This window comes from Streptomyces sp. NPDC046203 (assembly GCF_040646255.1).
Taxonomy (GTDB): domain Bacteria; phylum Actinomycetota; class Actinomycetes; order Streptomycetales; family Streptomycetaceae; genus Streptomyces.
In genome coordinates this window covers 1-45,752 of the sequence record NZ_JBEYZX010000050.1, presented here as the reverse complement: position 1 = coordinate 45,752, position 45,752 = coordinate 1, and the positions used below count along the sequence as shown (strand labels likewise).

Annotated in this window: 30 protein-coding genes, 7 tRNA genes and 1 riboswitch; of the genes, 21 read left to right on the top strand and 16 right to left on the bottom strand. The window is 73.3% G+C overall.

The genetic code is table 11. The features are described 5' to 3' along the window. Window positions 1–62 precede the first annotated feature (62 nt). Together ABZ990_RS26600 and hrpA are read right to left on the bottom strand one after the other, a co-directional pair. Window positions 63–136: transfer RNA gene (locus ABZ990_RS26600), tRNA-Asp, on the bottom strand. A gap of 109 nt (window positions 137–245) precedes the next feature. Beyond that, window positions 246–4,241, bottom strand: a complete 3,996-nt coding sequence (hrpA, locus tag ABZ990_RS26595) for an ATP-dependent RNA helicase HrpA (RefSeq protein WP_361236549.1) — start codon at window positions 4,239–4,241, stop codon at window positions 246–248. A gap of 107 nt (window positions 4,242–4,348) precedes the next feature. On the opposite strand from hrpA, the gene ABZ990_RS26590 reads away from it, so the two are divergent. After that, window positions 4,349–4,831, top strand: coding sequence for a hypothetical protein (locus ABZ990_RS26590; protein WP_361236546.1), 483 nt, complete (start codon window positions 4,349–4,351; stop codon window positions 4,829–4,831). Window positions 4,832–4,877: 46 nt separating this feature from the next. Here the strand turns inward: ABZ990_RS26590 and ABZ990_RS26585 are convergent, their stop codons facing one another. Next, window positions 4,878–5,000 (bottom strand): hypothetical protein, encoded by a 123-nt coding sequence (locus ABZ990_RS26585; RefSeq protein WP_361236543.1) that lies wholly within the window; start codon window positions 4,998–5,000, stop codon window positions 4,878–4,880. Here ABZ990_RS26585 and ABZ990_RS26580 point away from each other — a divergent pair. Together ABZ990_RS26580 and ABZ990_RS26575 are read left to right on the top strand one after the other, a co-directional pair. Next, window positions 4,993–5,796 carry a thioredoxin domain-containing protein gene (locus ABZ990_RS26580; RefSeq protein WP_361236540.1) on the top strand — a complete coding sequence of 268 codons (804 nt, stop codon included), beginning with the start codon at window positions 4,993–4,995 and terminating at the stop codon, window positions 5,794–5,796. The genes ABZ990_RS26585 and ABZ990_RS26580 overlap by 8 nt on opposite strands. Further along, window positions 5,793–6,656, top strand: a complete 864-nt coding sequence (locus tag ABZ990_RS26575; protein WP_361236537.1) for a cytochrome c biogenesis CcdA family protein — start codon at window positions 5,793–5,795, stop codon at window positions 6,654–6,656. Before ABZ990_RS26580 ends, ABZ990_RS26575 begins: the two co-directional genes overlap by 4 nt. A 139-nt stretch (window positions 6,657–6,795) precedes the next feature. Here the strand turns inward: ABZ990_RS26575 and ABZ990_RS26570 are convergent. The 4 genes from ABZ990_RS26570 to ABZ990_RS26555 all read right to left on the bottom strand — a co-directional run bounded on the left by ABZ990_RS26570 (window position 6,796) and on the right by ABZ990_RS26555 (window position 7,780). Then, window positions 6,796–6,869 (bottom strand) — tRNA-Phe (locus ABZ990_RS26570). A gap of 22 nt (window positions 6,870–6,891) precedes the next feature. Continuing rightward, a tRNA-Asp gene (locus ABZ990_RS26565) sits at window positions 6,892–6,965 on the bottom strand. 37 nt (window positions 6,966–7,002) lie between these two features. Next, window positions 7,003–7,075, bottom strand: a tRNA-Glu gene (locus tag ABZ990_RS26560). Between the two features lie 354 nt (window positions 7,076–7,429). Further along, on the bottom strand, window positions 7,430–7,780 hold the full coding sequence (locus ABZ990_RS26555; RefSeq protein WP_361236534.1) for a metallopeptidase family protein: 351 nt from the start codon (window positions 7,778–7,780) through the stop codon (window positions 7,430–7,432). 355 nt (window positions 7,781–8,135) lie between these two features. Here ABZ990_RS26555 and ABZ990_RS26550 point away from each other — a divergent pair, with 355 nt between their 5' ends. The 4 genes from ABZ990_RS26550 to ABZ990_RS26535 all read left to right on the top strand — a co-directional run bounded on the left by ABZ990_RS26550 (window position 8,136) and on the right by ABZ990_RS26535 (window position 14,302). After that, window positions 8,136–8,786, top strand: a complete 651-nt coding sequence (locus ABZ990_RS26550) for a hypothetical protein (RefSeq protein WP_361236531.1) — start codon at window positions 8,136–8,138, stop codon at window positions 8,784–8,786. A gap of 200 nt (window positions 8,787–8,986) precedes the next feature. Next, window positions 8,987–11,299: a DEAD/DEAH box helicase gene (locus tag ABZ990_RS26545; RefSeq protein WP_361236528.1), complete on the top strand. Its 2,313-nt coding sequence runs from the start codon at window positions 8,987–8,989 to the stop codon at window positions 11,297–11,299. Window positions 11,300–11,595: 296 nt separating this feature from the next. Continuing rightward, window positions 11,596–13,920, top strand: a complete 2,325-nt coding sequence (locus tag ABZ990_RS26540) for a FlgD immunoglobulin-like domain containing protein (RefSeq protein ID WP_361236525.1) — start codon at window positions 11,596–11,598, stop codon at window positions 13,918–13,920. 306 nt (window positions 13,921–14,226) lie between these two features. Next, window positions 14,227–14,302 (top strand) — tRNA-Lys (locus ABZ990_RS26535). 304 nt (window positions 14,303–14,606) lie between these two features. Here ABZ990_RS26535 and ABZ990_RS26530 read toward each other — a convergent pair. Further along, window positions 14,607–14,780: a hypothetical protein gene (locus ABZ990_RS26530; protein WP_361236522.1), complete on the bottom strand. Its 174-nt coding sequence runs from the start codon at window positions 14,778–14,780 to the stop codon at window positions 14,607–14,609. A gap of 64 nt (window positions 14,781–14,844) precedes the next feature. Between ABZ990_RS26530 and ABZ990_RS26525 the strand changes: the two genes are divergently transcribed. The 8 genes from ABZ990_RS26525 to ABZ990_RS26490 all read left to right on the top strand — a co-directional run bounded on the left by ABZ990_RS26525 (window position 14,845) and on the right by ABZ990_RS26490 (window position 22,707). Next, window positions 14,845–14,918 (top strand) — tRNA-Met (locus ABZ990_RS26525). Between the two features lie 113 nt (window positions 14,919–15,031). Continuing rightward, a tRNA-Met gene (locus ABZ990_RS26520) sits at window positions 15,032–15,105 on the top strand. A 240-nt stretch (window positions 15,106–15,345) separates the two neighbouring features. Next, window positions 15,346–15,762, top strand: a complete 417-nt coding sequence (locus ABZ990_RS26515) for a hypothetical protein (RefSeq protein WP_361236519.1) — start codon at window positions 15,346–15,348, stop codon at window positions 15,760–15,762. Between the two features lie 215 nt (window positions 15,763–15,977). Next, the gene (locus ABZ990_RS26510; RefSeq protein ID WP_361236516.1) at window positions 15,978–17,111 is read left to right on the top strand and encodes a PLP-dependent cysteine synthase family protein; all 1,134 of its coding nucleotides are present in this window, start codon (window positions 15,978–15,980) and stop codon (window positions 17,109–17,111) included. Continuing rightward, window positions 17,108–18,493 (top strand): MFS transporter, encoded by a 1,386-nt coding sequence (locus ABZ990_RS26505; protein ID WP_361236513.1) that lies wholly within the window; start codon window positions 17,108–17,110, stop codon window positions 18,491–18,493. Before ABZ990_RS26510 ends, ABZ990_RS26505 begins: the two co-directional genes overlap by 4 nt. Window positions 18,494–18,720: 227 nt before the next feature. Beyond that, on the top strand, window positions 18,721–19,947 hold the full coding sequence (locus tag ABZ990_RS26500) for a PP2C family protein-serine/threonine phosphatase (RefSeq protein WP_361236561.1): 1,227 nt from the start codon (window positions 18,721–18,723) through the stop codon (window positions 19,945–19,947). A 201-nt stretch (window positions 19,948–20,148) separates the two neighbouring features. Continuing rightward, a riboswitch (cyclic di-AMP (ydaO/yuaA leader) is annotated at window positions 20,149–20,295 on the top strand. 215 nt (window positions 20,296–20,510) lie between these two features. Continuing rightward, window positions 20,511–21,581 (top strand): M23 family metallopeptidase, encoded by a 1,071-nt coding sequence (locus ABZ990_RS26495; RefSeq protein WP_361236558.1) that lies wholly within the window; start codon window positions 20,511–20,513, stop codon window positions 21,579–21,581. Window positions 21,582–21,762: 181 nt separating this feature from the next. Then, the gene (locus tag ABZ990_RS26490) at window positions 21,763–22,707 is read left to right on the top strand and encodes an aldo/keto reductase (protein WP_361236510.1); all 945 of its coding nucleotides are present in this window, start codon (window positions 21,763–21,765) and stop codon (window positions 22,705–22,707) included. A 133-nt stretch (window positions 22,708–22,840) separates the two neighbouring features. Here the strand turns inward: ABZ990_RS26490 and ABZ990_RS26485 are convergent, their stop codons facing one another. The 5 genes from ABZ990_RS26485 to ABZ990_RS26465 all read right to left on the bottom strand — a co-directional run bounded on the left by ABZ990_RS26485 (window position 22,841) and on the right by ABZ990_RS26465 (window position 29,314). After that, window positions 22,841–23,740, bottom strand: coding sequence for a hypothetical protein (locus tag ABZ990_RS26485; protein WP_361236507.1), 900 nt, complete (start codon window positions 23,738–23,740; stop codon window positions 22,841–22,843). Window positions 23,741–23,888: 148 nt separating this feature from the next. Then, on the bottom strand, window positions 23,889–25,202 hold the full coding sequence (locus ABZ990_RS26480; RefSeq protein WP_361236555.1) for a PrsW family intramembrane metalloprotease: 1,314 nt from the start codon (window positions 25,200–25,202) through the stop codon (window positions 23,889–23,891). A gap of 183 nt (window positions 25,203–25,385) precedes the next feature. Beyond that, window positions 25,386–26,183 (bottom strand): tRNA (guanosine(46)-N7)-methyltransferase TrmB, encoded by a 798-nt coding sequence (gene trmB, locus ABZ990_RS26475; protein ID WP_361236504.1) that lies wholly within the window; start codon window positions 26,181–26,183, stop codon window positions 25,386–25,388. A 194-nt stretch (window positions 26,184–26,377) separates the two neighbouring features. Beyond that, the gene (lhgO, locus tag ABZ990_RS26470) at window positions 26,378–27,601 is read right to left on the bottom strand and encodes an L-2-hydroxyglutarate oxidase (protein ID WP_361236501.1); all 1,224 of its coding nucleotides are present in this window, start codon (window positions 27,599–27,601) and stop codon (window positions 26,378–26,380) included. A gap of 207 nt (window positions 27,602–27,808) precedes the next feature. Next, a complete protein-coding gene (locus ABZ990_RS26465; protein ID WP_361236498.1) occupies window positions 27,809–29,314 on the bottom strand; it encodes an MFS transporter in 1,506 nt (501 codons plus the stop codon). Window positions 29,315–29,864: 550 nt separating this feature from the next. Here ABZ990_RS26465 and ABZ990_RS26460 point away from each other — a divergent pair. The 3 genes from ABZ990_RS26460 (at window position 29,865) to ABZ990_RS26450 (ending at window position 36,322) form a co-directional block, all read left to right on the top strand. Next, window positions 29,865–31,991 carry an asparagine synthase-related protein gene (locus ABZ990_RS26460; RefSeq protein ID WP_361236495.1) on the top strand — a complete coding sequence of 709 codons (2,127 nt, stop codon included), beginning with the start codon at window positions 29,865–29,867 and terminating at the stop codon, window positions 31,989–31,991. Between the two features lie 114 nt (window positions 31,992–32,105). Continuing rightward, a complete protein-coding gene (locus ABZ990_RS26455; RefSeq protein WP_361236493.1) occupies window positions 32,106–32,756 on the top strand; it encodes a Uma2 family endonuclease in 651 nt (216 codons plus the stop codon). Window positions 32,757–32,923: 167 nt separating this feature from the next. Then, complete coding sequence (locus ABZ990_RS26450; protein ID WP_361236490.1) at window positions 32,924–36,322, top strand: BTAD domain-containing putative transcriptional regulator; 3,399 nt, start codon at window positions 32,924–32,926, stop codon at window positions 36,320–36,322. Here the strand turns inward: ABZ990_RS26450 and ABZ990_RS26445 are convergent. Further along, on the bottom strand, window positions 36,317–38,410 hold the full coding sequence (locus ABZ990_RS26445) for a sigma-70 family RNA polymerase sigma factor (protein WP_361236487.1): 2,094 nt from the start codon (window positions 38,408–38,410) through the stop codon (window positions 36,317–36,319). The genes ABZ990_RS26450 and ABZ990_RS26445 overlap by 6 nt on opposite strands. 240 nt (window positions 38,411–38,650) lie before the next feature. Further along, window positions 38,651–39,418, bottom strand: coding sequence for a helix-turn-helix domain-containing protein (locus tag ABZ990_RS26440; protein WP_361236485.1), 768 nt, complete (start codon window positions 39,416–39,418; stop codon window positions 38,651–38,653). 366 nt (window positions 39,419–39,784) lie between these two features. Between ABZ990_RS26440 and ABZ990_RS26435 the strand changes: the two genes are divergently transcribed. Together ABZ990_RS26435 and ABZ990_RS26430 are read left to right on the top strand one after the other, a co-directional pair. Beyond that, window positions 39,785–41,371 carry an FAD-dependent oxidoreductase gene (locus ABZ990_RS26435; protein ID WP_361236482.1) on the top strand — a complete coding sequence of 529 codons (1,587 nt, stop codon included), beginning with the start codon at window positions 39,785–39,787 and terminating at the stop codon, window positions 41,369–41,371. 106 nt (window positions 41,372–41,477) lie between these two features. After that, window positions 41,478–43,223, top strand: coding sequence for a SpoIIE family protein phosphatase (locus ABZ990_RS26430; protein ID WP_361236479.1), 1,746 nt, complete (start codon window positions 41,478–41,480; stop codon window positions 43,221–43,223). Window positions 43,224–43,325: 102 nt separating this feature from the next. On the opposite strand, the gene ABZ990_RS26425 is transcribed toward ABZ990_RS26430, so the two are convergent. After that, a complete protein-coding gene (locus tag ABZ990_RS26425; protein ID WP_361236552.1) occupies window positions 43,326–44,609 on the bottom strand; it encodes an MFS transporter in 1,284 nt (427 codons plus the stop codon). A gap of 143 nt (window positions 44,610–44,752) precedes the next feature. On the opposite strand from ABZ990_RS26425, the gene ABZ990_RS26420 reads away from it, so the two are divergent. Then, the gene (locus tag ABZ990_RS26420; protein WP_361236476.1) at window positions 44,753–45,319 is read left to right on the top strand and encodes a MarR family transcriptional regulator; all 567 of its coding nucleotides are present in this window, start codon (window positions 44,753–44,755) and stop codon (window positions 45,317–45,319) included. Window positions 45,320–45,752 lie beyond the last annotated feature (433 nt).

Here is a 45,752-nt window from a genome sequence, read left to right as displayed (position 1 = left end):
TTAAGATTTTTTAAAAACGCTTGAGAGCGACGCCGTGTCACGGGGCCCCCCTTCTCTGTCGGCGATCCTGACGGGACTTGAACCCGCGACCTCCACCTTGACAGGGTGGCGAGCTAACCAACTGCTCCACAGGACCCTCGCAGACTCTTGCGAGTGGCTGCGAAGAAAACTGTACAGCAGGTCAGTGGGTGCGGTCGAACCGGCCCCCGGGACCGGAGCCGGTCCACGGGCCGGCGGCAGTGGATCTACGGGACGGCCGCGTCGATCGCCTTCACGATCCGCTTGTCCGACACCGGGTACGCGGTGCCCAGCGCGTGGGCGAAGTAGCTGACCCGCAGCTCCTCGATCATCCAGCGGATGTCCGTCACCGAGGACGGCACCGGCCGCCCCTTCGGGAGCTGTTCGAGCAGCCACGCGTACTCGTCCAGCATCTCGTGCACCTTCTCCATCCGGGTGGTGTCCCGCTGGACGCCCGTCGGCATCTGTTGGAGCCGCCGGTCCGCCGCCACCAGATAGCGCATGAGGTCCGGCAGCCGCTTCAGGCCCGTCCGGGTGACGAAGCCGGCGGGCATCAGCCACGACAGCTGCTCGCGCACGTCCTTGAGGTTCGCGAGCAGCGCCGGGCTGCCGGCGGACTTCAGCCGCCGCTCACAGGCCTGCCAGGCCGCCAGGACCTGCTGGACCTGGCCGACCGTACGCACCGTCAGCTCGACGAGATCGGCGCGGACCTTGTCGTACAGCTTCCGGAAGGACTCCTCGTCCCAGGCCGGTCCGCCGTGGTCCGCGATCAGCTTGTCGGCGGCGGCGGTCGCGCAGTCGTCGAACAGCGCCTGGACGGAGCCGTGCGGATTCGCGGACAGGGCGAGCTTCTGCTGGTTGGACAGCCGGTCGGAGGCGAACTTCGCCGGGTTCACCGGGATGTTCAGCATGATCAGCTTCCGGGTGCCCCGCCACATCGCGAGCGCCTGCTCCTCCTCGCTGTCGAAGAGCCGTACGGCCACGCTCGCGCCCTCGTCGACCAGCGCCGGGTACGCCTTGACCGGCTGGCCGGCCCGCTTGGTCTCGAAGACCTTCGTCAGGGTGCCGATCGTCCAGTCCGTGAGCCCGGTGCGCTCCAGGGACGGCCCGGAGCCGTCGGGGCCCGCCGTCGCCGCCTTGGCGGCCTGGGAGAGCGCCTGACGGGCCTTGGGGCGCAGCCGCAGCCGCAGCGTCTCCAGGTCCTTGTCCTCGGCGAGCTTGCGGCGGCGCTCGTCGGTGATCCGGAAGGTCACCTTGAGGTGCTCGGGGACCTTCGCCCAGTCGAAGTCGTCGGCGGTCACGGGGACGCCGACCATCCGCTGGAGCTCGCGCGCCAGCGCCGTCGTCAGCGGCTCCTGCACCGGCACCACCGCGTCGAGGAAGCGGGCGGCGAAGTTCGGCGCCGGGACGTAGTTGCGGCGGATCGGCTTGGGGAGGGAGCGGATCAGCTCCGTCACGACCTCCTCGCGCAGACCAGGGATCTGCCACTCGAAGCCCTCGTCCGTCACCTGGTTGAGCACCTGGAGCGGGATGTGCACGGTCACGCCGTCGGCGTCCGCGCCCGGCTCGAACTGGTACGTCACCCGGAACTTCAGCTGTCCCTGCCGCCACGAGTCCGGGTAGTCGTCCTTGGTGACGGCCCCCGCCTTCTCGTTGATCAGCATCTCGCGCTCGAAGTCGAGGAACTCCGGCGCCTCGTGGCGCTTGTGCTTCCACCACGAGTCGAAGTGCGCGCCCGACACGACGTGTTCGGGCACCCGCTTGTCGTAGAAGTCGAACAGCGTCTCGTCGTCGACCAGGATGTCCCGGCGCCGGGCCCGGTGCTCCAGCTCCTCGACCTCGGTGAGCAGCTTGCGGTTGTCGGCGAAGAACTTGTGGTGGGTGCGCCAGTCGCCCTCGACGAGCGCGTTGCGGATGAACAGCTCGCGCGAGGCCTCCGGGTCGACCCGCCCGTAGTTCACCTTGCGGTCGGCGACGATCGGCACGCCGTAGAGCGTGACCTTCTCGTACGCCATGACCGCCGCCTGGTCCTTCTCCCAGTGCGGCTCGCTGTACGTCTTCTTCACCAGGTGCTGCGCCAGCGGCTCGACCCACTCGGGCTCGATCCGGGCGTTGACCCGCGCCCACAGCCGCGAGGTCTCCACCAGCTCGGCGGACATCAGCATGCGCGGGGGCTTACGGAAGAGCGCGGAGCCCGGGAAGATCGCGAACTTGGCGTTGCGGGCACCCACGTACTCGTTGCGGCTGTTCTCCCGCCGCGAGCCGGCACCGTCCTTCGCCGCGGCCGCCGCGTCCTTCTTGGCGCCTTCCTTGACGTCCTTGAGACCGATGTGGCTGAGGAGACCGGAGAGCAGCGAGATGTGGACGGACTGCTCCGGGGCGTCCTCCTCGTTGAGGTGGATGCCCATCTGCTTCGCGACCGTGCGCAGCTGCGAGTAGATGTCCTGCCATTCGCGGATCCGCAGGAAGTTCAGGTACTCCTGCTTGCACATCCGGCGGAAGGAGCTGGAACCGCGCTCCTTCTGCTGCTCGCGGACATAGCGCCAGAGGTTGAGGAAGGCGAGGAAGTCGCTGGTCTCGTCCTTGAACCGGGCGTGCTGCTGGTCGGCCTGCGCCTGCTTCTCGGACGGGCGCTCGCGCGGGTCCTGGATGGACAGGGCCGCCGCGATCACCATGACCTCGCGGACACAGCCGTTCTTGTCGGCCTCCAGCACCATCCGGGCGAGCCGGGGGTCGACCGGGAGCTGCGACAGCTTGCGGCCCTGCTCGGTGAGCCGCTTCTTCGGATCCTTCTGCGTGGGGTCCAGCGCCCCCAGCTCCTGGAGGAGCTGCACACCGTCGCGGATGTTGCGGTGGTCCGGCGGGTCGATGAACGGGAACTTCTCGATCTCGCCGAGCCCGGCCGCGGTCATCTGGAGGATGACGGACGCCAGGTTCGTCCGGAGGATCTCCGCGTCCGTGAACTCGGGACGGGTGAGGAAGTCGTCCTCCGAGTACAGCCGGACGCAGATGCCGTCCGAGGTACGGCCGCAGCGGCCCTTGCGCTGGTTGGCGCTGGCCTGGCTGACCGGCTCGATCGGCAGCCGCTGCACCTTGGTGCGGTGCGAGTAGCGCGAGATACGGGCGGTGCCCGGGTCGATCACGTACTTGATGCCGGGAACGGTCAGGGAGGTCTCGGCCACGTTGGTGGCGAGGACGATCCGCCGGCCGGAGTGCGCCTGGAAGACCCGGTGCTGCTCGGCATGAGACAGCCGCGCGTACAACGGCAGGATCTCGGTATTGAAGAGTTTCTTCTTCGTCAGCGCGTCCGCCGTGTCACGGATCTCGCGCTCGCCGGAGAGGAAGACCAGGATGTCGCCCGGCCCCTCCTTCTGGAGCTCGTCGACCGCGTCGCAGATCGCCGTGATCTGGTCCCGGTCCGCCTCGTCGCTGTCCTCCTCCAGGAGGGGGCGGTAGCGGACCTCGACCGGGTACGTACGGCCGGAGACCTCGACGATCGGCGCGTCGCCGAAGTGCCGGGAGAACCGTTCCGGGTCGATGGTCGCGGAGGTGATCACGACCTTGAGGTCGGGCCGGCGCGGCAGCAGCTGGGCCAGATAGCCCAGCAGGAAGTCGATGTTGAGGGACCGTTCGTGGGCCTCGTCGATGATGATCGTGTCGTACGCGCGCAGCTCGCGGTCCGTCTGGATCTCGGCGAGAAGGATGCCGTCCGTCATCAACTTGATGAAGGTCGCGTCCGGGTCCACCTGGTCGGTGAACCGCACCTTCCAGCCGACCGCCTCGCCGAGCGGCGTCCGCAGCTCCTCCGCCACCCGCTCCGCGACCGTACGGGCCGCGATCCGGCGGGGCTGGGTGTGCCCGATCATGCCGCGTACGCCGCGGCCCAGCTCGACGCAGATCTTCGGGATCTGCGTGGTCTTACCGGAACCGGTCTCACCGGCGACGATGACGACCTGGTGGTCGCGTATCGCCTCCAGGATCTCGTCCTTCTTCTGGGAGACCGGGAGCTGCTGCGGGTAGGAGACGGCGGGCACGCGTGCGGCCCGCGCGGCGACGCGGTCCCTGGCCTTGCCGGCCTCGACGGCGATCTCGTCCAGGACGGCCGCGCGGGCCTCGGGCTTGCGGATGCGGCGGGCGCCTTCGAGACGGCGGCCGAGCCGGTGGGAGTCCCGCAGCGAGACCTCGGCCAGGACGGACTGGAGGGCGGCGAAGGAAGTAGACATACGGACCCCAGGATCGCACCTGCCGCGAAGAAGCGGCGAACCGATTTACGGGGGCGGCGCGCGTGCGCTGCGTAATATTTCGGGCACGCCGTTCGAAAGGAATCCGTATGTCCCGCACCCTCCGCGCGCCGGCGGTGTTCGCCGCGCTGGCGGGACTGGTGCTGGGGCTGCTGCTGTGCGGGGCCGCGAGAGGCTCCGGGAGCGTCGGGGGAGCCGGGGGCGTCGGGGGTGCCGGGTCGGCGCACCACCGGCAGACGGCGGCCGTCGCGATGGCGGCCGGGACCGGGGTTGCGACGGGGACCGGGTCCGGGGCCGTGGCTCCGGAGGCCGCGGTCTTCGACGTACCGGACGCGGAGGACCGTGTGCCGGGCTGCGGCCGGGGACACGGCGCGGGCAAGGGAGCGGTCACCCCCGGCGTGCCGCCGCGTACCCCCGGATCCGGCGGGCTGCCGTCCGCGTCGTCGGCGGCGGAACGGACGGTGTACGGGTCATGGGCCGCGGGAGCGGACGGACCGGCCCCGGCGCCGGGACCGGACCCACCGGAGCGCGCCGCGCCGTCGCCACTGGAGCTGTCGATCCTGAGGGTCTAGAGGACCGGGAACACCCCCGCCGTTCCTTTCTCTCCTTCCTCTCTCCTCAGGAGTGCTTCCGCATGTCCTCGTCCACGCCCACTCCCACGCCCCCGTCCACGCCTTCGTCCAAGCCGGCGTCGAAGACCTCGTCGAAGTCCTCGTCCCGGTCGAAGCCGGTCGTGATCATCAGTGGGGTCACGCTCGCCGCGGTCCTGCTCGGCCTCGCCTCGTACGCCGGCACCAAGCCCGCTTCCCCCGGCGCGGACACGTCCGGTCACACGTCCTCCGCGCCCGCCGAGGTGTCCGCCGATCCGGCCGACGGTGTCTACCCCGAGCTTGAGGCATATGCCCGCCGGGACAAGGCCGACAAGCTCGCCCTCGGCCGGGCCGACGCGCCCGTCGTTCTCATCGAGTACGCCGACTTCAAGTGCGGCTTCTGCGGCAAGTTCGCCCGGGACACCGAGCCCGCGCTGGTGAAGAAGTACGTCGACGCGGGCACCCTGCGCATCGAGTGGCGCAATTTCCCGATCTTCGGCGAGGAGTCGGAGGCGGCGGCCCGTGCCTCCTGGGCGGCCGGGCAGCAGGGCCGGTTCTGGGAGTTCCACAAGGCGGCATATGCCGACGGGGCCAAGGAGAAGGGCTTCGGCAAGACGCGGCTGACCGCCCTCGCGAAGGAGGCGGGCGTGCCGGACCTGGACCGCTTCGCGCGGGACACGGACGGCGAGGAGGCCCGGAACGCGGTGAGCAAGGACCAGGAACAGGGCTACTCCCTCGGCGCCACCTCCACCCCGTCCTTCCTCGTCAACGGCCGGCCGATCGCGGGCGCGCAGCCGATGGAGGCCTTCACCCAGGCGATCGACGCGGCGGCGGAGGCCGCGAAGACGCGGCCGAGGCCGAAGACGAAGACGAAGCCGGCGGACGAGCAGGACGCGAAGCAGGACGACCGGAGCGAGAAGGACGGCGCCGCGAAGGACGCGCGGTGACCTCCGGCATCGGCTACTTCGCCGCCTTCCTGGGCGGACTGCTCGCCCTGCTCAGCCCGTGCAGCGCCCTGCTGCTGCCGGCGTTCTTCGCGTACTCGATCGACTCGCGCGCGAAGCTGGTGGCCCGGACCGGTGTCTTCTACGTTGGTCTGGCCACGACCCTCGTCCCGCTCGGCGCCGCCGGCTCCTTCGCCGGGCGGCTCTTCTACAGTCACCGGGATCTGCTGGTGGCCGTCGGCGGCTGGCTCATCGTGGGCCTCGGGGTGCTCCAGATCCTCGGCCTGGGCTTCGCCTCGCGCCGTCTCGCGGAGGCGAGCGGCCGGATCCGGCCGACCACGGTCTTCTCCGTCTACGCCCTCGGCCTGGTCTACGGCCTCGCCGGGTTCTGCGCGGGCCCCATCCTCGGCAGCGTCCTGACGGTGGCGGCGGTCGGCGGCAATCCGGTCTACGGCGGGCTGCTGCTCGCGGTGTACGCGCTCGGCATGGCCGTCCCGATGTTCCTGCTCGCGCTGCTCTGGGAGCGCTACGACCTGGGGCGGCGGCGCTGGCTGCGGGGCCGCGCGTTCCGGCTGGGCCGTATCGAGCTGCACACGACCTCGCTGCTCTCGGGGCTGTTCTTCATCGCCCTCGGCACGCTGTTCCTGGTCTTCGACGGGGCGACCGCCCTGCCGGGGCTGCTGTCGGTCGACGATTCCTTCGCCGTGGAGCAGCGGGTCGGCGCGTGGGGCCGTTCGGTTCCGGACTGGGCTCTGCTCGTCTTTGTCGTCGCGGTGGTGGCGGGCACGTTCGCGTGGCGCGGCCGCCGTTCGCGGCGCGGGGGCTCCGAGGTCCGGGAAGGGGCCGAAGCGGAGAAGGGGTGAGCCGAACGCTCCAGGGCCTGTCCCCGGATCTACGGATCTGCGGACCAGGCCCTGGGTCCGGCTCCCGAGCCAGGGGCCAGGGGCCCGGGGCAGCCGAACACGACGAAGGCCCCGTCCTTGCGGACGGGGCCTTCTCTTGTGGCTGGGGCCGGGGTCGAACCGGCGACCTATCGCTTTTCAGGCGATCGCTCGTACCAACTGAGCTACCCAGCCACGAGATCGTTTCCGATCTCAGCGATCCTGACGGGACTTGAACCCGCGACCTCCACCTTGACAGGGTGGCGAGCTAACCAACTGCTCCACAGGACCATATGGTGTGCGAGACAAGTCTCGCACATGTTGTGCGTGCCCCCAACGGGATTCGAACCCGTGCTACCGCCTTGAAAGGGCGGCGTCCTGGGCCACTAGACGATGAGGGCTAAGGCCCGCCTGGGCGCTTTCCAGCGCCTCGGGGACGTGAGAAGCATATGGGATGGCAGGCGGTATCGCCAAAACGGTTTCCCGGGAGGGGGAGGGGAGCCGGGGGCGGGGTGTGCGCCGGACCCGTTCCGCCCTTGTCCCGTCAGGGTTTCCGGCTCCGGCGCTGGTCAGCCCCCGGGGTGGCATATGCCCACCCGGGACGCCCCCACGGTGGCTCCACGGCGGCTCCACGACGCCGCCCGGACGGCCCACGGACGGTCATATGCCGGACGGAAGCCGGGCGTCGGCCGTCCGGAAGCCGGGGGAAAGCCGACGGGAAGCCGGGGGAAAGCCGGGTGTGGGCCGTCCGGGTGTCAGCCCCAGCCCAGCGCGTGGAGGCGTTCGTCGTCGATGCCGAAGTGGTGGGCGACCTCGTGGACGACGGTCACGGCGACCTCGTGGACCACCTCCGCCGGGGACGCGCAGTACCGCAGGGTCGGCCCCATGTAGACCGTGATCCGGTCCGGCAGCACCCCGGCGTACCACTCGCCCCGCTCGGTGAGCGGCGTTCCCTCGTACAGGCCCAGGAGATCGGGATCGTCGGCGGGCGGTTCGTCCTCGACGAAGACGGCCACGTTGTCCATGACCCGGGTCAGCTCCGGCGGGATCGTGTCCAGGGCGTCGGACACCAGCTCTTCGAAGGTCTCGCGTGTCATCTCCAGCACACGGCCATTGTCCGGGACGGGCCGGCGGAAGGGGAGCGGGCGCGGTTCCGGCCGCCGGGCGGCGCGGGGCGGCGCGGGCGGACGGCGCCGGGCGGCGCGGGAGCGGAGTCCGCCCGCGTGTACGGGGGGTGGCGGCCGTTCCGTGTGCGGCGCGCCGGGCGGTACGCCGTACGGGGGACCGTCCGGCGTCCCCCGTCGCCCCTCCGTCCGTGTCCTCGGAGCGCCAGGGGAGTTGGGCAGGGCGACGCGCCAGAGCCGCGTCCCCTTCGCGCCCGACGTGTCGCATGCCGATCGCGTATGCCGCGCGCCGCGGGGAGCGAGTGTTCGTGTGTCCGAGTGACCTGGAGGTGCCGTCGTGCGCCAATTGCCCACCCCTGTGCGATGGGCCGCCGCCGCGCTGGCGGTCGCCGCCTGCGCGGGTCTGAGCGGCTGTATGAGTGTCGGCGACGAGAGCACGGGCCCGGCGGCGTCCAGCCCGTCCGCCGGGAAGCCGGACGCGGGGGACGGGACGCGGGGCGGTGCCGGGCAGACCGGGGCCCACGGCGGGGGCGGGTACGACCGGGCCGGGCGCGGCGGGCCGGGACCGGACGGCGAGGGCCGGGACCAGCCCGTACCGAGCGGGTCGGCGACCCCGTCGGCCAAGCCGGGCGGCGGCGAGGGGCAGACCGTGCCGAGCGGGGTGCCCCGGCCGCAGCAGCCGCCGCCGGGCCCCGCCGGACCCGAGCCCGGCAGCGGCCCCGGGGTGCCCGGCGGCGGGGCGACCACCCCGCCCGCGCAGCCGCCGTCGCCACAGCCGACCGCCGCCCCGCAGACCCCCGCCCCCACGCAGGAGCCGACACCCGAGCCGACGGTGAGCGAATCGCCGGAGCCGGCCACCGGAACCGATACCCACATGGGGGCGATGAGGGTTGCCGACGGAGTCGCTGTCGCCGTGGAACCGGAGGAGTCTTCGCAGGTCGGATCCAGGTTCGGGGCGAGGCCGGGGGTGCGCGTCGGACCGGCGTGACGGACCTCGATTTGCCAGGGGTGGGGGAGAGTGCGTATGGTGGTAGATCGTTTGATCCCATTTGCCCGGCGCCACGACCGAAGAGCGCCGTGATCTGGCGCGTACTCTCCCTTGCCGTGGCTGACCGCATTGAGGCGGTCCTAGGCGAAACACGGAGTTGACGGGCGCGTGCCGAGACTCCGGAAGGTTTCGCATTTCGCATGTCCATTTTCAGTTCTGACCACGCCGTCCTGCCTGAGGGCGACGAGATCGTCGACACCGTCGAGGCCGTCGAGGCCATCGACGCCGCTGCCACCGAGGCAGCCGACACCACCACCGTCGTCGACGAGGCCGTCGAGATCCTCGACGCCGCCGACGCGGAGGCCGAGGCCCTGGAGGCCGACGCCGACGACGACACCGACGCCGACGAGGCCGAGGGCGACGACACCCCGCAGATCACCTTCGGTGACCTGGGTCTCCCCGAGGGCGTCGTGCGCAAGCTCGCCCAGAACGGTGTGACCACCCCCTTCCCGATCCAGGCCGCGACCATCCCGGACGCCCTGGCCGGCAAGGACATCCTGGGCCGTGGCCGTACCGGCTCCGGCAAGACCCTCTCCTTCGGTCTCCCGCTGCTCACCACCCTGGCCGGCGGCAGCACCGAGCGGAAGAAGCCCCGCGGCGTCATCCTGACCCCGACCCGTGAGCTCGCGATGCAGGTCGCGGACGCCCTCCAGCCGTACGGCGACGTGCTCGGCCTGCGCATGAAGGTCGTCTGCGGCGGTACGTCGATGGGCAACCAGATCTACGCCCTGGAGCGCGGCGTCGACATCCTCGTCGCCACCCCGGGCCGTCTGCGCGACATCATCAACCGCGGCGCCTGCTCCCTGGAGCAGGTCCAGATCGCCGTCCTCGACGAGGCCGACCAGATGGCCGACCTGGGCTTCCTGCCCGAGGTCACCGAGCTGCTCGACCAGGTCCCCGAGGGTGGTCAGCGTCTGCTCTTCTCCGCCACGCTGGAGAACGAGATCGACTCCCTCGTGAAGCGCTACCTGGTCGACCCGATCACCCACGAGGTCGACCCGTCCGCCGGCGCCGTCACGACGATGACCCACCACGTCCTCGTCGTGAAGCCGAAGGACAAGGCGCCGGTCACCGCCGCCATCGCCGCCCGCAAGGGCCGCACCATCATCTTCGTCCGCACCCAGCTGGGCGCCGACCGCGTCGCCGAGCAGCTGCGCGACTCCGGTGTGAAGGCCGACGCGCTGCACGGCGGCATGACCCAGGGCGCCCGTACCCGCACCCTGGCCGACTTCAAGGACGGTTACGTCAACGTCCTCGTCGCCACCGACGTCGCCGCGCGCGGTATCCACGTGGACGGCATCGACCTGGTCCTGAACGTGGACCCGGCCGGCGACCACAAGGACTACCTGCACCGCTCGGGCCGTACCGCCCGTGCCGGCCGCTCCGGCACCGTCGTCTCCCTGGCCCTGCCGCACCAGCGCCGCCAGATCTTCCGCCTCATGGAGGACGCGGGCGTCGACGCCTCGCGTCACATCGTCGGCGGTGCGGGCGCGTTCGACCCCGAGGTCGCCGAGATCACCGGCGCCCGGTCGCTGACCGAGGTCCAGGCCGACTCCGCGAACAACTCGGCCAAGCAGGCCGAGCGCGAGGTCGCCGACCTCACCAAGCAGCTGGAGCGGCTGCAGCGCCGTGCCGTCGAGCTGCGCGACGAGGCCGACCGTCTGGTCGCCCGCGCCGCCCGTGAGCGCGGTGAGGACCCGGAGGCCGCGGTCGCCGAGATGACCGAGGCCGCCGAGGCCGAGGTCGCCGCCGCGATCGCCGCGGCCGAGGTGCCGCAGCAGCGCGACCGCGAGGAGCGCCGCGACTTCGACCGTCGTGACGACCGCGGTGGCGACCGTGGCGGCTTCCGCCGGGACAACGACCGTGGTGGCGACCGCGGTGGTTTCCGTCGCGACAACGACCGTGGTGGCGACCGTGGCGGCTTCCGCCGCGACAACGACCGTCCGTCGTTCAACCGTGACCGCCGTGACGAGCGTCCGTCGTTCAACCGCGACCGTCGTGACGACCGTGGCGGCGAGCGCGGTGGCTTCGAGCGCCGTGACGACCGTGGTGGCGACCGTGGCGGCTTCCGTCGCGACAACGACCGCCCGGCCTTCAACCGCGACCGCCGCGACAACGACCGCCCGTCGTTCAACCGCGACCGTCGTGACGAGCGCCCGTCGTTCAACCGCGACCGTCGCGACGAGCGTCCGTCGTTCAACCGCGACCGTCGTGACGACCGTGGTGGCGAGCGTGGTGGCTTCGAGCGTCGTGACGACCGTGGTGGCGACCGTGGCGGCTTCCGTCGCGACAACGACCGCCCGGCCGGCGGCCACCGTGGCAGCGACCGTCCGTTCAACCGCGACCGCCGCGACGAGCGCCCGTCGTTCAACCGCGACCGTCGTGACGACCGTGGTGGCGACCGTGGCGGCTTCCGCCGCGACGACAAGCCGCGCTGGAAGCGCAACGGCTGACCTGACGTGAGGCCGTAAGGCCGCAACGCCTCAAGAGGGCCCTATCCGCACAGAAGTGCGCGGATAGGGCCCTCTTCGTGTCCGGTTCCCGCCCTTTGCCGACGAGGCCGAAAATCGCTGGGGAAGATCCGTGACCCACTGCTACGGTCCGGTTGCCGGGGGGCAGTGTGGCCAGGTCAGGCCGGGTCCGGGGTGTGGTGTGCGAGCCGCGCCCGTGCTCTCCGTATGCCCGTTGGCTTTCCAGGGGAGGGACCCGAGTGCCTCGCAACGCTGTTGTCCGTCATTCCATAGCGGCCGTGGCCGCGGCGACTCTGATCGCCGGTCTCGGCTCGTTCGCACCACTCGCGTCCGCCGCCGAGAACACCGATGTCGTGTTCCCGGCGGTCGTCGCGGACCAGCCGCGCCAGGTGATCCCGCTCACCGCCGGTGAGAGCGGATTCCTGCGGTACGAGCAGGGTCTCGGCCACTTCTGGACCCCGTACTCCGGGCCCGAGCAGCCGCTGAACCCCGGCCCGGAGGGGCCCGAGGCCGACGGCACCTATGGCGCGGGTTCCGACTACCTCGCCTATTTCAGCCGCGACGGCGGCCAGGTGTGGCTGCTGAACGTGGCCGCGAACACCGCTCGGACGGTGACGCTGCCGCGCGGGCACCAGTACGTCGGCGCCTTCGGCACCACGGTCCTCACCACCACCCAGAGCGACGAGGACGCCCCGCGCGTCTGGCATCTGCTCCGGTCCGCGAGCTCCTCGGCACCGGTCGAGGACACGGTGGTGACCGGCTGGCCGGACGGGGCCGAGCCCGCCGCGAAGGCCGTCACCGGTGACACCCAGGGGATCCTGGCCGGTTACACGGCGGGCGGGGTGAGCCGCCCGGTCTGGATCGACCTCGCGACCGCGAAGGTCCGGCCGATCGCTCCCGACAGCACCGCGCCGAGCGCCGGGACCGTGCACACCGCGACCGAGGTCGCCGAGTGGACGAAGGACGGCACGGTCCACTTCTACGCGAAGGACGCGAAGGACGCGAAGGACGCGAAGGACGCGGCGGGCGGGGCTGGTGGCTCCGGGGCGTCCGGTGTCTCGGGTCCGCTCGGCGAGACCGCGAGCACCGAACTGGCCTACCACGAGGGCGATCTGCTGCTCGGCGTGGTGGGTGAGCGGCTGATCGTCGCCCGCGTGTCCGGGAAGGGCGGCTCCGCGCCGTACCGTGTCGTCTCCGTCCCCCGGACTGGTGGCGAGGAGACCGAACTCCTCGCGTACGGACGCGAGAACGCGCTGCGGACCACGGACGGCGGGCTGCTCGTGGTCGGCGGCGCGGCGGCGGACCGGCTCGCCGTGACCCGGATCTCCGCGACGGCGGACGGCACGGCGCTGACCGCCCTGACGGACGTCACCCCGCTCAACTCCAAGGCCCGGGCCCTCTCCTTCGACCACGGGCGGATCGCCTCCATCGACCGTATGCCCGACGAGACGAACGCCGTGCGCTCGCGCACCGTGTCGGTGAGCGGCCCCCTGGCGGCCGGTGAGACGGAGCTGCGGGGCGACCTCGGCCTCGAACTCGACCACTGCACGGACAGCTCGCCCTGCCACGCGCCGTTCACCACCGGGGACGGCCGGATGGTGATCAATCAGCCGTGGGGTGTCGACCCGAGCCCCGCGATCGTGGTGGACAAGGGCGCCTCGACGGGCCGCCCGATCAGCGACGAGTTCACCACCTTCCGGGTCACCGACGTGTCCGGCCGGTACGCGCTCGGCGCCGGCGACCTCAAGAGCACCGGGCGGACGCGGACGGCCGTCATCGACCTGGACACCGGCGAGCAGCTCGCCACGCCCGTGAACGGTTACAAGAGCGAGTACCTCGATCTGTACGGCGACACCGTCTGGTCCCCCGGCACCGGGGGCACCGTCGTCGGCTACGACGCCCGCACGGGAACGGTGAAGCGCACGGTCACCGTCAAGGCGGGCTGCGGCGCCCCCGAGAACGTCCGGGTGACCGCGCACTGGCTCGGCTGGGAGTGCTCGATCGGCAACAACTGGTACTCCGGGATCTACGACCTCGACACCAACACCAACCGGTCGTACAACGACGTCTACTCCGTCCTCGGCGACGGCTACGTGGTCAAGACCGACACCGACCTCTTCGTGACGGACATCCGCGGCGCCCAGCCGGTCCAGAAGGGCACGTACCACCCGAGCAACTTCAACTTCGAGCAAGGAGTGTGGGCGGTCGACACGGCCACCGGCCGGCTGGCGTACGAGTCGAACCGCGACGGTGATCTGACCGTCGCCGACCTCGGGGTCCCCGCCTCCCCGCTCGCCCGGATCGACGCGGACGTGCCGGCCTCGGCGACCGCGTCCGGTGACACCGTCGCCTGGCAGCCGCGCTGGTGGCTCTCCAAGCCCGCCGCCTCCTGGACGCTGACCGTCACGGACAAGGCGACCGAGCAGCCGGTCCGCACCCTGACCGGGGGCGAGGCGCGGGGCATGCTCGCCGCCGCCTGGGACGGCAAGGACGACGCGGGGCAGCACGCCGCCGCCGGTTCCTACGCGTGGACGCTGACGGCCAAGGCGGCGGACGGCTCGGGCGCGGACCTGGAGCAGCACGGGGAGCTGCGGGTCGGCTAGGGGCTGGGGGCGGTGGGCGCGCTCGCGGCTCGGCGGGCGTGCGGCCTGATGGGCCTGTGGCTCGGTGGCGCTCGCGCCGTGACGGGTCCCGTCCGGGTGTGACCGTTCCCGTCCGAACAAGGCGCGGGCCGGACCGCTCCCGTCCGAACAGGGCGTGAGCGCGGCGGAGTCCACCATCGTCGGCACGCCCCGCCGCACGAAGCCGACCCGGGCATCGGACCCGGCACGCCCATGGCGATGCCGGGGCCGATACCCGATCGGTTTGGGGAGGGTCACGGGCTATGCTGCATGGGCGCGCCAGTCCAGGGGCCGTTAGCTCAATTGGCAGAGCAGTGGACTTTTAATCCATTGGTTGTGGGTTCGAGTCCCACACGGCCTACCAGTCGCCGACTTGTTGGCAACGCTGTGACCTGCGTGTTCTGTGGCCCGACCGGAATTTTCCGGTCGGGCCACAGCGCGTCTGACGGCCCTTCGGGGCGTTTGCGTGCCCGAAGAGTGCCCGAAGAGTGCCCGAGGTGGCCCGGGGTGAGCCGGGGCGGCCCGGGGTGATCGGGATTCAAGGAAACGGTGGCGCGGTAAATGGCGTCCTCTCGCCATGACTTCAGACTCCTCGGGCGCCGCGGACCGCGCGCCGGGCCTCGTTCCGTAGCGGAGGCAGACGGTGGGTGGGGGAGACGGACGGGGGATCAGCGCACGTCGAGTGCCGTCAGTCGGCCCCGGTCCGAGAAGATCCCGATCCCGACGGCCCAGGGCGTCACGATGGTGACGAGCATCAGGCCGGCCGGTACGTCGTCCACCCCTCGGGCCGGGGCGCGACGGCATGGCGACGGATCGCGGGTCGCGTGTGTGACACGAGCCACCGCCGCCTCCCCGGATACGGATTTCGTGTCCGGGTCGGTCATGCCGTAGGGTTGTGTTCACCGACGCGGGGTGGAGCAGCTCGGTAGCTCGCTGGGCTCATAACCCAGAGGTCGCAGGTTCAAATCCTGTCCCCGCTACTTAGTAGCCGAAGGCCCGGATCGTTTCTTACGATCCGGGCCTTTGTCGTGTTCGAGATCACGAAAAGGGTGTCCGGGGCGGGCCGAACATGCCGTAAGGTGGTGTTCACCGACGCGGGGTGGAGCAGCTCGGTAGCTCGCTGGGCTCATAACCCAGAGGTCGCAGGTTCAAATCCTGTCCCCGCTACTTAGTAGCCGAAGGCCCGGATCGTTTCTCACGATCCGGGCCTTCGTCATGTTCGGCGTCCCGAAAGCGGCGCCCGGGCCGGACCGGGCGGGTCCAGGTGGTTCGGAGCGGTTCGGGTCGGGTCCCGTCCGGCGTGTACGTCGTGCCCGTGCGCCCCGCTCTCGCCCCGGATGCGCCGTGGCCAAAACCGGCCCCGCTCCTTTGCGTCGCCCATGAGCTCCCCGTAACGTCGCGCGCACCATGAGTGAGCGCGAGAGGGTCGGCGGCGTGCGCGCGGTGGCGCGGGCGGCGGTACGGGCGGGGCGGCGCGTGCCCGCCGTGCTGTTGCTGTTCGCGCTGATCGCCCTCGTCGCCGGGGTCTGTCATGGAGCCCACGGGCACGCACTGGCCCTGAACGGGCTCGCCGGCGAGAGCGTCTCCGCGCCCGCCTCCTCGCACGGCTGCGAGATGCCGGGGGAGAAGGGCTCCTTCGACGCCCATCTGCCCGCGCAGTCCGGCGGTTCGCAGCTGTCGGCGCCGGACTTCGGGGGCGCCGTCCTCGTTCCGTACGACGAGGTCTTCCCCGAGTCCCCGCACACGCGCTGCGTCCACGGCCGGGCCGGACCCGGTCCCGAGTCCCGCAGACTGCTCATCGCCCTGGGCGTGAACCGGAACTGAGCCGGCTCGCGTACGCCCTCGCGCCCGGCGCCTTCGCCTCCGCGCGCCCGCGTACGCCCCTCCCGGCCCTCTTCCGCGCGCAGGCGCGCCCTCGTACGCCCACGGCACAGGCACAGGTAGCGGCCTCCGTGTCCGCATATGCCTCGCGGGTGCCTCCGTCTTGGCATATGCCCGCGCCCGCGCACCCCCTCCCGCACCCAAGGGACGCAGACCCCATGACGCACCCCGCCACGCTTCTCTCCGTCACCGAGCAGACCGTCGGCCGCACCCCCGTCCTGTGGATGGACGACGGCTACTGGGCCAAGCTCGAAGGCTTCAACTTCGGCGGCATCAAGGACCGGGCCGCCCTCCACATGGTCGAGCAGGCCCGCCGCCGAGGGGAGTTGCGGCCCGGCGCCCCGATCGTCGAGTCGACCTCCGGCACCCTGGGCCTCGGTCTCGCGCTCGCCGGAGTCCTGCACGGCCACCCGGTCCATGTCGTCACCGACCCGGGCCTCGAACCGATCGTCGAGCGGATGCTCACCGCCCACGGCGCGCGGGTCCATGTCGTGGCCGAGCCCGGTCCGTCCGGCGGCTGGCAGCAGGCCCGCCGGGACAAGGTCGTCGAACTGCTGCGCGCCCTGCCCGGTGCCTGGTGGCCCGACCAGTACGGGAACCCCGACAACCCGCGCGCGTACGCCGGACTCGCCGCCGAACTGTCCGAGCAGCTCGACCGGATCGACGTGCTGGTCTGCGCGGTCGGCACCGGCGGCCACTCGGCCGGCATCGCCCGCGCGCTGCGCGCCGGTTCCAGCCCGGCCCTCGAACTCGTCGGCGTCGACTCCGTCGACTCCACCGTCTTCGGCCTCCCGGCCGGCGAGCGCCTGATGCGCGGCCTCGGTTCCTCCATCCACCCGGCCAACGTCGACCACCCCGCCTTCGACGAGGTCCACTGGGTCGCCCCGGCCGAGGCGGTACGGTCCGCGCGGCGGCTCGCGGCCCGGCAGTTCGCGACGGGCGGCTGGAGCGTGGGCGCGGTCGCGCTCGTCGCGGGCTGGCTGGCCCGCACCCGGCCGCGCGGCACCCGGATCGCCGCCGTCTTCCCGGACGGGCCGCAGCGCTACTTCGACACGGTCTTCAACGACGAGTACTGCGCCCTGCACGGGCTGCTCGACGGTCCGGTACGCGACGAACCGATGGCATATGCCGAGGGTGTACGAGTCGACGGCTGGACCCGCCGGGACCTGGACCGGGACCGGGCGTGGGTCCGGGACCCGGACCGGGCGCGAGGCCAGGCCCGGGTCCCGGACCCGGGCGCCGTCCGACGGCCGGGCTCCGCCGAGCGCCCCGGGACGGAGCGGACCCGATGACCACGGCGGCGGCCCCCTCCCGGGGCGGGATCTGGAAGCAGAGCCGTACCTTCGATCCGGCCGTGCGGCTGCTCTTCCTCAACCAGCTCACCATCAATCTCGGCTTCTACATGCTGATGCCGTACCTGGCCGCCCATCTCGCCGACGGCCTCGGGATGGCGGCCTGGGCGGTCGGTCTGGTGCTCGGTGCGCGCAACCTCTCCCAGCAGGGCATGTTCCTGGTCGGCGGCGCGCTCGCCGACCGGCTCGGCTTCAAGCCGCTGATCGTCGCCGGGTGCGCGCTGCGGACGGCCGGCTTCGGCGCGCTCGCCTTCGCGCAGTCGCTGCCGGCGCTGATCGCCGCCTCGCTCGCGACGGGCCTGGCGGGCGCGCTGTTCAACCCGGCGGTGCGGGCGTATCTCGCGGCCGAGGCGGGGGAGCGGCGGGTGGCGGCGTTCGCGCTGTTCAACACGTACTACCAGGCGGGCATCCTGCTCGGGCCGCTGGTGGGGGTGGCGCTCACCGGGGTGTCGTTCCGGCTGACGTGCGTGGTGGCGGCGGTCCTGTTCGCCGGGCTGACCGTTGTACAGCTGCGGCATCTGCCCGTACGGCACAAGACGGCGGCGACCCCGGCGGACGGGGACGGCGGGGCGCGGGGGCAGTTCCGTACGGTGCTCGCGAACCGTACGTTCTGGCTGTTCTCGCTGGCCATGACCGGTTCGTACGTCCTGTCGTTCCAGGTCTACCTGGCGCTGCCGCTCGCCGCCGGGGGGACGGCGGCGACGACCGCGCTGTTCGTGGTGTCGGCGCTGGTGGCGCTGGCCGGGCAGCTGCGGATCACCGCCTGGTGCGGAGCGCGGCTGACCCGCGAGCGGTGTCTGGTGCTCGGGCTCGCCCTGATGGGGGTGGCGTTCCTCCTGCCGGCGGCGCTGGGCCGGGCCCTGGCGGGGCTGCTGCTGTGCGCGGCGGTGCTGGCGGTGGCGAACGCCGTGCTCTACCCGTACGAGATGGACACCGTCGTCGCGCTGTCCAGGGGCCGCTGGGTGGCCACCCACTACGGGCTCTACAACACCGTCTGCGGGATCGGTATCACCCTGGGGAATCTGGGGATGGGTGTCCTCCTTGACGCGACCGGCTGGTCGGCGGCGCCCTGGCTGGTGCTGTGCGCGGTCGGCCTCGGGTGTGCGGCGGCGATGGCGGCGCTCGCGCGCGGCGGACGGTTGACCACCGCGACCGCCGCCGCCACGGACGGGGAGGCAGGCGTGGACGCCGGCGCGGACAGGGACGCGGAGGCGGAGGCGGTCACGGACCCGGCCCCGGATCCGGCCGCGACCACGGTCGCGGGCCCGGATCCGGCGGTACGCCGGACGGCGGAAGAGGAGTCGCCGGACGCCACCGCCTGACCGCACCCTGGGGAGGGAGCACGAGGAGTGCGGGAAGCCCCGGAACCCAGGGAGGACGAGGAGCACAGGTGGCGCGAGCGGCGGTGCGGCGCGGGCGAAACCGGGACCGGGGCGGAGGCCGCGGTGGGGGTCGGCGCCGGGGGAACGGCGGCGGCTCCGGCTCGTACGACGGTCCGTACCGAGGCCCGTACCGCGGTGCCCGGCGCTTTCTGCGGGCGCTTCCGGCGCTGGTGATCGCGGGCGGCGTGGCATATGACGTCCTGACCCCGCCCATGTACACGGCGGCGCCGCTCCTCCCCGCGGCGCCGCTGATCGCCGCCCCGTTCTTCTCGACCCGCACCACCCTGCTGACCGGTATCGCCGCCGTCATGGCCAGTACGGGTCTGCTCTTCTTCCACAAGCAGACGAACAGCGTCGTCTCGCTCACGGAGACGCTCACCGTCGCCACGGTCTCCGCCCTCGCGGTGCTGATCAACCGGGTGATCCAGCGCAGCGGCGAGCGACTGGCCTCGGCCCGGGTGGTCGCGGAGGCGGCGCAACGGGCGGTGCTGCCCGAACCGGAGGACCGGATCCGCGGGCTGCGGATCGCGGCCCGGTACGAGGCGGCGCAGGCGGGCGCGTTCATCGGCGGCGATCTGTTCGCGGTCCAGGGCACCCCGCACGGGGTACGGGTGGTGGTCGGTGACGTACGGGGCAAGGGGATGGACGCGGTGGAGGCGGTGGCGGTCGTCATCGGCGCGTTCCGGGAGGCGGCCGAGCAGGAGGCGACGCTGGCGGGGGTCGCGGCGCGGCTCGAACGGGCGCTGGCCCGGGAGGGCGAACGGCGCGACGACCTCGACGTGTTCGAAGGCTTCACGACGGCCGTCCTCGCGGAGTTCCCCGGCGCGCCGGCGGACCCGGCGAGGCCGCGCGGGCCCGGGGAATGCGCCGGGCTCGTCCGGGTGATCAACCGGGGGCATCCCGAGCCGCTGCTGCTGTACGCCGACGGGGCGCTGCTGCCGCTGCGGCCGAGCGTGCCGGCGCTGCCGCTGGGGCTGGGGGACGTGGCCGCGTGGCCGGACCGGGCCGACGAGACGCCGTATCCGCCGGGCGCGACGCTGCTGTTCTACACGGACGGGCTGTCGGAGGCGCGGGACGCGCACGGGGTCTTCTACGATCCGGCGGAGCGGCTCGCGGGACGGATCTTCCCGGGGCCGGAGGAACTCCTCGACGCCCTGGTGGCGGACGTCCGCCGGCACACGGGCGGCGGGACGACGGACGACATGGCGCTGCTCGCGGTGGCCCGGCCCGGGGTGGGGGAGCCGGTGCGGCGGCGGACGATGCCGGTGGTGCCGGCGGACGGCCCGAAGACGCATGAGACGCATGAGGCGGATGCGGTGCGCGGGGCGGGCGGTCTGCCTGGGGCCGGTCGACCGGAGGTCGGCGAGGGCGACCAGGGTGATGACAGGGCGTAGTCGAGAGATCTCCCTCAGGTAACGACTGAGGCACCGTCATATGCCAGGTGTTCGCTGAAACCTTTCTGAAGAGGCCTCAACTCGGGCTATTCCCTCCCATTTCAATGAATGATCACAGGGGACGGCTTGGAATCCCTCACCCGCGTCTATTAACGTTCGATAACGCAGCGCGGTCGTCCCAGCCGTCGCAAGAGGCGGCACCGTGCGCACGCGCCGAATCCCGTCAGGGAACCGGGGAACCACCACATGGGGTGAATCGGGCCCCGCCGCACCCGTGCGGCTCGTCCGTAGGAGACCTTCCTGCTCCGAACCCGTCAGCTAACCCGGTAGGCGAGAAGGAAGGAAAGGAGAGCGCCTCCGTGGCGTCCAACCCCCCCACTCCGCAAGCCCCCTTCTCCCCGTACGGCCCGTACGACCCGAATGTTTCGTACGACCCGAGCGACTCGTACGACCTGAACGGCGCGTACGACCCGAACAACTCGTACGAACCGAATGGCGCGTACGAACCGAACGGCTCGTACGGCGCCTACGACGGTCCCGACGGGACCGAGAGCACGACCGGGGTGACCGGGGTGACCGGGACGGCCGAGGAGTGGAACCCCACCGAGGACTCCCTGCGGGCCCAGAGCCGTTCCGGCGGCCGGCACCGCGTCGCCAAGCGTTCCAACTTCGCCCGCTCCTCCACCGTCCTCGGCGTCGGTGTGATCGCCGCCGTCGGCGCCGGCGGTCTGGCCTCCGCGCAGCAGAAGCCGCCGGTCTCCATAGCCCTGCCGGACGTCGGCCTCCCGGACGTCAAGCTGCCCGACGTGTCCGAACTCCCGGGCGTCGGACGGCTGATGAACGGTGGCGCGAAGAAGGACGACTCCGGCATCGTCGCGGGCAACGCCAACACCCAGCCGCTCACCGCGCTCACGTACACCACCCCCGCCGACGAGGCCGCCCCCGCCGGTGCCGCCGAGGCCGGTGCTCAGCCGCAGACGCAGACCGCGGCCGACGCGGGCGAGGCGCTGCGCGCCCGTATCCTCCAGCAGGCCGAGCAGCAGCACGCGGCCGCCGACGCCGCCGAGAAGGCCGCGGCGGAGACGGCGGCGGCGGAGAAGGCCGCCGCCGAAGCCGGTGCCAAGGCCGACGCGGCCGAGAAGGCCGCCGCCGAGGCGAAGAAGAAGGCCGAGGCGGAAGCCAAGGCGAAGGCCGCGGCGAAGGCGGAGGCCGAGCGTCTGGCCAAGCTCGCCGCCAGCTTCGCGCTGCCGACCTCGTCGTACGTGCTGACCTCCACCTACGGCGTGCCCGGTTCGATGTGGTCCTCCGGCTATCACACCGGTCTGGACTTCGCCGCGCCCACCGGTACGCCGGTCAAGGCCGTGCACGGCGGCACCGTCAAGTCGGCCGCCTGGTCCGGCGCGTACGGCTACCGCATCGTCCTCGAACTCGAGGACGGTACCGAGATCTGGTACTGCCACCTGTCCTCGATGACCGCGGGCGTCGGGCAGTCCGTCGGCACCGGCGAGACCATCGGCCGGGTCGGTGCCACCGGCAACGTGACCGGCCCGCACCTCCACCTGGAGGTCCACACCGGGGACGGCTCCCGCCTCGACCCGGCGTCCTGGCTCCGCTCCAAGGGCCTGACCATCTGACCTTCCCGAGGCTCCCCGGGGTTCCCCGGGCCGCCCGGATCCCTCGGGCTTCTTCGGCCCACGCCCCTGCGCGCCTGCGCACCTTTCGGCCCGCCCGGCCCCCGTCCGTCGGTGTGACAGGGGCCGAAGAGGCGGGCGTGGAAACGGTGCGGGCCCGGACGCGCGGAGGGAAGATCGACCCATGACTTCCCTTCGCCGACTGGGCACTTCCGATCTGCACGTCTTCCCGCTCTCCCTCGGGGGCAACGTCTTCGGCTGGACCGCCGACGAGGAGGGCTCCTTCGCCGTCCTCGACGCCTACGCCGCCGCGGGCGGCAACTTCGTCGACACCGCCGACGTCTACTCGCAGTGGGTCGAGGGCCACGAGGGCGGCGAGTCCGAGACCGTCATCGGCCACTGGCTGGCCTCGCGCGGCAACCGTTCCGACATCCTCGTCGCCACCAAGGTCGGCTCCCACGCCGACTACAAGGGGCTCCGGGCGGAGACGATCAAGGCCGCCGCCGAGCAGTCCCTGCGCCGTCTCGGCACCGACTACATCGACCTCTACTACACGCACTTCGACGACGAGTCCGTGCCGGTCGAGGAGATCGTCACCGCCCTCGACGCGCTGGTGAAGGAGGGCAAGGTCCGGGCCGTCGCCGCCTCCAACATCTCGGCGGAACGGCTGCGCGCCTCCCTCGACTTCGCCGAGGCCGAGAACCTCACCCGGTACGTCGCCCTCCAGCCGCACTACAACCTGGTCTCCCGCGACACCTACGAGGGACCGCTCCAGGACACCGCCGAGGCCGCCGGACTCGCGGCCGTGCCGTACTTCGGGCTCGCGTCGGGCTTCCTCACCGGCAAGTACCGGCCGGGCCGCACCGTCGACAGCGCCCGCTCCCAGCGGCCGCTCGAACTGCTCGGGACGGAACGCGGACAGCGGGTGCTCGCGGCCCTCGACAAGGTCGCCGAGGCCCATGACGCCGAGGTCGCCTCCGTGGCCCTGGCCTGGCTGGCCTCCCGGCCGACCGTGGTCGCCCCGATCGCCTCGGCCCGTACGGTCGAGCAGCTCCCGGCGCTTCTCGCGTCCACCGAACTGAAGCTGACGGACGAGGAACTGAGCACGCTGACGGCCGCGTCCGCCTGAGTTTCGCCCGAGCCGTTCCGGGGGCGGGGCCGGGCCTGAACGGGGACGGAACCCGCTCCGGTACGGGGCCGATGGCCCGCCCTGCCCCGCCCGCGCCTCTTGCCCCGTCGCCCCGCCGTCCCCTTCGGCTCGTTCAGAAGCCGGTGGGTACCGGAGAGCCAGGTCCGGCCCCCGGTTCCCGTCGGATCCGGCCCGCCAGCCGGACCGGGAGCAGCGTGGCCGGTACGGCGAGGGCGGGCACGATCCAGCGCGACAGCTCCAGCACCTGCGCCACGGCGCCCAGGGCGAGGCAGCCGAGGAACACGGCCAGGCCCGTGAGCACGGCGGTCCTCACCAGGGCCGCCGGCCGGTGGTCGAAGGGGTGGGCGTGGCGATCGTGGTGAGGGCGGTGAGGAAGGTGGTGGTCCGGGCGGGAACGGAACCACCGCAGACCGAAGCGCAGCGACAGGATCGCGAGCAGGCCCAGGCCGGTGGCGATGCCCGTACTCGTCCGGGTCTCGTCGCGCGGCTCGTCGAGGGTGGCCTGCCGGGCCTCGTCGGTGGCGAGCGCCACGACCCTCCCGCGCCAGAGCGTCCCGGCGACCCGGTCCCCCGGCCGCAGCCGTTCCAGTAGAGGGCCAGGATCCGCGAAGCTCACCGTGGGCCGCAGGACGGGACTGTTCAGCGATGCCTGGTAGCGGCGGCTTCGGGGAGTCCGGTCGACCACGATGCCGGCCACCGTGAACGCGACCGCCCGCAGACAGCCCTCCGGTCCGGCGGTGTCGGCGTCGTTGATGTCGGCGGTCTCGGCGGCCGATCGTGCGCCGGCGGTGACGGGACACGGCTCGGCGGCCCGGTAGTCCGCGTTCCACGACACCGCACCCGGTATGCGGTGGACGAAGCTGTCGAAGGACACCACCCCGAGCAGCAGCCCCAGCACGAGCGCGCCCACCCCGGCGAACCGCGCCAGGCCCCCGCCGTACGGACCGCTCCCGGGCCGCCACCGGACGGGCCCGTCGCCGTCCACCGGATCCTGCGCGTTCCCCACGGCCACCGGAGTCCCCCTCGCGTCCCCGCGCCGGAACTCCCCGCCTCCCCCTGAGACGGCCCCCTCCCGGCTGCCCCCGCAGTCTTCAGCCCAGGATGATCTTCAGACAAGAGGTCTGCATCGGCCGGACCAGGACGAATATCCAGCGGCGTCCTCAGCTGCGGTACGGGTTGTAGCCGCCGTAGTCCAGGTACTGCGGCGGCGTCCAGACGCGGCCGGTGGCCCGGGCCGCGTACGACAGCGCGGGCGAGGCGAGCGGCCGGCGCTGCCACAGATGGTGCAGCAGCTCCTGCTCGCGGGCCGCGAAGTCGGGTACGGCCTGGCCACGCCGGGCCCGGTGACGCAGGAACGCCAGGGTCGTGGCGAACGCCTCGTACTCGCCGACGGCCTGCGCCGCCGGTTTGCCGCGGCCCCGGGCGGCGAACGCGCGGGCCATCGAACGGGCCCGCATCGAGGAGAGCGCGAGCGGTTCGTCGGGCGCGAGCCAGCCCGCCGCCGCGTACGCCGGGAGCTCGGCGGATATGGTGCGCAGCTCCCGCTGCCTGTTCCATATCGCCAGCCAGACCAACAGGGCGAACACCGGCACCATGAACATGCCGTAGACCAGCAGGAACGCCATCGGGTGGAAGGTCGCCGAGCCGTTCCACAGCGCGTGCAGGCCCATCGCGAGGAGCAGCCCGCCGAGCGGCAGCAGCGTCATGCGGACCCGGCGGGCCTTGGCGGTGGCCGGGAGCAGGGCGGCGAAGCCGAGCCCGAGGCCGGTGAGCGAGGTGAACAGCGGATGGGCGAACGGGGACAGGACGACCCGCACGACGAACGTGCCCACGGTGACCGCCCCGACGCCCGTCCCGCCGATCTCCTGGTCCTCGCCGAAGGCGTTGCCGAGGTAGAGGATGTTCTCGGTGAAGGCGAAGCCGGTGGCGGTGAAACCGGCGTAGACGAGGCCGTCGACCGGGCCGTTGAAGTCCCTGCGGCGGAAGAGGAAGAGCAGCAGGACGGCGGCTCCCTTCGCGGTCTCCTCCACGAACGGGGCGACGGCGGTCGCGCCGAGGGCGTCCGCCGAGTCACGGTCGGCGGTGGCGCTCGATATCCACTCCACGGCGAAGGAGTTGGCGAAGATCGCGATCAGCGTGGACGCGAACGCGCCCCAGGCGAGCGCGAACAGCAGGTTCTTCCAGGGGGCCGGCTCGACCCGGTCGAGCCAGCGGAACGCCGACAGCAGCAGGGGCACCGGCAGGACGGCGAGCCCGAGGCCGACGAGGAAGCCCTCGGTGCCGGTCTCCTCCCGCACCAGCGCGAGGATCACCAGGCCGCACAGCGCCAGCACGGTGATCACGGCGATGCCCCGGACCAGCCGGCTGCGCCAGAAGGCCCGGCGGGGTTTGTAGCGCCACTTGGCGCGCGGCGGCACGGCGCCGAAGTCCGGCTGTTCGCCTTCCCGCGTGGGAACGGGGGAAGGCGCGGTCAGGCCCGGCGGGTGGGCCGGCGGGGCGGCTGTGCCGCCGGCCGCGCCGAAGGGCGCGGGCGCGGATCCGGTGATCGGGTTCGAGGACACCCGACGACAGTAGCCAGCGTCACCGACAGTAGTCGAGAGGGTTCTTTCGGCCTGTGGAAAACCCGGTGGGAGGTGTCTCGTCCCCCACCCAGGGGCTCACACCCTGTGGAAAAGCAGGTCGTGGACGACGTGTCCCTTGTCCAGTCCCTGCCCCTCGAAGCGGGTCAGCGGCCGGAAGCCGGGCCGGGGCGCGTAGCCGCCGTCGGCCTGGGAGTTCTCGAAGTCGGGGTGCGCGGTCAGCACTTCCAGCATCTGCTCCGCGTACGGCTCCCAGTCCGTGGCGCAGTGCAGCAGCCCGCCCTTCGCCAGGCGCGGCGCGAGCAGCGTGAGGAACTCGGGCTGGATCAGCCGCCGCTTGTGGTGGCGGGCCTTCGGCCAGGGGTCCGGGAAGTAGATCCGGCAGCCGGCCAGCGACTCGGGCGAGATCATCTCGCGCAGCAGGATGATCGCGTCGCCGTTGGCGACCCGGACGTTGGTGAGCCCGTTGCGGTCGGCGAGCCCGAGCAGATTGCCCTGGCCGGGGGTGTGCACGTCCACGGCGAGGATGCCGGTGCCGGGGTCGGCGGCGGCCATCTGCGCGGTGGCCTCGCCCATGCCGAAGCCGATCTCCAGGACGACCGGCAGACCGCCGAACATCTCGTCCAGGTCGAGGACGCGGGCGCCGTCGATGTCGATGCCCCAGTCCGGCCAGCGCTTCAGCAGCGCCTCTTCCTGGCTGGTGGTGACGCGGCTGCGGCGCGGCTGGAAGCTGCGGATCCGGCGCTCGTGGTGCGAGCCCGCCGGGTCGGGCGAGGGTCCCTCGCCCGGCGCGAACCGTCGGCTGCCCCGCTGCGCGGGCTGCTGGGCGGGGGCCGCCGGTGCGGCGTGCGGGGTGTTCTCTGGCTGCTCAGACACAATGCTTTCGATTCTACGGCGCACCGCGCGGTCGTCGCGGGCCCGAAGAGAGCGACGGCGGGCGGGGAACCGGGCGCCCTCGCACCGCCACGACGGCCGTGGCTGCCGCCACCGCCGTCACCGCCGTCACTGCCAAGGCTCCGTGCCACTCGCCACGACCGCCCGGGCCCCCGGCCCCGGCCCCGCGCCCCTCGCTACAGCTGCGCCAGCGCCCGGCCCGCCACCTCGCGGCCGATCGGCAGGGACGCCGTCGCCGCCGGCGAGGGCGCGTTGAGGACGTGCACCGCCCGCGCGGTCTCGCGGATGAGGAAGTCGTCCACCAGCGTCCCGTCCTTCAGCACCGCCTGCGCCCGCACCCCCGGCGTCGCTCGCCGCAGGTCGCGCTCCTCCACGACCGGCAGCATCCGCCGCACCGCCTCGGTGAAGGCGTGCTTGGACAGCGAGCGGTGCAGCTCGCCCACCCCGTAGCGCCAGTGCGCGCGGGCCATCGCCCGGGTGCCGGGCCAGGCGAGGGTGTCGGCCAGGTCGCGCGGGCGGACGACCGGCCAGCCGTATCCCTCGCGGGCGAGCGCCGGGACCGCGTTCGGTCCGACGTGGACACCGCCGTCGATGCCCCGGGTGAGATGGACGCCGAGGAACGGGAAGGCGGGGTCGGGGACGGGATAGACCAGGCCGCGCACCAGGGACGGGTCGGTCAGCTCGTAGTACTCCCCCCGGAAGGGGATGATCCGCATCCCCGGGTCGTCGCCCGTGAGCCGGGCCACCCGGTCGCTGTGGAGGCCCGCGCAGTTCACCAGGACCCGCGCGCGCACCACGCGTCCGGCGGCCGTGCGCACCGCGACGCCCCAGGGCCGCCGGTCGATCGCGGTGACCGCCGAGCCGTAGCCGATACGGGCCCCGGACTCCTCGGCGAGCCGGGCCGCCACCGCGCCGTAGTCGGTGATCCCGGTGGTGCCGACATGGATCGCGGCCAGGCCCCGCACTCGCGGCTCGTACTCGCTGATCTGGGCCGGCCCCAGCTCGCGTACCGGGATCCCGTTCTCCCGGCCGCGCTGGACGAGCGCGTGCAGCCGGGGCAGCTCCTCGCGCGCGGTGGCGACGATCAGCTTGCCCGTGACCTCGTACGGAATTCCGTGTTCCGCGCAGAACTTGACCATCTCGGCGGCGCCCTCGACCGCGAACCGGGCCTTGAGCGAGCCGGGGCGGTAGTAGATGCCGCTGTGGATCACGCCGCTGTTGCGGCCGGTCTGGTGGCGGGCCGGGGCGTGTTCCTTCTCCAGGACGGTGACCCGGGTGCCGGGAGCCGCGCGGCTGATCGCGTACGCGGTCGACAGGCCGACGATTCCGCCGCCGATCACGAGCACGTCACAGTCAAAGCGGTCCGATTCGGACACCAGCGCCACCTCCCACCCCTGCATACTGCACTGGCCCACTGACACCCGGGCCAAACCGTTCGTTCCATGGGACGTGTGTCACGCCGGCCGCGCGAGGCCGCGCCCGGACCCGCCGTCATGCCCACGACACCGCGTCCGCGCCCCCGCGCCCGGTCCGGCCGGACCCGGACCGGCCGGTTCCACTCACGCCGGACCCGCCACCCATGACGGTTCCGCCCGTGCCGCTTCCGCTCACGCCGGTGTCACGAGCAGCGGCCGCGCCCGCTCGCGCAGCTCCATGACGCGCGGCTCGTGCCCGTACGGTTCGAGGCGGTGCAGCAGATCCCGTACGTACTCGGTGGTCCGGGCCGACGAGATCCGCCCCGCGACCTCCACCGCGCGCGTACCGGCGGCACAGGCCGCGTCCAGGTTGCCGGACTCCAGCTCGGCCACCGCCGAGACCACGAGCCGCAGCCCGTGCGAGCGCACGTACTCCTCGGTGGGCCGGGACAGCGCCTGCGCGGTGAAGCGGCGCATTTCCTGCGGCAGCTTCAGATCGCGGTAGCACTCGGCGGCGTCGGCGCAGAAGCGGTCGTACGAGTAGAAGCCGAGCCAGGTCGGATCGCCGTCGCCCTCCCGCGAGCGCTCCAGCCACCCCTCGGCGGACTTGAGCGCGCCGGTCGCGGCGCCCTGGTCGCCGGCCTTGGCGTGCGCCCGGGCCTCGACGAGCCGGAAGAAGGACATGGTGCGGGCGGTGGCCAGGCCCCGGTTGCGTTCGAGGGCCGCCTGGGCGAGGTCGACGCCCTCGTCGGCGAAGCCCCGGTAGGTCGCCTGGAGCGACATGGAGGCCAGGACATAGCCGCCGAGCGGGACGTCGGCGGCGGCGCGGGCGAGCCGCAGCGCCTGGATGTAGTAGCGCTGGGCGGCCTCCTGCTGGCCGGTGTCGAAGGCCATCCAGCCGGCGAGCCGGGTCAGTTCGGCGGTCGCGCCGAACAGGGCGCGGCCCACCTCGTCCGAGTAGGAGCCGAGCAGCAGCGGCGCGGCGTCGACCCGCAGGCATTCGGGGACCATCGAGGAACGCCAGTCGCCGCCGCCGTACTTGGAGTCCCAGCGGCGGGCGTCCTCGGCCGCCTCGCGGAGTTTGGCGACGTCGCTGTGGCCCACGCGCGCGTGCTCGCCGTTCTCGGCGACGCCCGCGCCGCCGGGACCGCCGGCGATCGGGGGGACGGCCGGGGCCGGTCCCGGGCCGGGCAGGGCGAGCGGACCGGGGGCCGGACGCGTCAGGAGCCGTTCCACCGAAGGGTCGGCGGGCGTGATGAGCCAGCGCTGCGCGGGCGTCGCGTAGGCGCTGACCGAGAACGAGCCGGCGAGCGACTGCCAGATCCCGACCCCGCCCCGCCGGCCGACGCTGTCCAGCCGGTACAGCTCGGTGGCCGAGCGGACCGCGGCCCCGACGTCGCGCGGGAAGGCGAGGCCCACCTCGGGCGCCGGGTCGGCGTCGGCGAGGCCGATCTCGTGCAGCGGCACCGGCCGGCCGAGTTTCTGGCCGATGGCGGCGGCGATCAGGTGCGGGGCGGCGCCCTGCGGCACCATGCCCTTGGACACCCACCGGGCCACCGACGTCTTGTCGTAACGAAGCGTCAACCCCCGTTGCGCACCGAGGTCGTTGACGCGCCGGGCGAGCCCGGCATTGCTGATTCCCGCGAGGGCGAGAACCGTGCCGAGCTTTTCGTTCGGCCCGCGTTGCTCCCTGGACATGACGCCACCCCTCGACACGACACCCAGAAGCCGCCACGACGCCGGGCATAGGCGTGCGGCATTCGTTAGCACAGCGTAGTTCGCCGGATCCCGACCGTTAAGGGGCGGTGTGCCGTATGGCGAGATTGTTGTGGGATGGAATGACCGGCGGTCTCCTCGACGCGCGCGCGTGCCCCCGCCGTGTGGCCGTGCGCCCGCCCGTGCGCTCTCGTCCCGTGTCGGGCGGGAGCGCTTCCATGAGTGCTGCGTGGGTCGGCCCGCATGGCCGAGGACCGATGTCCCGGACGGTGGGCTGGGGGACACCGCCGCCCCACTCCCCGCGGGGTGGCGGACGGCTCCGGGAGGCGACCGCCTCCCGGACCGCCGTACCGTTTCCGGTGCCTTGGGGTTGTGCGCCCCGACCGAGAATGGCCGAAAGTCGCCGTACCGGCCTGGCGCTCAACAGGCTTATGCCAAGGGCGCGTTCAGTGTGGCCGTGATGCCCCGGTCGCACCCCTCGCGCGCCGTTGTCATGACAGCATGTCTCCACTCGACCTTTGTGGAGGCGGCGATGCGGTGGCTGGTGGGCTGGAGCAGTGTCGCCTCACGCTCCCACGCCCCGTACCCGGCGGCACCCGGCTCCGCCGGAGCCGTCGGCGACCCCGCCGACGGGCTCAGCGTGCAGCCCGTGGGCGCCCAACTCCTGTGGGAGGACCCCGATCCGCTGTGGGCGGTCGGCGACTGGCGCCCCGACGAGGTGCGCCTGGTCGACCTCGACGCGCACACCCGGATCGCCGTGCTCGGCTGCTGCGCCGCGAGCGACGACGAGCTGCGGCGCGGACTGCTGACCGCGCGCGGGGGCGCACTGCGGCACCTGACGGCATGGCCGGGCAGCTACACCGCCGTCGTCAAGGCGGGCCGCCGCATCACCGTCACCGGCGATCTCGCGGGCGCCCGGCCGGTGTTCCACACCTCCTGGGCGGACGGTACGGCCTACGGCACCGCCGCGCTCCCGCTCGCCGACCTCACCGAGGCCCAGCTCGACATCGGACACCTCGCCGCCCTCCTCGCCTGCCCCGAGACCCCCGAGGCGCTGCGCGACTCCACCCCCTACGAGGGCGTCCGCCGGGTGCCGCCCGGACACGCGCTGATCCTGCGCGAGGGCGCCCGCGAGATCACCGGCCACGAACCGGTCGCCTCGCTCGCCGTCGCCGCGCCCGAGACCGACGCCCGCCAAGCGGTGGAGGCCGTCCGGGACGCGCTCGTCGGAGCCGTACGGGCCCGGCTCACCGCACCGCGCCACGCCCCCGAGGTGCCGCTGCCCGACCCCGGCCCCGTACCCGGCATGGGACCCGCCGACCGGCGCGCCGCGCGCGGCGGCGCCCCCACCCCCGGGATCGGCGCCGACCTGTCCGGCGGCAGCGCCTCCGCCACCCTCGCCCTGCTCGCGGCCGGGCTGCCCGGGGTACCCGGCACGATCCCGGGCCGGGGCGCGGCGGGCGAACGGCTGCTCGCCGTCACCTTCAACGACCTGGCCGCGCCCTCCGGCGCCGAGGGCCGGGGCGAACTCGCCCGCGCCCGCGAGATCGCCGCCAACCCGAGGCTGCGCCATGTCGTCGTCGCGGCCGGCGAGGACGCCCTGCCGTACACGGGCCTCGACGGGCCGCTCACCGACGAACCCGCGCCCTCTTTGGTAGCCGCCGAACGGCACCGCAGACGGCTCGCGGGCGGCAGCGCCGACCATTTCACCGGCTTCGGCGCCCGCCAGGTCCTCGACGCCCATCCGGCCCGCCTCGCCGACCTGTTGATGGACCGCAGACGCCGCTCCCTGGTGCGGCCGGTGACCGCGCTCGCCCGCGCGAGCGGGCCCTCCGCAGGCGCGCTGCTCGTCCCGCTGACCGTGTACCGGGCGGCCCGGCGGCTCGCCCGTACGCCGTACCGCACCGGTCTGGAGACCGCCGCCACGCGCGTGTTGGAGGCCAACCGGGCACCCGCCCCGGCCTACGGGCCCCTGGAGGCGTCGCTGTCCGCCCTGGCCTGGTCCCGGCCCGGCCCGGCGGCGCGCTGGCTGACGGGAGAGGCACTGGCGGAAGTATCGGTTCGCCTGGGCCGGGCGGCGACCCTGCCCACCTCCGTCCAGCGCCCGGGCGAGGCACGCGCGCGTGCCGCCCTCGCCCGCGCCGCCGCCGACCACCGGATCCTGGAACAGGCGGCGGAGATCCGCGGCCAGCGCCTGCACGCGCCCTTCCTCGACAACCAGGTCGTCCGCGCCTGCCGGGACCTCCCCGAGTCGCTGCGGGTCCAGCCCGACGCCCGCGCCACGGTCCTGCGCACCGTCCTCGCGGACACCGGCATCCACGACCTGCCGTCCGGCTGGGGCGCCCCGCACCCGGCCGTCCCGGCCGCCGCCACCCGCGCCGGACTGCGCGCGGCCCTGCCGCACCTGCTCGCCCTCTTCCAGGCGCCGCTCCTGGCCGACGCGGGCCTGGTCGAGGCCCGTGTCGTGCGCCACGCCCTGCGCGCCGCCGCCGACGGCGAACCGGTCCCCCTCGACGGCCTCGCCGACCTGGTCTCCACCGAACTCTGGCTCACCCGGCTGCTGGCCCGTCGCGGCTCCTGCTGGACCGGCACTGCCGCACCCCGGCACCGCGCGGTCCCGGGGCCGCTGGTTCCGGCGGGACGGGCGCTGCCGGCGTGAATCGCGGCCCGCGCCCGGCCGGTTGCCCGTTCCGGGTGACACGGCCGGGAAACAGGCCCGCACGGGTGCGTGGGCCGGGAGACTCGCCCCGAAGCGCCGCGAGGGAGGATCACGATGACCGGAACCGGGACGACGGGAGCCGAGACGACGGGAGCCGAGACGGCGGGAGCCGGGGCGACCGGGACGGGGACCGCCGGTGCCGAGGGCGGTCCCGAGGGCGCTCCCGAGGCGGCCGAACTGCTCGACCGCTTCGACCGGCTCAGTGCCGCGTCCCCGGACGGCCGGCGGGTGGAACTCCTCGAAGGCCGGATCCTGGTGACGACCGTCGGCACCGCCGGGCACGCGAAGAGCGTCACGGAACTCGCCGAGGCCCTGTGGGACGAGAGCCGGATTCGGCGCGGCCACACCGGAATCGGTCTGAGGCTGCCCGACCCGGTGGCCGAGGCCCGGGTGCTGCCCGACCTGGTGGTGGCGCCCCGGGGAAGCTTCCGCGACGAGGACGTCTGGCAGGCGCCCGACCCGGTCCTGCTCGTCGCCGAGGTGGTCGCGCCCGCCACCGCGTCGCGTGACCACGGCCCGAAGGCACGCGGGTACGCCCGTGCCGGAATCCCCATCTATGTGATCGTCGACCGCGCCGGAGACGAGATCACCGTCCACTCCGCACCCAGCGGCGATCGCTACGCGCGCCGCACCGTCCACAGGCTGGGGACAGTCGTTCCGCTTCCCGACCCGCTCGGCTTCGCGATCGACACCGCGGAGTTCTGAACCCGGCCCGTCCACCCCGCCCCGCCCCGCTCCGGCGCCCGGTCCGTCGGCCCACCCGGCCGTCTCCCGGCCGAAGCCGCCGGGGGGCGCGCGTCCGGACACGCCCGAGCGCCCCTGTCCGGGCAAACCCTGAGGCGTCGGGCGGGCCCGCCCGCGACAATGGCCGAATGCGGTATCTCATCCTCGGCCCCAGCGACGCGCTCGACCCCACCGGCACCTCCCTTCCCCTGGGCGGTGCCCGGCTGCGGGCGCTGCTCGCCGCGCTCGCGCTGCGCGGCGGCCGGAGTGTGACGGTCGCCGAGCTGGTCGACGACGTGTACGAGGACGAGCCGCCGCAGGACGCGCCGGCCGCGCTGCAGGCGCTGGTCGGACGGCTGCGGCGGGTGCTCGGCAAGGACGCCGTCGCGTCGGGGCCGGGCGGCTACCGGCTCGTGGCGGGGCCCGAGGACATCGACCTGTACGTGTTCGAGCGCCACGTCCGGGACGCGGGCACCCGGCTCGACGCGGGCGACCCCGAGACCGCCGCCGCGCTGCTGCGGACCGCCCTCGGCCTGTTCCGCGGCCCGGCGCTCGCCGACCTGCCCGAGCACGCGGGCGTCCGCCCCGAGGCCCAGCGGCTCGCCGCGCTCCGCCACCGCGTCGAGGCCGACCTGCGGCGCGGCGCCACCTCCGGACTCGCCCCCGAACTGGCCGAGCTGATCGGCGCGTATCCGTACGACGAGACCTTCCACGCCCAGCTGATCCGCGCCCTGCGCGCCGAGGGCCGCCCGGCCGACGCCCTCGCCGCGTACGAGAACGCCCGCCGCACCCTCGCCGACGGGCTCGGCGCCGACCCCGGGCCGGAACTGACCACCCTGCACGCCGAACTCCTCGCCGGAACACCGCCCCGCGTACCGCGCCCGGCGTACCCGGCCGCCCGCACGCCCGCCGCCTCGCCCACGTACGAGTCCGCGTACGGCTCCGCCCCGACCCGTACGCCCTCACCCGCTCCCGCTCCTGTTCCCGCTGCCGAGAGCGGCAACATCCGCCCCCGTCTGACCTCGTTCGTCGGCCGCGAGCCCGAACTGGCCGCTCTCCGTACCGACCTGGAGCACGCCCGTCTCGTCACCCTCACCGGCCCCGGCGGCTCGGGCAAGACCCGGCTCGCCGAGGAGGCCGCCCGCGGGGCCGCCGGGCCCGCCGCCTGGATCGCCGAGCTCGCCCCGCTCGACGACCCCGACGCCGTCCCCGGAGCGGTACTCTCCGCGCTCGGCCTGCGCGAGACCAACCTGATCACCACCCGCGAGGGCGTCCCGCTCCCGGACGACCCCACCGACCTGCTCGTCGACCATCTGGCCGGCCGCCCGCTGCTGCTCGTCCTCGACAACTGCGAGCACGTCGTCGGCGCCGCCGCGGCGCTCGCCGAGACCCTGCTCGCGCACTGCCCCGGCCTGCGGATCCTCGCCACCAGCCGGGAACCCCTCGGGGTCCCCGGGGAGACCGTCCGCCCCGTCGAGCCCCTCCCGCCCGCGCCCGCCCACCGGCTCTTCGCGGAACGCGCGCGTGCCGTCCGCCCGGGCTTCCGCGCCTGGGCCAGCGAACCCACCGGAGCCACTGGGGCCACCGAACCCGGCAGGGTCACCGAGGCCACCGACGACGACGCGCTCGCCGTCGCGGAGATCTGCCGCCGCCTCGACGGTCTGCCCCTCGCCATCGAACTCGCCGCCGCCCGGCTGCGCCTGCTCACCCCGCGCCAGATCGCCGACCGCCTCGACGACCGCTTCCTTCTCCTCACCTCCGGCTCCCGCACTGTCCTGCCCCGCCAGCAGACCCTGCGCGCGGTCGTCGACTGGTCCTGGGAGCTGCTCGAACCGGCCGAACGCGACCTGCTGCGCCAGGTGTCCGTCTTCGCGGGCGGTTGGGACCTCGCCGCCGCCGAGGCTCTCGCCCCGGCCACACCGGGGACGCCCGGCACGGCCGACACGCTCGGCGCCCTTGTCGACAAGTCCCTCGTCGTCGCCGCTCCCACCGACGAGGGCGAGATGCGCTACCGCCTCCTGGAGACCATCCACGAGTACGCCGCCGAGCGCGCCGCCGCGACCCCCGCCCTGCGCGCCGCCGCCGAGACCGCCCACACCGCCCACTTCACCGCCCTCGCCGAACGCGCCGAGCCCCTGCTGCGCTCCAGCGCCCAACTCCCCTGGATAGCCCGGCTCGAACGCGACCTCGACAACATCCGCGCCGCCCTCCACCGCACCGTCGTCACCGCGCCCGACGAGACCACCGCCCTGCGGATCGTCTTCGCCATGGGCTGGTTCTGGTGGCTGCGCAACTACCGCCCCGAGGCGCTGTCCTGGGTCGAGCGCGCCCTCGCCCTCGGCGACGACCCCGAGGACCCGGCCGACCCCCGGCACTGGCCCCGTATGCACCTGCGGATGCTCTCCTTCTTCCTCGCCATGGAGAGCCAGAGCATGAGCGGCCTCGACGCCTTTCGCGACGAGGCGGAGGGCATGGCCCTGGTGGCCCGGGTCCGGGACGCGTTCGCCGAGAATCCCGGCCCCGAGTCGGCGCGCTTCCCCGGGCTGCTGTGGCCGTTCACCGCCTACTTCGCCGACGAGACCGGCGACATCCGGCCCCTGCTCGACGCCGCCGTCGCCAACTGCCGCCGCCATGGCGGTGACTGGGAGCTTGGCGCCGTCCTGATGTTCCGTACCCATATGGTCATCGACCGGCCCGGCGACGGACCTGGCATCGCACAGGACCTCGGCGAGCTGCGGACGCTGTCCCGCCGGGTCGGCGACCGCTGGATGCGGGCCCAGGTCGCCGGGGTCGCGGCGGAGTCCCTGCTGATGCGCGGGCGGTACGAGGAGGCGCGCGCGGAGTACGCCGAGGCGCTGGAGCTGGCCCGCGAGGTCGGCGCGTACGCCGAGGCGCCGTTCCTCATGGCCAGGCTCGCCGAGCTGCACTTCCGGGCGGGCGACACGGCGGCCGCCGAACGGGGCCTCGACCAGGCGGAGGCCGAGGCCCGGCGCTGTCACGTCAAGGACCTGGTGGTCTTCGCCGAGTTCCTGCGGGCCGCGCTCGCCTTCCACGAAGGCGACTGGGCCGCCGCCCGCCGGTATGTCGAGAGAGCGGGGGCCGAGCCCGGCATCGGCACCCCGCCGCCGCATGTCGAGGCCTACCTCATCGGCCTCACCGCCCGTATCGAAGCCCAGCAGGGGGCCGGCGCCCCGGCCGTCGACCGGGCGACCGAGGCGCTGCGGATCGCCCGGGACGGGCAGTGCGCCCTCCAGGTCGTGGCCGGTCTCGCCGAGGCGCTGGCCCTCACGCTCGTACTCGGCGGACGTGCGGCCGACGCCGTGACCGTCCTCGCCGCCGCCGACACCTGGCGTACGGACCTGCCCCGCTCCGTACCGGAGCGGCGGGACGCCGACCGGGTGACCGACCGGGCCCGCGACGCACTCGGCCCGGCGGCCTACGAGACGGCGCGGGCGGCGGGCCGGGACCTCACCGCGGACGGGGTGCTGGCCCTCGTGGAGTCGTACGAGGCCCGGGCCGCCGGGCCGGGCGCCCGCCGGGCGTCATGACGCGCAACTGATCCGGGAGTCCGCCCAGTCCGCGACCAGCACCCGGCCGAACTTCGTGTGCGGCTCCACCACGAGCCGGAGGGTGCTGCGGCCGGTGAGCCCGAGGCGTACCGGCACCGGTGTGTCACCGGGGCGGAGCACCGCCGAGCGCCACAGCCGCTCCCCGTCGGCGTACACGGAGAAACGGACCCCGCCGGGGTGTTTCAGCGGCTCGGTCAGGTCGTCGACCCCGACGAGCGCGTCGTACCGGGTGCACTCCCGGTTGAGGTCGATGTGCACCGACGACGAGGCCGACACACTCACCCCGCTGTAGCGGACGCCGTTCATCGACAGATCGTCGTGCTGCCACAGCCAGCTGCTGCGCGCGAGGTCGATCTCCGGCTTGGTGCCGTCGCCCCCGACGCCGTACTCCAGTTGGCTCAGCGGGAAGACGGCCGGCGGCTCCGGCGGCGGCGGAGTGGGCTTCGGCGGTGTCGGAGTCGGTGTCGGCTCCGCCGGTGTCGGCGTGGGAGCGGGGGTGGAGGGGGGCTTCGGGGAGGGCGTCGGCCGCGGGGCGGGCTTCGCGCTCGGCGTGGGCGCCGGCTCCTGCTTCGGCTTCGCCGCGGGCTTCGCGGACGGTGTGGGGCTCGGAGCCGGTACGTCCGGGGCCGCGGGCTTCGCGCTCGCCGGCGGGGCCGGGGCGGGCGGGGGCGTCGGCTTCGGTGCGGGCGCCGACGGGGGCACCTTCACCGGCGCGGCGGCCTTCGGCGCGGGCGCGGGCTTCGCGACCGGCTGCGGCTCGGAGCCGGTGAGCGCCCAGACGAGACCGGCGGACGCGGCGACTGCGGCGACCGCCGCGATCCCCGCCTTCGCGGGGACGCCCAGCCCCTCGGCGGCGGCGGACGAGGCCCCGGCCCCACCGGAGGCACCCGCGCCGGCGCCCGCGCCCGCACCCGTGGCGGCCGCCGCCGCTCCGGCCGCGCCCGCTCCGGCCACCCCGCCCGCGACGACGCCCGCCGCCTTGAGCGCGTACCCGGCGGCGAACCAGCCGATGACCGCGACCGGCAGCAGCGCCGGGATCCCGGCGTTCACCTGCGCCAGTTCACCGGCGGCGAGCCGGCACTGGGCGCACTCGGCGATGTGCTTGCGCAGGCCCCGTTCGGCCCGGGTCCGCAGCCCCCCGCGCGCGTACGCGCCGAGCCGGTCGGCATAGCGGGCGCAGTCGCCGCCGGTCGTGAGGGACTGGCTGACATGGGCCTGGAGGTACGCCTGCTTGAGCCCCTCGCGGGCCCGGCCGGCGAGGACGGCGGTGGCGTTCGCGGTCAGCCCGAACAGCGGCGCGATCGCGCTCGGCGACTCCTCCTCGACCGTGGTGTGCCACAGCACGGCCTGCCAGCGCTCCGGCAGCGAACGGAACGCCTGGAGGGCGAGCGACCGTTCGGCGAGGTGCATGGCGCGGACATCGGCGCCCAGATCGAGGGCGTCGGCCTCGGCCACCTCCGACGAACGGGCGGCGTCCTCGGCGAACAGCGCGAAGTCCTCGACCAGTTGCTCGCGCTTGCGGGTCCGCGTCCAGGACGCGGCGACCCGGCGGACGGAGGTCAACAGATAGGCGCGTACGGCCTGTTCGGGCCCGGCCCCGCGCCGTACCGCCTGAAGGGTGCCGGCGAAGACCTCGGCCGTCAGATCCTCGGCGGTGTCCGCGTCCCGGCAGCAGGAACGGGCGTACCGGCGGACGGCGTCGTGGTGGCGTCGGTACAGCTCCCCGTACGCGTCGTCGTCGCCCTCCCGCATCCGCCGCACCAAGTCGGCGTCGGACGGCGGCAGATCAGACGACGAAGTTGACGCAGACGACGCCGACGACGGGGCGGAACCGGCGCCGGTCCCGCCGTTCGCGCGCTGCTGCGGCACGGTCGGCGCGTCGGCTCCCGCGGGTACGGAGGACACGGGTAGGGAAGACGCGGGTACGGAAGGCGCCGGGGCGGTGCCGCCGAGGCCCGGCGCGCGGGCCGGGCCGCCCTGGCTCGGCACCTGGCCGGTCGCGGGGGCCGCCGCACCGTCCGGACGGCCGGTGGCGCCCAGGGTCTCGTCCCGACTGTCACCGCTCATCGCCGAAGCCCCCGTATGCACGCTCGACCGACATACCGGCCAAGCCTGCCACAGAGCCCGGGCACGCCGAAGTCCCGCGTCCACTTACCACTCGTTGGGGGCGACTTCAGGCCTCCGGGCGTGACTCTTCGGCCGCCCGTGCCATGATCGCGCGGCTCGCGCCCCCCACCAGGGGGGACGTGAGCCCACGCGCGCGTACGAGTGAGGACGCGGTGGTCGTCGTGACCGCCGCCGTCGCGATTACCGCGAGCGCAGCCCCTCCAGAAGGATGTCCAGAAGCCGTGCCGAGGCCGCCGCCTGCTGGGCGGCGTCCGGCAGCGCCGGCGCCGCGGTGGCGATCACCAGCAGGACGTCGGCCACGGTCACGTCCGTCCGCAGCTCACCCGCCTCCCGGGCCCGCTCCACCAGCCGGCCCACGACCTCCAGCAGCTCCGAAGCACCCGCGTCGTCCTGCTCGGCCGCCGGCATCGCGCGCGGCGCGACCACCCGCTGCTCGGCCTGCTGGGCGTAGTCGGCTACGGCACCCGTGCCGCCGCCCGGCACCGCCCCGTTCAGGGCGGACGCCCGCTGCTGCGGCACCCGGATCCCGTCCTCCGGCTGCGCCGCGTCGTCGACGCCGACCCGCAGCACCTGCGGCGGCAGCAGCCGCCCGGCACCCGAGGCGACCGACGTCCGCAGGAAGCGGGACAGCGCCGACCACGGCTCGTCCTCCTGGCCGAGAGCGGTCCGCGCCTGCTCGGTGAGCCGCGCCGTCTCCTCCTCGGCTATCCGCCGGACCAGCACGTCCTTGCTGGGAAAGCGGCGGTAGACGGTGCCGACACCGACCCGGGCGCGGCGTGCCACGTCCTCCATCGGGGCCCCGTAACCCAGCTCCCCGAACACCTCGCGCGCGGCCCGCAGCACGTGCTCCAGATTGCGCTGGGCGTCCACCCGCAACGGCGCGGATCGCGTGCCCGTCACCGGCTGTTGTGCCGTACGGACCTGTCCGTACGAATCCTGAATCTGCATAAGCGTTCCCCCGCTCATGATGTCTCCCCCCGGAGACTCCCCGCCCTGACACAGGGGTCCGGTCCAGTCGCGCATGCGGCTCCGCGCGTGGCGATCCGGCACCCCGACGAAGTACGAACATAGTTGAGTCGACGTCAATTCAGAAGGGGCAGTTCCGTACGGTGCGCCCCCCGATCGGAGCAAGGACCGGGACACTCCCGATTCCGCTTCCGGACCCCACCCGCCACTACCCCTCTGACCTGCGAACTTCCCATTCCAATACGGCCGTTCGGTATCTCCCGGGGCCCCTCCCCTCCAGTCACACAATTTGCCGGGCCTGTGGACAAACCCCAAACGGCGTTGCCTCATGGGACGGTGACCGAACCTGTGCGCGTTCTCGTTGTCGGCGGTGGCTACGTCGGGATGTACACGGCGCTGCGCCTCCAGCGGCGGCTCAAGACGGAGCTGCGCGAGGGCCGCGCCGAGATCACGGTGGTCACCCCGGAGCCGTACATGACGTACCAGCCCTTCCTTCCCGAGGCGGCGGCCGGATCGATCTCCCCGCGCCATGTCGTCGTCCCGCTGCGTCGTGTCCTTCGCCGTTGCCGGATCATCGCGGGCGAGGTCCACGCCATCGACCATGCCGCGCGCACCGCGACCCTCGCCACCCTCGCCACCGAGGAGGCGGGCGCCCCGGACACCCGACTCCGGTACGACGAACTCGTCCTGGCCCCCGGTTCCGTCTCCCGCGTCCTGCCGGTCCCCGGCCTCGCCGAGCACGGCGCCGGCTTCAAGACGGTCGAGGAGGCGATCAGGCTGCGTAACCACGTCATCGAGCAGATGGACATCGCCTCCTCCACCCGCGATCCGGCGCTGCGCGACGCCGCCCTCACCTTCGTCTTCGTCGGCGGCGGCTACGCGGGCGTGGAGGCGCTCGCCGAACTCGAGGACATGGCCCGTTACGCCGCGCGGTACTACCACAACCTCCGGCCGGAGGACCTGCGCTGGATGCTCGTCGAGGCGAGCGAACGGATCCTGCCCGAGGTCGGCGCGGACCTCGGCCGCTACGCCGTACGCGAGCTGCGCGCCCGCAACGTCGACATCCGTCTCGGCACCCGGCTGGTCTCCTGCGAGAACCGTGTCGCCGTACTCGACGACGGCACCCGCAGGCCCACCCGTACGGTCGTCTGGACCGCCGGTGTCACCCCCGCGCCCCTGGTCGCCGCCTCCGGTCTGCCCCGCACCGCGCGCGGGCGGCTGCGCTGCACCACCCAGCTGCGGATCGCCGGGGTCGACCACGCGTGGGCGGCCGGTGACGCCGCCGCCGTCCCCGATCTCACCGCGGCGCGGGACACGGCCGCCCGCGGCGGTCCGGCGCACGGCGGGACGACAGCGCACGGCGGGCCGGCAGCGCACGGCGGGCCGGCAGCGCACGGCGGGCCGGCGGGGGACGAGGGCGCGCGGCTCCCCGACTGCGCCCCCAACGCCCAGCACGCCGTACGCCAGGCCAGACTGCTCGCCGACAATCTCGCCGCCGCCCTGCGCGGTACGCCGCTGCGGGACTACGTGCACGCGAACGCCGGTTCCGTCGCCTCCCTCGGCCTCCACAAGGGCGTCGCCCATGTCTACGGCCGCAAGGTCAAGGGCTATCCGGCCTGGCTGCTGCACCGCGCCTATCACCTCGGCCGGGTACCGACCTTCAACCGCAAGGCCCGCGTGCTGGCCGAGTGGACGCTGTCCGGCCTGTTCAAGCGCGAGATCGTCTCGCTCGGCTCGCTGGAACATCCCCGCGCCGAATTCGAACTCGCCGCCGCGCCGCCACCTCCGCCGGAACCCGGCGACCCCTCCGGCGGCCCTTCCAGCGGCCCCTCCGGTGGTGACGGCCCCGGCTCCGACCACGGCCCTGGTCGCGGTCCCGGCGAGGGCCCCGGCCACCGCGGGGACGACCGGTTCGACGACGGGCCCGGGAACTGACATCACTGTCAGTGCACTCCTCCACACTGGACGTGTGACCATAGGTGGGCCCACACCTGCACAGAGTGACTCCGCACGGCAACGACACCACGAGGCATACAGATCCGTGAACTTCACCCGTTGGAGCGCCCGGCTCCCGCGTACGCAGCGTCGCACCGCGGCTCGCGGGCCCGAGGGCTCCGTGCCCGCGGCCCGCGGTGAGCACGGGCCCCGGCCGGACCACCTCGCCGCCGAGTCCGGCCGGTCACCCCGAATGGACCAGTCCGCCCGGTCCGGCGAGCCCGCCGAGCCCGCCGAGTCCACCGAGTCCACCGAGCCGGCCGGAGCGCCCGCGCCGGAGGACTTCACCGTGCGGGAGATCGTCGGCCGCCTTCCCGGCCTGGTCGCGCTCGTGTACGGCCCCGAGCACCGCATCGCGTACGTCAACGAGGCATATGCCAGCGCCTTCGGTCCGCGCCCGGCGGGCGCCACCGTCGCCGACACCTGCCCCGAGGCGTCCGAGCTCGGCCTGCTGCCCCTCCTCGACCAGGTCCTGCGCAGCGGCAAGCTCCGCACCGTGAAGTCCCGCCGGACCAAGAGCGGCGGCTTCTACACCGTCACCTGTCTGCCCGTGGACAGCCCCCGGCTGCCCGACGGCGGCGTCCTCATCCACGCCTCCGACGTCACCGACCACGCCGAGGCCGCCGAACGGCTGCGCGCCAGCGAGCGCCGCCACCGCGAGACCGCCGTCACCCTCCAGCGCTCCCTGCTCCCGCAGGAGCTGGAACAGCCCGACGACCTGCGGATCGCCGCGACCTACCAGCCCGGTGTCGCCGACGCCGCCGTCGGCGGCGACTGGTACGACGTGATCACCCTCGGCGCCGGCCGTACGGCCCTGGTCATCGGCGACGTCATGGGCCGGGGCGTGCGCGCCGCCGCCGTCATGGGGCAGCTCCGCACCGCCGTCCGGGCATATGCCCGGCTCGATCTGCCCCCGCACGAGGTGCTCCAGCTGCTCGACGGTCTCGCCGCCGAGATCGACGCCAGCCAGATCGCCACCTGCGTCTACGCCGTCCACGACCCCAACGAGGGCAGGCTCGTCTACGCCTCCGCCGGACACCTCCCGATGCTCGTACGGGACGAGGACGGCACCGTCCGCCGTGCCGAGGACCCCACCGGGCCGCCGCTCGGCACCGGCGGCTGGCAGCACAGTTCCGCCACCATCGATCTGCCGCCCGGCTCCACCGCCGTCCTCTATACGGACGGCCTGGTCGAACGCCGCCGCGAGGACATCGACGAGGGCGTCAGCGCCCTGGAACGCGCCCTCTCCGGCGCCACCGGCAGCCCCCAGGTCGTCTGCGACCGGCTGCTGCGCGCCCTCGGGGTCACCGCCGACCACGACGACGACGTCGCCGTCCTCGTCGTCCAGCACCCGGCCCGCGACGGTTCCGACGCCGAGCTGTTCCACAACGCCGCCCTGGAGCTGCTCGGCGGGGTCGAGGCCGCGCCCCGCGCGCGTGCCTTCGCCTCCGGCGTCCTGGCCAGCTGGCGCTTCCCCGTCGAGCTGTGCGACCTCGGCGTCCTCGCCACCAGCGAGCTGGTGGCGAACTCGCTCCAGCACGGCACCCCGCCCATGCGGCTGCGGCTGCGTCGTACCGACCGCCGGCTGATCATCGAGGTCACCGACGGCGACGACCATCTGCCGCGCCGTCGCCGCGCCGAGTCGGAGGACGAGGCGGGCCGGGGGATCTCGATCATCGCCACGATCGCCTCGTCCTGGGGAAGCCGCCGCACCCCGGGCGGCGGCAAGGCGGTGTGGTGCGAGTTCGCCCTGCCCACGCGGCCCCGGACCACCGGATCACGCCCTCAGTGAGGCCCGGTAAGAACGACCCCCATATAGGCATATGACTGAAGGGGCCCAGAGGACCCCTTCAGTCATATGCGCGGATAGCCGCGTTCAGGACGATCGGAACGATCAGGCGGCGGCCGTCTCGCGCCGCTCCGGCTCGTGCCGCGCGACGATCATCGACGGCTTGGCGACCAGCGACGGCTGGTTCTGCTCCGGCGTGAGCCGCTTGCCGAGCCGGACCGCGAGCACGGTGATGGCGAGCGAGAACAGCACGAAGGTCACGATGTACGGACCGTGCAGCGAGGCCCCCATGGGACCGCCGACCGCCGGGCCGACCGCCAGCGCGAGCTGCTTCACCAGGGCGAAGGCCGAGTTGTACGTACCGACCATCGACTCCGGCGCCAGGTCCGCCACCAGCGGGGCCACCGTCGGCGACAGCATCGCCTCGCCGAGCCCGAACAGCGCGTACGTGGAGATGAACGCCGCCGTCGCCATCGCCTGGCTGCCGGCCCCCAGACCCGCGTACCCGGCGATCAGCCACGCCACGGTCCAGATCAGACCGACGGCCGCGATCATCCGCGTCCGCTTGCGGCGCTCGACGAACTTCAGGACCAGGAACTGCGCGGCCACGATGACCGCCGTGTTGGCGGCCAGGGCGATGCCCAGCGTGGCCGGCGCGATCCCGGCGGCCTCGGTGCCGTACGCGGCGAGACCCGACTCGAACTGGCCGTAGCAGGCGAAGAACAGCACGAAGCCCAGGACGCACAGCTGCACCATGGCCTTGTGGCCGAGCAGCGCCCGCATCGCGCCGCCGCCCTGCGCACCGGCCGGCCGGGCCCCGGGGAGGGTGGCGGTGTCCGGCATCTTCACGGTCAGCGCGATCGCGGCGAGGACGAGGAACATCACCGCTTCGATCGAGAACAGCAGCAGGAAGCTGCCCGGACGGCTGGTGTCGACCAGCTGGCCGCCGATCAGACCACCGACGCCGAGACCGAGGTTCTGCAGGAAGAACTGCATGGCGAAGGAACGGGTGCGGGTGGCCGGCGTCGAGCACCACACGATCATCGTGGCGAGCGCCGGCTGCATCACGGCCGTACCGGCGCCGAGCAGCGCCGCCGACCCGATGGCCGCGGGCACCGAGGCCGCGAGACCGAGGCCGATCGCGCCCACCGAGGCGACCAGCGACGCCACCACCAGTACGGGCACCGGCCCGCGCCGGTCGATCGCCCGGCCGCTGAAGGGCAGCACCATGAGCGCGGCCATGGCGAAGACGGCAAGGACGACACCGGCCGTGCTCGCACCCAGCTCGCGCACCTGAGCGACGTACACATAGAGGTACGGCACGGTGAAGCCGAGCCCGAACGCGCTCAGCGCGCTGCCTGCCTGAATCCGGCGCATCGCGGCGCCCATCGCCTTGGTCACACTCACCCACTTCGGTCAGGGGTACAGGTCTGTAGGCCTGAACCCTGAAGACTTCAACAGTAAAATTAGATCCTTAACAATACACACCGAAGGACTTCAATGCCAACGGAGCCCGTGGAATACTCGGCGGCATGTCCGACACCACCGAGCCCTCCGGCCCCCAGGGCCTGCAGGAGCCGACCCTCGACGAGCAGATCGCCGCGTATCAGCGCGAGTTCCGCGACCTCGACCCCCAGGTCGAGAAGGTGGTCTCCGCGCTGGGCCGGCTGAACCGCCGGATGAACGTGGCGTACGGCCGCCAGGTCGCCGACCTCGGCATCAGCAACGCCGAGTGGGAGGTCCTGAAGACCCTGGTCCTCTCCGGCGCCCCCTACCGGCTGGGCCCGGGGGAGCTGGCCAAGCGCCTCGGCCTGACCCCGGCCGCGATGACCCACCGCATCGACCGCATGGCGGGAGAGGGCCTGGTCACCCGCGACCGCGACGAGAACAACCGCGTGCGCGTGATCGTCGAGCTGACGGACGAGGGCCGCCAGAAGTGGCTGGAGGCGATGCGCATGGCCACGGACTTCGAGCAGGACCTCCTTCAGGACCTGTCGCCCGACGAGCGCGGGGCCCTCGGCGAGATGCTGATCCGCCTGCTGCGCCGGGTGGAGCTGACCCAGCCCGACGCGGGCGGCCGGCTCACCGACCTGGACTGAGGGCCCGGGCCGAGAGGTCGGGGCGAGAGGCCGGGCCGAGCCTCGGAACAGGGGCCGGGGCGGAGGCCGGAAGGCCCGTCGCGAGACCGCCGGCGAGGCCCCTCTGAGAGCCTTGACACGGCCTTCGTGGATGCGTAAGGTTCTCCGAGTTGCCACGGAGCCGGAAGGTTCCCGGCAGCCATCCCGCCGCGATAGCGGCACCTCAACTCCGCACGATCTCCCCACCGGGACGAATTTCGGCTTGCCGAAATTCATTTCGAAAGACTCGATTATGGGTCGCCGGGGAAATCCGCTAGAGTTCAGGACGTCGGAACGGCCCAACAGCCGGGAAGACGAACTCCCGCCGACCGGGAATCGGAGCCGAAAGGGTCTGATAAAGTCGGAAAGCGCCGAAAGGGCCGGAGGGTGAAAGCCTGAAGGAACGGAAAGCGCG

Coding starts and splice junctions, on each gene's coding strand:
- ABZ990_RS26590 (WP_361236546.1), top strand. CDS start 4,349: ATGTCCCGCACCCTCCGCGCGCCGGCGGTGTTCGCCGCGCTGGCGGGA.
- ABZ990_RS26445 (WP_361236487.1), bottom strand. CDS start 38,410: ATGAGCGGTGACAGTCGGGACGAGACCCTGGGCGCCACCGGCCGTCCG.
- ABZ990_RS26490 (WP_361236510.1), top strand. CDS start 21,763: ATGACTTCCCTTCGCCGACTGGGCACTTCCGATCTGCACGTCTTCCCG.
- ABZ990_RS26455 (WP_361236493.1), top strand. CDS start 32,106: ATGACCGGAACCGGGACGACGGGAGCCGAGACGACGGGAGCCGAGACG.
- ABZ990_RS26585 (WP_361236543.1), bottom strand. CDS start 5,000: ATGATCACGACCGGCTTCGACCGGGACGAGGACTTCGACGAGGTCTTC.
- ABZ990_RS26510 (WP_361236516.1), top strand. CDS start 15,978: ATGACGCACCCCGCCACGCTTCTCTCCGTCACCGAGCAGACCGTCGGC.
- ABZ990_RS26515 (WP_361236519.1), top strand. CDS start 15,346: ATGAGTGAGCGCGAGAGGGTCGGCGGCGTGCGCGCGGTGGCGCGGGCG.
- ABZ990_RS26505 (WP_361236513.1), top strand. CDS start 17,108: ATGACCACGGCGGCGGCCCCCTCCCGGGGCGGGATCTGGAAGCAGAGC.
- lhgO (WP_361236501.1), bottom strand. CDS start 27,601: ATGCAGGGGTGGGAGGTGGCGCTGGTGTCCGAATCGGACCGCTTTGAC.
- ABZ990_RS26465 (WP_361236498.1), bottom strand. CDS start 29,314: ATGTCCAGGGAGCAACGCGGGCCGAACGAAAAGCTCGGCACGGTTCTC.
- ABZ990_RS26425 (WP_361236552.1), bottom strand. CDS start 44,609: ATGGGCGCCGCGATGCGCCGGATTCAGGCAGGCAGCGCGCTGAGCGCG.
- ABZ990_RS26440 (WP_361236485.1), bottom strand. CDS start 39,418: ATGCAGATTCAGGATTCGTACGGACAGGTCCGTACGGCACAACAGCCG.
- ABZ990_RS26460 (WP_361236495.1), top strand. CDS start 29,865: ATGCGGTGGCTGGTGGGCTGGAGCAGTGTCGCCTCACGCTCCCACGCC.
- ABZ990_RS26545 (WP_361236528.1), top strand. CDS start 8,987: ATGTCCATTTTCAGTTCTGACCACGCCGTCCTGCCTGAGGGCGACGAG.
- hrpA (WP_361236549.1), bottom strand. CDS start 4,241: ATGTCTACTTCCTTCGCCGCCCTCCAGTCCGTCCTGGCCGAGGTCTCG.
- ABZ990_RS26450 (WP_361236490.1), top strand. CDS start 32,924: ATGCGGTATCTCATCCTCGGCCCCAGCGACGCGCTCGACCCCACCGGC.
- ABZ990_RS26420 (WP_361236476.1), top strand. CDS start 44,753: ATGTCCGACACCACCGAGCCCTCCGGCCCCCAGGGCCTGCAGGAGCCG.